This is a genomic window from Streptomyces sp. NPDC053048 (assembly GCF_044547045.1).
Taxonomy (GTDB): Bacteria; Actinomycetota; Actinomycetes; order Streptomycetales; family Streptomycetaceae; genus Streptomyces.
Genome location: NZ_JBITZS010000001.1, coordinates 1 through 56,251 on the forward strand (window position 1 = coordinate 1; position 56,251 = coordinate 56,251).

The following is a 56,251-nucleotide window of genomic DNA, read 5'->3' on the forward strand; positions in this document are numbered from 1 at the left end:
TCAACACCGACATGATGCTCGCCGCCGCCACCGCCCTCGCCGACGTCGTCACCGACGACGAACTCAACGCCAACTACATCATCCCCAGCGTCTTCAACGACAAGGTCGCGGGAGCGGTCGCCGGGGCCGTCCGGGAGGCCGCCAGGGCCGCCGGGGCGGCTGTGACGGCCACCACGACGGTCTGACGCACGGCGCGTCGAGTGGCGCGGGGCTCCGGCCGCCCCCATAAGGTGTCGGGCAGACATCCGAGGCCGCAGAAATGCGGCCGCATCCGAGGCTGTGGCGCTGGAAGTGGCGCTTTCCGTGTGACTCTCCAGGGTGCCGGATTGGCTTTCCCGCCACTGGTGGGGGCAGGATGCGTAACCGGGCGCGAGGGTCTGGCAAACGGACCCGGGTCCGGGGACTGTCCGAGGGCCCTGGCAGCATCGGCTTCGATCTCACGCCTCATTGGCAAGAAGAACACGGGAGTACAACATGAACCGCAGTGAGCTGGTGGCCGCTCTGGCCGACCGCGCCGAGGTGACCCGCAAGGACGCCGACGCCGTTCTGGCCGCGCTCGCCGAGACCGTCGGCGAGGTCGTCGCCAAGGGCGACGAGAAGGTCACCATCCCCGGCTTCCTGACCTTCGAGCGCACCCACCGTGCCGCTCGGACCGCGCGCAACCCGCAGACGGGCGAGCCGATCCAGATCGCTGCCGGTTACAGCGTGAAGGTCTCCGCGGGCTCGAAGCTCAAGGAAGCCGCGAAGGGCAAGTAAGCCTCGGGCGCTGCGTAAAGCGCCGTCAGGGCGGCCACCCCGGTCCGGGGTGGCCGCCCTTTTGCCTGCTGTGAGGGCCTGTCAGGCCCGTGGCGGGCCTCGGAACACGAAGAAGCCCGTACGGACCTTCGAAGGTCCGTACGGGCTTCTGACGGCCTTACGGGGCGTCAGGCGGCGGAGCCGCCGGGCATCTCCACGTTCGCGCCGAGGTCCTTCAGCTTCTGCATGAAGTTCTCGTAGCCGCGGTTGATCAGGTCGATGCCGTGCACGCGGGACGTGCCCTCCGCGGCCAGTGCCGCGATCAGGTACGAGAAGCCGCCGCGCAGGTCGGGCACGACCATGTCGGCGCCCTGCAGTTTCGTCGGGCCGGAGACGACCGCGGAGTGCAGGAAGTTGCGCTGGCCGAAGCGGCAGGCGGAGCCGCCCAGGCACTCGCGGTAGAGCTGGATGTGGGCGCCCATCTGGTTCAGGGCGGAGGTGAAGCCCAGCCGGGACTCGTAGACCGTCTCGTGGACGATCGACAGGCCCGAGGCCTGGGTCAGGGCCACGACCAGCGGCTGCTGCCAGTCGGTCTGGAAGCCGGGGTGGACGTCCGTCTCCAGCGCTATGGCGTTGAGCGGGCCGCCCGGGTGCCAGAAGCGGATGCCCTCGTCGTCGATCTCGAAGGCGCCGCCGACCTTGCGGTAGGTGTTCAGGAACGTCATCATCGAGCGCTGCTGCGCGCCGCGGACGTAGATGTTGCCCTTGGTGGCCAGCGCCGCGGACGCCCAGGAGGCCGCCTCCAGGCGGTCCGAGAGGGCGCGGTGGTTGTAGCCGCCGAGCTTGTCGACACCGGTGATCCGGATCGTCCGGTCGGTGTCCATGGCGATGATCGCGCCCATCTTCTGCAGCACGCAGATGAGGTCCTCGATCTCCGGCTCCACGGCCGCGTTGGACAGCTCCGTGACGCCCTCCGCCAGGACGGCGGTCAGCAGCACCTGCTCGGTCGCGCCGACCGAGGGGTAGGGCAGACGGATCTTGCAGCCGCGCAGGCGCTGCGGGGCCTCCAGGTACTGGCCGCCCTCGCGCTTCTCGATGGTCGCGCCGAACTGGCGCAGCACCTCGAAGTGGAAGTCGATCGGCCGGCCGCCGATGTCGCAGCCGCCCAGGCCGGGTATGAACGCGTGGCCGAGGCGGTGCAGGAGCGGGCCGCACAGCAGGATCGGGATGCGGGAGGAGCCGGCGTGGGCGTCGATGTCCGCGACGTTGGCGCTCTCGACGTACGTCGGGTCGAGGACCAGCTCGCCGGGCTCGTCGCCGGGGCGGACGGTCACGCCGTGCAGCTGGAGCAGACCGCGTACGACGCGGACGTCACGGATGTCGGGGACGTTGCGCAGGCGGCTGGGGCCGTGCCCGAGCAGCGCGGCGACCATGGCCTTGGGCACGAGGTTCTTCGCGCCGCGGACGCGGATCTCTCCCTCGAGCGGGGTGCCGCCGTGGACAAGCAGGACATCGTCAGGGCCGGTCATGGATCTCGCGTTCCTGGAGTTGGGCAGGGGGCAAGAAGAAAGGGTAATGCGACCGGAGGGCCGTTCTGGCGCCCCGAGGGGCCTTGGAGCACGCAATGGTTTTGTCACAACACTCTGTGTTTATGGAATGGTCGCTACCGGTTATCGTCAGGTCACATTCCGGTCATATGCGCGGCCGCTGCTCTCGTACGCCCCCTCGCCGCCCCCGGACAGTCGTTCCTGTCCACTCCCCCTCCGCCCCCGAAATGGGGGATCATGTGGCCATGACCGAGGTGTCCTCGCTCACAGGACGGCTGCTCGTCGCGACGCCCGCGCTGGCGGACCCGAATTTCGACCGCGCGGTGGTGCTGCTGCTCGACCACGACGAGGAGGGCTCCCTCGGCGTGGTCCTCAACCGGCCGACCCCCGTCGGCGTCGGCGACATCCTGGAGTCCTGGGCCGCGCTGGCCGGGGAGCCGGGCGTGGTCTTCCAGGGCGGCCCCGTCTCGCTGGACTCCGCGCTGGGCGTGGGCGTGGTGCCGGGCGAGGCGCACGACCGGCCCGCGGACCTCACGGAGGGTGACGACCCGGCCGGCCCGCGGTCGGGCCGGCGGCCGGACCCGATCGGCTGGCGGCGGGTGCACGGGGCGATCGGCCTGGTCGACCTGGAGGCGCCGCCGGAGCTGCTGGCCACGGAGCTGGGCTCGCTGCGGATCTTCGCGGGCTACTCCGGCTGGGGCCCGGGGCAGCTGGAGCAGGAGCTCGTCGAGGGCGCCTGGTACGTGGTCGAGTCCGAGCCGGGGGACGTGTCGTCGCCGGATCCGCGGCAGCTGTGGCGGGCCGTCCTGCGGCGTCAGCGCAATGAACTGGCGATGGTCGCCACCTATCCGGACGACCCGAGCCTCAACTGAGGGGGTCCGGCCCCAGTACTCTTGGAGACCATGAGCACTCTTGAGCCCGAGCGCGGGGCAGGTACAGGCACCCTCGTAGAGCCGACGCCGCAGGTGTCGCACGGCGACGGCGACCACGAGCGCTACGCCCATTACGTCCAGAAGGACAAGATCATGGAGAGCGCGCTCTCCGGTTCCCCGGTCGTCGCGCTGTGCGGCAAGGTCTGGGTTCCCGGGCGCGACCCCAAGAAGTACCCGGTCTGTCCGATGTGCAAGGAGATCTTCGACGGCATGGGCGCCGGCGGGGACGACAAGGGCGGCAAGGGCGGCAAGGGCGACAAGGGCGACAAGAAGTAGTCCCGCCCGTTCCCACCCCACCTCAGGGCTTCCACGGCTCCTGGGGCGCGTGCCACGCGCCTCGGGGGCCGTTTGCCGTTTCGCTCGCCTTTCCGTTCGCCCTTCCGCCCGCCTTTCCGTGGCGGCGGGAGACCCCTTGCCGGGGCGGGCGGTCCGGCTCTAGCCTCCTCTCTCAGTTGTGCAGCACGAAACGCCCATTGCGTATGTTGCAACGCTGCCCCAGGGGGAGCCCATGGCACGGCCGCCGGCCAGGACCCGTACCGTCGCCCTGCTCGTCGTCGCGGCTGCCCTCGGCGCGGCGACGGCCTGCGCCCCCTCCACCTCCGTCGGCAGTCCGGGCGCCGACCGTTCGACCGGCACGCTGCGGGTCTGGCTCTTCCGGGAGGTCGACAACGGACCCAAGACGGCGGTCGTCGACGAGGCCGTCGCCGCCTTCACCCGGGCCCACCGGGGTGTGCGGGCCGAGGTCACCTACATCCCCGTCGAGAGCCGCGCGCAGCGGATGAAGGCGGCCTTCAACGACCCGGCGAGCGCGCCGGACGTCGTCGAGTACGGCAACACCGACACCGCCGGGTACGTACGCGACGGCGGGCTGGCCGACGTCACCGCCGACCTCGCGCTGTGGGACGAGGCCAAGGACACCGACCCGGCGGCGCAACGGTCCGTCACCGTCGACGGCAAGCTCTACGGATCACCGTTGTTCACCGGTGTCCGGGCGCTGTACTACCGGACCGACGTCTTCCGGGAACTGGGCCTGAGCCCGCCCCGGACCCAGGCCGAGCTCGCCGCCACGGCCCGCCGTGTGCACCGCGAGCGACCGGAGCTCTACGGGCTCGCGGTCGGCGGCGCCTACACCTACGGGGCGCTGCCGTTCCTGTGGGCGCACGGCGGTGAACTCGCGGGGCGCAAGGGACGCACGTACACGGCCGCGATCGACAGTCCCCGGGCGAAGAGGGGCATCGCCGCCTACACCGCCCTCTTCGGCGAGGACAACTGCCCGGCGAGCCGCTGTGCGCGCATGGGCGGCAATGACACCGTCCAGGCGTTCGCGTCCGGCAAAGCGGCCATGGCCATCGCCGGCGACTTCAACCACCGGGCGATCGAGAGCGGCAAGGTCAAGGGCGCGTACGCGGTCGTGCCGCTGCCCGGCGTCCGGGAAGGGGGCATCGCCCCCGCCTTCGCGGGCGGGAACAACATCGGCGTGCTCAGGAGCAGCTCGCACCGCACCCTCGCCGTGGACCTGATGAAGGCGCTGACCGGCAAGCGCACCCAGGCCCGGCTCTTCGACGCGATGGGCTTCCTCCCCACCTTCACCGACGTCCGGCGGGCGGCGGCACGCGAGCGGCCCTTCGTCGAGCCGTTCGTGCGGACGCTGGCCGCCGGGGCGAAGTCCGTACCCGCGTCCCCGGCCTGGGCCGCCATCGACGCCGGGCAGGTGCTGCCGACCCTGTTCCAGGAGGTCGTCAGCGGGCGGGCCGACGTGGACGCGGCGACGCGCAAGGCGGCCCGCAGGATGAACGAGGCCTTCCGGAACAGGGCGTTACGGTCGTGAGCAGGCGCGGCACCGCCATCAGCGCGCCCTCAGCGACCGTGCGCGGCGGCGGCCGGGGCTCCTGGACACCGTGGCTCTACCTCGCGCCCGCGCTCGCCGTTGTCGGCACCCTGCTGCTCTACCCCGTCCACCAGCTGGGCCTCATCTCCTTCCTCGAGTACACCCAGGCCCAGGTCAGCGGCGGTGAACCCACCGCCTTCCGGGGGCTGGCCAACTACCGCGAGATCCTCGGCGACGAGCAGTTCCGGCAGGTCCTGCTCGCCACCGTCGTCTTCGCGGCGGTGTGCGTGGTGGCCACCTTGGCCGTCGGCTGCGCGCTGGCCGTCCTGCTGACCCGGATACGGGCCCTGCCACGGCTGGCCCTGATGCTGGCCGCACTCGGGGCCTGGGCCACGCCCGCCGTCACCGGGTCGACCGTGTGGGTCTTCCTCTTCGACCCGGACTTCGGCCCCGCCGACAAGGTGCTGACCGGGCTCGGCCTCGGCGGCTTCGAGGGCTACTCCTGGACGTACGGCCGCTACAGTGCCTTCGCGCTCGTCCTGGCCGAGGTCGTCTGGTGCTCGTTCCCCTTCGTCATGGTGACGGTCTACGCGGGCATCAAGGCCATTCCGGGCGAGGTGCTGGAGGCGGCGGCCCTCGACGGTGCCTCGCAGTGGCGGATCTGGCGTGACGTCATGGCGCCGATGCTGAGGCCGGTGCTGACGGTCGTCACCCTTCAGTCGGTCATCTGGGACTTCAAGGTCTTCACCCAGATCTATGTGATGACGAACGGCGGCGGCACGGCCGGACAGAACCTCACCCTGAACGTCTACGCCTACCAGAAGGCTTTCGCCTCCTCCCAGTACAGCCTCGGCTCGGCGATCGGTGTGGTCATGCTGCTCGTTCTGCTCGCGGTGACGCTCGTGCACCTGCGCCTGCTGCGGCGTCAGGGGGAGGAGATATGAGCCGGGCACGCGGCCGGGGGGCGCGGCGGCTCGTCGCCGAGGGCGCGGCACTGCTGACGGCCGCCGTGGTCGCCTTCCCGCTGTACTGGATGGTGCTCTCCGCCCTCAAACCGGAGGGCGAGATACAGGACGGCCGGGCCCTGCCGTGGACGGCGCATCCGTCCCTGGACGCGTTCCGGCGCGTGTTCGGCCAGCAGGACTTCGGGCGGTATTTCCTCAACAGCCTGCTGGTCGCCGGGGTCGTGGTCGTCGCGTCGGCGGTCTGTGCCTTTCTCGCCGCCACGGCGGTGACCCGATTCCGGTTCCGTTTCCGGACGACCCTGCTCGTGATGTTCCTCGTCGCGCAGATGGTGCCGGTGGAGGCGCTGACGATTCCGCTGTTCTTCCTGCTGCGCGACGCGGGCGCGGTGGTGCCGGGCATCGGGCTCAATACGCTGGGCTCGCTGATCCTGCCGCACATCGCCTTCTCCCTGCCCTTCGCGATCTGGATGCTGCGCGGTTTCGTGCGGGCGGTGCCCCAGTCGCTGGAGGAGGCGGCGTACCTGGACGGCGCGAGCCGCGGCCGGTTCCTGTGGCGGATCCTCTTTCCGCTGGTCTTTCCCGGGCTGGTGGCGACGAGCGTGTTCTCCTTCATCTCGACGTGGAACGACTTCCTCTTCGCGAAGTCCTTCATCGTCAGCGCCACCGAGAATTCAACCCTTCCGATGGCGCTCCTCGTCTTCTTCAAGGACGAGGGCAACGATTGGGGCGGCATCATGGCGGCGTCCACCGTGATGACGGTTCCCGTGCTGGTCTTCTTCGTACTCGTACAGCGCAGGCTCGTATCGGGCCTGGGCGGAGCGGTGAAGGACTGACGACATGCATGAGCTGATCCCGGCACCGAGGCGCGTCAAGGACGTTCCTCCGCCAGGGCGGTACGTCCTCGACGAGGAGACCCTGATCGAGGCGTGGCCCGGCACCGAGGACGTCGCGCGCTGGCTGCGCGCGACCGTCGGCGCCGCCACCGGCCTGCCCCTGGCGCCGGGCGATGACGACGACAACCGCATCGTGCTCGCCGTCGACCCGGCGATCGAGCGGGAGCTGGGCCCCGAGGGCTACCGCATCGTCGTCGACGGCTACGCCCTGCGTGTCGACGGCGGCAGCACCGCCGGAGTGTTCTGGGCGGCCCAGACCCTGCGTCAGCTGCTGGGCCCGGACGCCTTCCGGCGGGCGCCGGTCACCCCACGCCGGGAGTGGAGCGTGCCCACGTGCGTCATCGAGGACGCGCCCCGTTTCGCGTGGCGCGGCGTCCTCCTCGACGTCGCCCGGCACTTCATGCCCAAGGACGGCGTGCTGCGCTACCTCGACCTGCTCGCCGCGCACAAGCTCAACGTCCTGCACCTGCACCTGACCGACGACCAGGGCTGGCGGCTGGAGATCGAGCGCTACCCGCGGCTGACCGAGGTCGGCGCGTGGCGGGCCCGCACCAAGGTGGGGTTCCGGACGTCGGAGCGGTGGGACGAGCGCCCGCACGGCGGTTACTACACGAAGGACGATATGCGCGAGATCGTCGCGTACGCCGCCGCACGGCACATCACGGTCGTGCCGGAGATCGACATACCGGGCCATTCGCAGGCCGCGATCGCCGCATACCCCGAACTGGGCAACACCGACGTCATCGACACCACCACCCTCTCCGTCTGGGACACCTGGGGCGTCAACCCGAACGTACTCGCCCCCACTGACAACACCCTCGCCTTCTACGAGAACGTCCTGGCCGAGGTGCTCGAGCTGTTCCCGTCCCCCTTCGTCCACATCGGCGGCGACGAGTGCCCCAAGGAGCAGTGGAAGGCCTCCCCGGCCGCTCGGGCCAGGATGGCGGCGGAGGGCCTGGCGGACGAGGAGGAGCTGCAGAGCTGGTTCATCCGCCACTTCGACCGCTGGCTCGCCGAGCGCGGCCGGCGGCTGATCGGCTGGGACGAGATCCTCGAGGGGGGCCTGGCGCCGGGCGCCGCCGTCTCCTCCTGGCGCGGCTACGCGGGCGGCATCGCCGCCGCCCGCGCGGGCCACGACGTCGTCATGTGCCCTGAGAGCGAGGTCTATCTCGACCACCGTCAGGCCGCCGGCGACGACGAGCCCGTCCCCATCGGCCGGGTCCGCACCCTCGAGGACGTCTACCGCTTCGAACCCGTACCGGGGGAGCTGACGGACACCGAGGCCGCCCACGTGCTCGGCGCGCAGGCCAACATCTGGACCGAGGTGATGGAGGACCAGCAGCGCGTCGACTACCAGGCGTTCCCGCGCCTGGCCGCCTTCGCGGAGACGGTGTGGTCCGGCCTCCCGGCACCCGCCCTGCGCGACTTCGCCGACTTCGAGCGCCGGATGACGGTCCACTACGCGCGGCTCGACGCGCTCGGCGTCGCCTACCGCCCGCCCGCCGGCCCTCGCCCCTGGCAGCGCCGGCCCGGTGTGCTCGGACGCCCGATCGAGGGCGCGCCCCCGATCGTGTGAGGCGCGCCGGAAGGTGACGAACCGTACGGCGGCCCCTGGCACGGTTGTCCTTCACACACTGCCGTAAGTCGTACAAGGATCGCTGAAACATGGCAATACGCTGGCAATGCGCCCAGAGTGGCCACAGTGGTCATAGTGCCCACAGGGCGGAGAGCGTACGAATCCGGACTTTCCCTGCTTTCTTCCTGAGCACGGAAAGTCCGGCGGTTCGTGGACCCTCGCGACGGCGCACCCGGAAGATGTGCCAGAGTTGCCCCGTCCGGGCCGACAGCACGTACCGTACGGCGAGGACCTGGCCGGGACAGCCGGGACCACCGGGGAAGGGGCAGCTGGGTTGACCACGCACGCACCGCAGGCGGCGCACACGGTGACGTTGCCGGGCTCGCTCGACGAAGCCGTGGCGGCGCTGGCCGCCATGCCCACGGCCGTGCCCGTCGCGGGCGGCACGGACCTGATGGCCGCCGTCAACTCCGGGCTGCTGCGGCCCGCCGGGCTCGTCGGCCTCGGCCGCATCAACGAGATCCGCGGCTGGCAGTACCAGGACGGGGCCGCGCTGCTCGGCGCGGGCCTGACGCACGCCCGCATGGGCAGGCCGGACTTCGCCGCCCTCATGCCCGCCCTCGCCGCGGCGGCCCGCTCCGCCGGACCACCGCAGATCCGCAACGCCGGCACGCTCGGCGGCAACATCGCCTCCGCCCAGGCCACCAACGACGCGCTGCCCGTGCTCGCCGCACTCGAGGCCTCGCTCGTCATCGCGGGCCCCGGCGGCACCCGCCGCGAGATCCCGATCGGCCGCCTGCTGGCAGGGCTGGACATGCTGCGGCCGGGCGAACTCATCGGGTACGTGCGCGTGCCGCTGCTGCACGCCCCGCAGACCTTCCTCAAGGCCACCGGCCGTACGGGCCCCAGCCGGGCGATCGCGTCCGTGGCCGTGGTGCTGGACCCGGCGCGGCGCAGTGTGCGCTGCGCGGTGGGCGCGGTGGCGCAGATGCCGCTGCGGCCCTTCGACGCGGAGCGCTGGGTCTCCTCGATCGTGGACTGGGACGGCGACCGCACGCTCGCCCCGGACGCCCTCGCGGCCTTCGGCGAGTACGTCGCCGCCGCGTGCCTGCCCGACCCGTCGCCCGCGCAGTCCGCACTCGACGGCACCGAGCCCGGTACCCTGCCGCCGGCCGTGCTGCATCTCCGTCGTACGGTGGCGACTCTGGCCCGCCGAGCTCTGGGGAGGGCACTCGCGTGAGTGACGAACAGCAGCGACACACCCATGCGCCCGCGGAGGGCGGCTGGCAGCCCATTCCCCGGGGCGGGGAACTGGACGCCGAGGGCACGACCTTCGTGCAGCTCCCGCCGGAGCTGCTGGCCCACCCGGGCACAGCGGCGAGCACCGCCGCCCAGGGCTGGAGCCCGCTCGCGGCGCCCGGCACGGGCTACGCGCCCCCCGCCGCCGACGCCTGGCAGCAGCCCGCCGCCCCCGTGTCCGTCGCCGACGGGCAGTGGGGCGTTCCGGCGTACGAGGCCTCCTACGGGCACCACGTTGCCGGGGCGGCCGAGGGCGGTGCCGACGACGGCGGTGCCGCCGATCCGCACGCCACGCAGCAGTGGCCGGCGCCGTTCGCCGGCGACGAGGGCGCGCTGTCGTCCCCGGAACCGGCGGCCACCGGGCAGTGGTCGGTTCCGGCCGCCGGTGACGACTCGGTGGACGAGTCCGGCGAGTACCCGCTGCGCGAAGCGGGGATGGAGGCGCGTCACGAGTACGCCGCGTCCCTCGGCGGGGTCACCGGTGCGGGCGATAATCCGACCGCAGAGTGGACGGCTGCCGCGCACGTCCCGCCGGCTCCGGCCCCGGAGCCCGAGCCGCGGCCCGAACCACCGCTCGACCACGCACCGGAGGAGCCGGAGCCCGTCGCGGTCCCGGAGACCGATGCCGCGGCCGACGGGGTCACGGCGGACGCGTCCGCGGCTGACGCCTCCGTCGCTGACGCCGCCGTCGTCGCCGAACCGGGCGGCGAGGGCGGGCCCGTAGCCGCCCCTGCCGACCTCCACGCCGAGCACCATGTCGACCTGCCCGTCGACCCGCCCGTCGACCTCCCCGCCGAGCCCGAGCCGCCGGCGCAGCCGCACAACGAGCACCCCTGTGCCTCGTACGTCCTGCGTGTCAACGGCACCGACCGGCCCGTCACCGACGCCTGGATCGGCGAGTCCCTGCTCTACGTCCTGCGCGAGCGCCTGGGCCTGGCCGGCGCCAAGGACGGCTGCTCGCAGGGCGAGTGCGGCGCCTGCTCGGTGCAGGTCGACGGGCGGCTCGTCGCCTCCTGCCTGGTGCCCGCCGCGACCACCGCGGGCTCGGAGATCCGTACGGTCGAGGGCCTGGCGGAGCACGGACAGCCGTCCGACGTGCAGCGGGCGCTCGCCGAGTGCGGTGCCGTGCAGTGCGGCTTCTGCGTCCCCGGCCTGGCCATGACCGTGCACGACCTGCTCGAGGGCAACCACGCCCCGACCGAGCTGGAGACCCGCCAGGCGATCTGCGGCAACCTCTGCCGCTGCTCCGGCTACCGGGGCGTTCTCGACGCCGTGCGCCAGGTCGTCGACGAGCGCGCCGAAGCGGCCGCGGTCCTGGAGGAGGACCGGGCGCAGCAGGAGCCGGACGCGGCCACGGCGAGCATCCCGCACCAGGCGGGCCCGTACGGCCCGTACGACGGCGGCAGCGACAGCGGTAGTGGAAGGGCGATGGCATGACGGGAATGGGCGGGATGGCCGGAATGGGCGGGATGGGGGGCACGACGGGCGCGGGCGACATCCCGGCCTCCGTCACCACGGCCGCCCTCGTACCGCCCGCCGTCCCCGATGCCCCGCCGCACGGCCTCGGCGTCTCCCTCCCGGCCGCCGACGCCCTCGCCAAGTCGCAGGGCACCTTCCCGTACGCGGCGGACCTGTGGGCCGAGGGCCTGCTGTGGGCCGCCGTGCTGCGCTCCCCGCACCCGCGCGCCCGCATCGTCTCCATCGACACCTCCACCGCCGCGACGATGCCCGGCGTCCGGGCCGTCGTCACGCACGCCGACGTGCCCGGCGACGCCGCGCACGGCCGGGGCGTCGCCGACCGCCCCGTCTTCGCGTCCGAGTCCGTCCGCCACCACGGCGAGCCCATCGCCGCCGTCGCCGCCGACCACCCCGACACGGCCCGCCTCGCCGCCGCGGCCATCGCCGTCGAGTACGAGCCGCTGGAGCCGGTCACCGACCCGGAGGCCGCCTTCGGCGCCGAGCCGCTGCACCCCGACGGCAACCTCATCCGCCACATCCCGCTGCGCTTCGGCGACCCCGAGGCCGTCGGCGAGGTCGTGGTCGAGGGCCTGTACCGCATCGGCCGCCAGGACCCGGCCCCCATCGGCGCCGAGGCCGGCCTGGCCGTGCCGCGCCCGGACGGCGGCGTGGAGATCTACACCGCCTCCACCGACCCGCACCACGACCGCGACCTGGCCGCCGCCTGCTTCGGGCTGGAGCCGGACCGCGTGAAGGTCGTCGTCACGGGCGTGCCCGGCGCGATGGGCGACCGCGAGGACGTGGGCACCCAGATCGCCCTCGGCCTGCTGGCGCTGCGCACGGGCCACCCCGTCAAGCTCGCCGCGACCCGCGAGGAGTCCTTCCTCAGCCACGTCCACCGCCACCCCACCCTGCTGCGCTACCGCCACCACGCGGACGCGGAGGGCAAGCTGGTGAAGGTCGAGGCCCAGATCCTGCTGGACGCGGGCGCCTACGCCGACTCCTCCGCCGAGGCCCTGGCGGCGGCCGTGGCCTTCGCCTGCGGCCCGTACGTCGTCCCGCACGCCTTCGTCGAGGGCTGGGCCGTCCGCACCAACAACCCGCCGTCCGGCCATGTCCGCGGCGAGGGCGCCCTGCAGGTGTGCGCCGCGTACGAGGGCCAGATGGACAAGCTCGCGGCGAAGCTCGGCCTCGACCCGGCCGAGCTGCGCATGCGCAACGTCATGGCCACCGGCGACCTGCTGCCCACCGGCCAGACCGTCACCTGCCCGGCGCCGGTGGCGGAACTGCTGCGCGCGGTGCGCGACTACCCGCTTCCCGCGCTGCCGAAGGACGACTTCTCCGGCTCCGAGGACGACTGGCTGCTGCCCGGCGGCCCCGACGGCGCCGGCGAACCGGGCGCGGTGCGGCGCGGCGTCGGCTACGGCCTCGGCATGGTCCACATGCTCGGCGCGGAGGGCGCCGACGAGGTCTCCACGGCCACGGTGAAGGTCAGCGGCTCGGTCGCCACCGTCATCTGCGCGGCGGTCGAGACCGGCCAGGGCTTCACGACGCTGGCGCGGCAGATCGTCCAGGAGATCCTCGGCATCGAGGAGGTCCACGTCGCCCCGGTCGACACCGACCAGCCCCCGTCGGGCCCGGCGGCGCACGGCCGCCACACCTGGGTCTCGGGCGGCGCGGTGGAGCGGGCGGCGCGGATGGTCCGTACGCAGCTCCTGCAGCCGCTGGCCCACCAGTTCGGCATGTCGACGGAGCTGCTGACGATCGCCGACGGGAAGATCACCTCGTACGACGGTGTGCTCAGCACGACGGTCGCGGAGGCCCTGGACGGCAAGGAACTGTGGGCCACTGCCCAGTGCCGCCCCCACCCGACCGAACCCCTCGACGACACCGGACAGGGCGACGCATTCGTCGGCATGTCCTTCTGCGCCGTACGGGCCGTGGTGGACGTCGACGTCGAGCTGGGCTCGGTGCGTGTGGTGGAGATGGCGGTGGCCCAGGACGTGGGCCGCGTGCTGAACCCGGCCCAGTTGCGCGCCCGCATCGAGGCCGGCATCACCCAGGGCGTGGGCGCCGCCCTGACGGAGAACCTGCGCACGAGCGGCGGTCACGTCCGCCGCCCGGACCTGACCGGCTACGCCCTCCCGACGGCCCTCGACGCGCCGGACGTCCGGATCGTCAAGCTGGTGGAGGAACGGGACGTCGTCGCCCCCTTCGGCGCGAAGGCGGCCAGCGCGGTACCGGTCGTCACGGCGCCGGCCGCGGTGGCGTCCGCGGTACGGGCCGCCACGGGCCGCCCGGTCAACCGGCTGCCGATCCGGCCGCAGACGGCGGCGGTTGCGGCGACCGCTGTGGCGCAGGAGGTCTGAGTACCCGCACTCAGGCGGATGTCATACCCCGTCAGTAGTCTGTGACAGGTTGCGACGGGGATGACACGAGGGGTGGGACGGACGTGGGCGCGGGGTCGGCGGCGACTGCCGGATTGCACGCGGAGCTCGAATCGCTGAAGCGGTTCCGGGGCAGGATACAGAGCATCCTCACGGCACTGCAGGACACCGAGGCGGACCCGCGCCGGGTCGCCGACAACCACCTGGTCCCCGCCCAACTGGGCGTGAACTTCGCCGAGGTGGACTCCCTGTACGGCGCGTACAACGAGATCCACGGCCAGCTGAAGACGCTGTGCGCCCTGATGACCGACCAGATCGAGGCCCTGAGCACGGCGGTGCACGCGGCGCGCGTCGGCTACGCGAACGTCGACGAGGACCTTCGGGCCCGCATGGCGGCGATCCAGGCGAGGACGCGGGAGCTGTACGACCCGGTGCTGGACCCGCAGGCGCGACCGTCGGCGCAGCCGAAGGGCAGTAATGAGGGCAGCATCTGATGGCGGGAACTGTGCCGGGGCCTGTGCCGGGGCCCGTGCCGGGTGGCTCGGTGAGCCCGATCCTGCCGAAGCCGGTCAGCGGCTTGATCATCGCGTCCGACTTCGAGTCGAGGACGCACGACGAACTGTGCGCGATGGTGGAGCACACGGACGTACGGCGCACGACGTCGATGTCCGCCCGCCTGACGGCTGCCGCCACCCTGATCACCCAGCTGGGCGAGGAGCTCAAGCAGCACGTGTCGGAGGTGACGTGGGAGGGCGAGGCCGGCGATGCCTTCCGCGTCTGGGGCGCGGACATGGCCAACTCCACCCTGCGCCTGGGCGAGCTGAGCGGCAGCGCGGGCGCGTGGCTGATGCACGCGGCGTCGACGCTGGCGTCGGTGAAGTCCGCCATGCCGAAGCCGTCGCCGGAGGCACGGGGGACGCTGGACGCGTATGCGCGGGCGCGTCCGGGGCAAGTGGGCCGGGTGGCGTCACCGGACCTGTCGGACGGCGGGAACGGAGGCTTGCAGCAGCCGGGCCCGACGCAACGCCAGGCCTACGAGGCGCAAGAGCGGTTGGGGAGCGACCGCGCGGAGGCGGCCCAGCTGATGCGGAAGCTGGCGGGGGCGTACGCGTGGTCGGCGCATCAGATGGGGGTGGCGCCGCGGCCTACGTTTCGGCCTATTCCGGATGATTGGGTGCCGCCGGAGAAGGACGCTGAGGCGCTTCGCCCTGTCCCCGATGGCGCGTCACCAGTGGCGCCTTATGCGGGAGGAGCGGTAGGTGCGGGCGCATTTCCCCGGCAGGGAGACATCTCCTCGCCTGCGTATGGCGAGCGTGCGGGCGCGACCGTCCCAACCACCGCACACTTCGACCTTCCGGCTGCCAGCCGGATCGACGGAGTGACCGCCGGTCCCGCCGCGCCGTCGGTCACTCCAGACCAGCACACTGTTCCGAGGCCGGACGGCAACGTTCCCGCGAGCCCGCTTCCTCCTATGGCTGTGCCATCCGCTACAGCAAGAGACCGCAGGCTTGGCGATATGCCTGTCGTCGGCCGCGTACCCGAGGGCGGTGTGGACCGCACTCCCCAGACACCAAGGTCCGGAATCCGACCCGTCGCGTCGCTCCCGCGAAGCGCCGGCGATGGCGTCGTGGGGGGCCGCCCCTTGCCCCGGCCCGGGGAGCAGCCGGGCGGAAGGCTCCCGAAGGGCACCGTAATCGGCACCGAATCCGGGCACGGACACAGACAGGGCAGCGCTCCTATGGGCTACGGCCCCGGTCCGGGAGCTATCGGCGGTGCCGCAGGGAGCGGCCGGGCAGGCGGATCAGGTAGGCGATTGGCGACGGAGCCTGGTGGGGTCGTAGGCGGCCGGTCTCCGCGTGCCGGTAACGCGTCCGACCGGACCTTCACCCCTGGAGGGGCAGGGCTGGTTCGCGGCCCTGTAACGGAAGAGTCGGCACGACGCCGACGCCAGCGGCCTGAGTATCTGGTGGAGGACGAATCCGCCTGGACCGAGGGGCAGCGCCGCGTGGTCCCCCCTGTTATCGAGTGATGTCCCGAACCGTGCCCCTGAAGAGGACGTATATGCGGTCACGAGCAAGAACCCGCATCACCCGGCTGCTTGCGGCTGCCGCAGGCCTGCTCTTGATCAGCACAACCCCCCAGATTGCGCACGCCGACTCGATCCGCTCCCAGCAGTGGTACCTGGACGCCATGCGGGCCGAGGAGATGTGGAAGACCAGTACCGGCGCTGGTGTAACCGTTGCGGTCATTGACTCAGGTGTCGACGCAACGCTGCCGGACCTCCGAGGTCAAGTGCTCGAAGGACGTGACTTCACCGGCCAGGGTGGTGATGCTCGCACTGATGCCAACGGACATGGCAGTCGGATGGCCCTGTTCATCGCAGCGACAGGAAAAGGCGAAGGCGCATTTGGTCTCGCCCCGGGCGTGAAGATCCTTCCTCTGCGAGCCTCCGGTACGCAGACAGCCGCAACGAGTGCAGCGGCGATCGCATCTGCCATCCGATTCGCATCGGACTCCGAGGCAAAGGTCATCAATATCTCCCTCGCCAGAACAGCGCCGAGCGATGTGGAGAAGGAGGCCGTGAATTACGCACTCTCCAAGGGAAAACTGATCTTTGCTGGGGTCGGTAACGAGGGAGACAAGGACAACCTCGTTCAATACCCCGCAGCAACCCCCGGCGTCATCGCCGTCGCCGCCGTCGACCGCGACATCAAGGCCGCCCCCTGGTCCCAGCACGGCCCCCAGGTCGACCTCGCGGCGCCCGGGGCGGACATGGTGGCGCCTTGCGCCAACGGCACCAGCGGCCTCTGTTCCGGCGACGGAACCAGCGACGCAACCGCCCTGGCCTCCGCCTCCGCCGCGCTTGTCTGGTCCGCGCACCCGGACTGGACGGCCAACCAAGTGCTCCGCGTCCTCATCAACACCGCCGGCGGGCCCAAGAGCGGTGAGAAGCGCAGTGACACGATCGGCTACGGCGTGGTCCGCCCCCGCATCGCCCTGCAGAACCCCGGCGACCCCGGCCCCGCCGACGTCAGCCCACTCCCCGAGCTCGCGGCGAAACCGCAACCCACCCCGTCCCGCGCCACAGGCGGCATGACGCGAGCCGACTCGGGCAAGGGCGACGATCCGTTGTCCGGGCGCAACGTACTGGTGGCGGGCGGCGTTGCCGCCGTCGTCGCGTTGGCGGCCGGAGCAGCGGTGTTCGCCGCGCGACGCCGTAAGGCAGCGGTTCTGCCCAGGTAGCCGACCCCTGAAGCGTCGTTCAGACGGGGCGGATGCCCCCCCGCTGCGGTACCAGCTCGCCCCAGTGGCGTACCAGGCCGAAGCACAGCAGCGCGAACGCCTCGGAGAGGAGACTGAGGCCGAAGACATCGGGCACGGTCATCCACAGCGGCGTCGTTGGGGGTGGCATCTCCATGCCCATCGTGAAGCCGAAAGCGATCGGTAGGCGTCGGTAGGCGCCAAAGGCACACGGGCAGGCCGAGCAGGGGGATAAGGTGGGCGACTCTCTCCGCCCAGCGTGGGACGGGTCGTTCGTGCCGCGGCGTGTTGTTCTCCATGGGGCCGGCGCTTCCGGTCCACGGCCCGCCGTGATCTGGCGGCGGCATGATCGGGCTCCCCGCACGGCGGATGTACCGGGTGGGATTCGGCATGAGTGGGTGGGGAGATGATCGGCGACGCGCGCAAGGCGTTGCTCGCCATAGGCGGGCTCCTGGTCCTCGTGTGGTCGGTGCAGGTGGTCAACTGGGAGAGCGGTTACGGTCTCGCCCGCGACTACGCGGTCGTGCCGGGCGACACCGGGCGGTTGCCCGACATCCTCGCGGCGCCCTTTCTGCACTGGAGCTGGACGCATATCCAGGGCAATTCCGGGCCGCTGTTCGTCTTCGGGCTTCTCGCCGCCTATCGCGGAACGGCCCGGTTCCTCGGGCTGACGCTGCTGGTAGCCGTGGCCAGCGGGCTCGCCGTCTGGTTCTTCGAGCGGGCCGGCGCGGGGACGGTCGGGGCCAGTGGGCTGGTCTACGGGTACTTCGGCTATGTGGTCGTCCGCGGGTTCCTCGACCGCCGTCCGGTCGACAGTGTCGTCGGCGTGGTGATAGCGGCGGCGTACGCCTGCGCGCTGCACCCGGGTGGCCCCGGTGCCTCCTGCGTCAGCTGGTCGGCGCACCTCGGCGGGCTGGCCGGCGGTGTGGTCGGCGCCTGGGCGTTCCGCGACGCGTTCTGTGACGCGTTCCGCCACGGCGAGCGGGCGGCGCACGCGCGTTCATGAGTACGGCTACTCATCCTCCGCTCCCGGATGAGTACGCGTGCGGATGCCCGGCCCGCGGCGGCCTGCGTAGCGTCGGCGGTATGAGTCCTTCCCAGGCCCCTTCCCCGCAGCAGACCGTGGCCCGGTCCGGCGACTACCGGGCGGGCGCGGTCCTCAAGGGCCTCGGCGGTGTCGCGCTGTGGGTCCTCGCGGGGCTCACGTTCTTCTTCCTGCCCATGTCCGTCATGGCGAGCGACGGGTGTTCCGAGACCGACCCTCGGGTGATCTGCACCGTCGCCGGGCAGCAGGCCGTCGTGCTCGTTCCGCTGGTCGCCTCGCCCGTCGCCGCCGTGCTCGGCACCTGGGGCGTCGCCTCGCGGCGGGAGTCGGGATGGGTCGCCTGGCTGCTCGCCACGCTGATGCTGGGCGCCGCCTGGGTGGTCGTCGCGTGCATCACCGCGTGATGGCGGTGACGCCCGCGCCGGTGGAGGCCGTGACTGGAATCGAACCAGCGTAACTCGCTTTGCAGGCGAGCCCCTAAGCCACTCGGGCACACGGCCGTGCTGTCGTTCTCGTATGTCGTTGTTCTGACGAGCACGACCCTAGGGCCATATGCCGGTGGCCTCAATGGTGCGTGCGGCGCTGGCATAAGACCGCCATCCGCCGTTCATGAACCCACCCTCGACGTGATCGTTCCGCCGTGTCGTGCGAGGCGCGGTGTGATCCGAGTCCGTCATATCCGATATGCCCAGTGATCCAGAAGCAACCCACGGTGACTCATCCCCTCAACCCAAATTCCGCTTATGATTCCGGCGTGTTCGACTCCCGGCACATCAAGACCTTCCACGCGGTGGTCACCGCGGGGTCCTACTCGGCTGCCGCGCGCACGCTCGGCTACACGCAGCCCGCGATCACCCAGCAGATGAAGGCCCTCGAACGGGCGGTGGGCACACCGCTGTTCACCCGCGTCGGCCGTCGCATGCGGCTGACCGAGGCCGGCGAGGCGCTGGCGCGGCACGCGGAGACGATCCTGGCCAGTCTTTCCGCAGCGCAGCAGCAAATGAGCTCGCTGACGAGACTGCGCGCCGGACGGGTGCGGGTGTGCGCCTTCCCCAGCGCCGGCGCCACCCTCATCCCCGAGGCGCTGGCCCGCCTCGCCGCCGACCACCCGGGCGTACGGGTCGAACTGCAGGAGGCCGAGCCGCCCGACTCGCTGCGCCGGGTCGTGCGCGGGGAGTGCGACGTCACGCTCGCCTTCACCTACCCCGGCCTGCGGGAACAGGTTCCCGACGAGCTCGTCGAGATACCGCTCTTCGAGGACCAGCTGACCGTGCTGCTGCCCATGGGGCACCCGCTCGCCCGCCGCCGGGCCGTCAAGCTGGCCGACCTGGCGGAGGAGCGCTGGATCGCCGGCTGCCTGCGCTGTCGCACCAATTTCCTCCACGAGTGCGCCGAGCAGGGATTCGCACCCGACATCGCGTTCACAACGGACGACAACCTCGTCGTGCAGTCGCTCGTCGCCGAAGGGCTGGGCGTGGCGATGATGCCGGCGCTGGTGCTGTCCTTCCTGCGGCACGACAAAATCACCGGACGCGCCCTCGACCCGGCCGCGCGCCGCCAGGTCTCCGCCTACGTCCTGCGCGAGCATCTGCGGATCCCGGCCACCGCGCTGGTGCTCGACGAGCTGAAGGCCGTGGCCGCCCGCCGCGTCGGATGCTGACCGCCCGCCGGACGGGCACCCGCCCATCCATAAGCGCACATTGGCGTGACGGCAAGAAACTGTCGTTGGACGTGATGGATCAAGTGCCTCGACGCTGCACGTATGACCACACCTACCGCACCCCTGACCACCACCACGGCGCGGCTCGCCAAGCTCGTCGGTGACGTCCGGGAGACCGTAGGCCGCGGCCTGCCGCCCGACACGACGGCATATCTCGTCGGCGAGCGGCTCGCGGCCCACCTCGGCGCCCCCGACCTGCTCACCGACGCCCAGCGCGAGGGCGACCCCGAGCGCTACCGCCAGCACATCCTGCACGCCGAGAGCGACGGCAGCTTCTCCGTCGTCGCGCTCGTGTGGATGCCCGGCCAGCAGACCTCCGTCCACGACCACGTCTCCTGGTGCGTCACCGGCGTTCACCAGGGCACCGAGAGCGAACGCCGCTACCGCCTGGTGCCCGACGGCATGACCGCCCGCCTCGTCGCCACCGAGGACGTGGTCAACCACCAGGGCGACGTCTGCGGCTTCGCGCCGCCCGGCGACATCCACCGGGTGCGCAACGCCTGTTCGGACGTCGCCATCTCCATCCACATCTACGGCGCCGACGTCTCACGGCTGGGCTCCAGCGTCCGGCGCGTGTACGACCTGCCGGCCGACGCCCTCTGATGGCCGTCACCGACAAACACCCTGCGAGCCCGCCGGCGCCGACACTGCCGCGGGCCACGGCGTCCGGCAAGCTGCCCGGTCTGGCCATGGCCGCCTGCGGGGTCGTCCTGGCCTGGGGCGTGCACACGCTCCTGCCGGCCGTGCCCATGCTCACCGCGGCCGTCGTGCTGGGCATCGCCGCGGCACACCTGCCCGGCGTACGGAACCGGGTGCGCGGCGTAGGCAAGCCCGGCCTGACGCTCGCGGGCAAGCGGCTGATGCGGATCGGCATCGTGCTGCTCGGCCTCAAGCTGGGCCTGGACGACGTGCTCGGGCTGGGCTGGGCCACCGTCGCGATGGTGATCGCGGTGGTCGCCGCGACCTTCTTCGGGACGCTGTGGCTCGGCCGCCGGCTCGGGCTGCGCGGCGACCAGCCGCTGCTGATCGCCACCGGCTACTCCATCTGCGGCGCCTCCGCGATCGGCGCGGTCAGCGAGGTGTCGGGCAGCGACGAGGAGGACGTGGCGACGTCGGTGGCGCTGGTGACGCTGTGCGGCACGCTCGCCATCGCCGTACTGCCGCTGCTGCACCACCCGCTCGGCCTGGACGACGCGCAGTTCGGGCGCTGGGTCGGGGCGGGCGTGCACGACGTCGGGCAGGTGGTGGCCGCGGCGCAGACCGCCGGGCCGGTGGCCCTGGGCGACGCCGTGCTCGTCAAGCTGATGCGGGTCGCGCTGCTGGCGCCGCTCGTCGCGGCGGTCGCGGTGTCCGTACGCGGACGCCGGCGCGGTGCCGTGACGGCGTCCGGCAAGCGGCCTCCGCTCGTACCGCTGTTCGTGGCCGGCTTCCTGCTGACGGTCGCCGTCCGCAGCACCGGCCGGGTGCCGCAGGGCATCCTCGACGTCGCCCAGCACGCCCAGGAACTGCTCCTCGCCGCCGCCCTCTTCGGCCTCGGCAGCGCGGTGCACCTGCCGTCACTGGCGCGCACCGGCGGGCGGGTCGCGGCGCTGGGGCTCGGCTCGTGGATCGTGATCGCGGGGGCCTCGTACGGCGGGGTGCTGCTCACCACCTGAGCCGGGGAGGCCACAGGGAGCGGCACGGGAGCGGGCCCGCGGTGGGGACGGGCCCTGCGGACTAGGCCCTTCGGACGACCGAATTCCGGTCGTCCGGCGGGGGTCGGACCGGCCCCTCCCTCCCTACCCTGGCCAGCATGACCGCTACCGACGCCGAAGGCACCGACCTGGCCATATCCCCGACCGCCACCGAGAGCACCGGGGGCATACTCGGGCGCCGTCATCGCGCCCTCACCCTCGGCATCGTCTCCGTCGTCTCCCTCATCGCCTTCGAGGCGAGCGCCGTGAACACCGCGATGCCGGTCGCGGCCCGCGCCCTGGACGGCCTCGGGCTCTACGCGTTCGCGTTCTCCGCCTTCTTCACGGCGAGCCTGTTCGCGATGGCGCTGTCGGGGGAGTGGTGCGACCGCGCCGGGCCGCTCGCTCCGCTCTTCACCGGCATCGCCGCCTTCGGCGCCGGACTGGTCGTCGCCGGCTCCGCGCAGGAGATGTGGACGTTCGTCGCCGGGCGCGGAGTGCAGGGCATCGGCGGCGGGCTGGTGATCGTCTCCCTGTACGTGGTGGTCGGCCGGGGCTATCCGGAACGACTGCGGCCGATGATCCTGGCGTCGTTCTCCGCCGCCTGGGTCGTGCCGGTGATCGTGGGGCCACTGGTGGCGGGGACCGTCACCGAGCGGATCGGGTGGCGCTGGGTGTTCCTGGCCATCCCCGTCCTGATCCTGCTGCCGCTGGCCGTGATGCTGCCCGCGCTGCGCAAGCTGCCGCCCGGCGACCGCACCGAGTCGCTGGACCGCCGCCGCATCCTCCTCGCGCTCGCCGTCGCCGCCGGCGCCGGGCTGCTGCAGTACGCGGGCCAGGACCTGCGCCCCCTCTCGCTGCTGCCCGCCGCGGCCGGGCTCGCCCTGCTCGTGCCGTGCGTGCTGCGGCTGCTGCCCGCGCGCACCTTCCGCGCCGGGCGGGGGCTGCCGTCCGTCGTGCTGCTGCGCGGCATCGCGCAGGGCTCGTTCCTGGCCGCCGAGACCTTCGTGCCGCTGATGCTGGTCACCGAGCGCGGGCTGTCGGCCACCCTCGCCGGGCTCTCGCTCACCGGCGGCGGGCTGACCTGGGCGCTCGGTTCGTACACCCAGAGCCGCACCCGGCTGGAGCCGTACCGCGAGCGGCTGATGAGCGTGGGCATGGCGCTGCTGGCGCTCGCCGTCGCCCTCGCGCCCGTGGTGCTGATCGCCGCCGTGCCCGTGTGGCTCGCCGCCGTCTCCTGGATCATCGGCGGCTACGGCATGGGGCTGACGATCTCCGGCGGCGCGGTACTGCTGCTGCGGCTGTCCGAGCCGGGGGAGGAGGGCGCGAACTCCGCCTCCCTCCAGGTGTCGGACGCGCTGGGCAGCATCGTGCTGGTCGGGCTCGCCGGTGTGCTCTTCGTCTCCTGCGGCGGCGGGTCGGTGTCCGCCCACGCCGGGGGCGCGGCCGCGCCGCCGCACGCCTTCGTCGCCGTCTTCGCCCTGGCCTCGGCGAGCGCGCTCGCCGGCTCGTACGTGGCCACCCGGATGCGGCCGCGGGGGTAGGGCTTCCGGCGGTTGCCCCCCCGCCGACGCTTCCCGCAACCGGGGGCTCCGCCGCCCTCGAGCCCCCGGTCCGTGGACGCCGAGCCGACCGAATCCGGCCACTGTGACCTCCGTCCCACCCCCGGGTGAGCCCCCGCCGTACCACCCGGGAGCCGCCGCGGACGCGGGTAGGCTGACGCGGTTGCCGTTCGCCGACCAGCCCGACGGAGACCGTGACTACCACCACCGCCAACCACCATCTCTCGCCCGCCTTCCCCGGCAGGGCCCCCTGGGGTACCGCGAACAAGCTGCGCGCCTGGCAGCAGGGCGCCATGGACAAGTACATCCAGACCCAGCCCCGCGACTTCCTCGCCGTGGCCACCCCGGGCGCCGGAAAGACCACCTTCGCCCTCACCCTCGCCTCCTGGCTGCTGCACCACCACGTCGTCCAGCAGGTCACCGTGGTCGCGCCCACCGAGCACCTGAAGAAGCAGTGGGCGGAGGCCGCCGCCCGGATAGGCATCAAGCTCGACCCCGAGTACAGCGCCGGGCCGCTGGGCCGCGAGTACCACGGCGTCGCCGTCACCTACGCCGGCGTGGGCGTGCGGCCCATGCTGCACCGCAACCGCAGCGAGCAGCGCAAGACCCTCGTCATCCTCGACGAGATCCACCACGCCGGCGACTCCCGCTCCTGGGGCGACGCGTGCCTGGAGGCCTTCGAGCCGGCCACCCGCCGGCTGTGCCTGACCGGCACGCCCTTCCGCTCCGACACCAACCCCATCCCCTTCGTCACGTACGAGGAGGGCAACGACGGCATCCGCCGCTCGTCCGCCGACTACACCTATGGCTACGGCAACGCGCTGGGCGACGGCGTCGTGCGGCCGGTCATCTTCCTCTCCTACAGCGGCAACATGCGCTGGCGCACCAAGGCGGGCGACGAACTGGAGGCCCGGCTCGGCGAGCCCATGACCAAGGACGCGGTCTCGCAGGCCTGGCGCACCGCCCTGGACCCGCGCGGCGACTGGATGCCCAACGTGCTGCGCGCGGCGGACAAGCGGCTGACCGAGGTCCGCAAGTCCATCCCCGACGCCGGTGCCCTCGTCATCGCCTCCGACCAGGAGTCGGCCCGCGCCTACGCCAAGCTGATCCGCGAGATCACCGGCGAGGGCGCCACCCTGGTGCTGTCGGACGACTCCGGCGCCTCGCAGCGCATCGACGACTTCTCGCACGGCGACGACCGCTGGATGGTCGCCGTCCGGATGGTGTCCGAGGGCGTGGACGTCCCCCGCCTGGCGGTCGGGGTCTACGCGACGACGATCTCCACGCCGCTGTTCTTCGCGCAGGCCGTCGGCCGTTTCGTGCGCTCGCGCCGGCGCGGCGAGACCGCCTCCGTCTTCGTGCCGACCATCCCGACGCTGCTGACCTTCGCCAACGAGATGGAGGTCGAGCGCGACCACGTCCTGGACAAACCCAAGAAGGACGGCGACGACGAGAACCCCTACGCCGAGGAGGACAAGCTCCTCGCGGAGGCCGAGCGGCAGCAGGACGAGGACACCGGGGAGAGCGACCAACTCTCCTTCGAGGCCCTGGAGTCGGAGGCCGTCTTCGACCGCGTCCTCTACGACGGCGCCGAGTTCGGCATGCAGGCCCACGCGGGCAGCGAGGAGGAGCAGGACTACCTCGGCATCCCCGGCCTGCTGGAGCCCGACCAGGTGCAGCTGCTGCTGCAGAAGCGGCAGGCCCGCCAGATCGCGCACAGCCGCAAGCGGCCCGACGCCGAGGTCGACCTGCTCGAACTTCCCGCCGAGCGGCGGCCCGTGGTCACCCACAAGGAGCTGCTGGAGCTGCGCAAGCAGCTCAACACCCTGGTGGGGGCCTATGCGCACCAGAGCGGCAAGCCGCACGGAGTGATCCACACCGAGCTGCGCCGGGTGTGCGGCGGACCGCCCAGCGCGGAGGCCACGGCCGGACAGCTCAACGAGCGCATCAAGAAGGTGCGCGAGTGGGCCACGCGCATGAAGTGACCGGCCGCGCATGAAGTGACACAGGCGCCGGACAGGGCGTGGGCGTCCCACCCGGGGCACCCACGCCCTGTCCATATGCTGGGAAGTTGCCCGCCAATGCCGGTAAATCCCCTGCACGCTGACCGGATTGTGGGCAGACTCTTCCGCTGAGCGGACCGGCGGCGCTACGGTGCCGCTCACGCACACGCCCCGTGGCAGCGCCGCCGCGGAGCGCAGCCGGATCATGCGTCAACGGCCGGCGGCCTCTCTTCGCGCGCTGCCGGACGGGACCGGTGGCGCACCCCACCGTGACGAGGGCCGCCTCTCATCGGAGGAGGGGCGTCGTGACCGCGGAGACTTCGCAGACGCTCGACAGGGGACTGCGCGTCCTCAAACTGCTCGCCGAAACCGACCACGGACTGACCGTCACCGAGCTGTCCACCCGGCTCGGCGTCAACCGCACCGTCGTCTACCGGCTGCTCGCCACCCTCGAGCAGCACTCGCTCGTCCGCCGGGACATCGGCGGCCGGGCCCGGGTGGGGCTGGGGGTGCTGCGGCTGGGCCGGCAGGTCCACCCGCTCGTACGCGAAGCGGCCCTGCCCGCGCTGCGGTCGCTGGCCGAGGACATAGGGGCCACCGCCCATCTCACGCTCGTCGACGGCGCCGAGGCGCTCGCGGTCGCCGTCGTCGAGCCGACCTGGACCGACTACCACGTGGCCTACCGCGCCGGGTTCCGACACCCCCTGGACCGTGGCGCGGCCGGACGGGCGATCCTCGCCGCACGCCGGGGCGAGGTCGACAACCCCGGCTACGCCCTCACCCACGGCGAGCTGGAGGCCGGGGCGAGCGGGGCGGCGGCGCCGCTGCTCGGGGTGACCGGGATAGAGGGGAGCGTGGGTGTGGTCATGCTCGCCGACTCCGTCCCCGAGCGGGTCGGGCCACGGGTCATGGAGGCCGCGAAGGAGGTGGCGGACGCCCTGCGCTAGCGCCCGCCGCACCGGGGCGCGGTGACACCGTGCGGGCGGCCCCGGCCGCCCGCATGCCGCGTCCGCCCCACGCGTCAATTAGATTCGCAGCATGCCAGCTCCGTCTCAGCCCGCCCCGTCCAAGCCCTCCGTGCCGTTCGCGAAGGACAAGCGGAAGCGGACCCTCGCCGTCTGCGCCGCCCCCGTCCTGGCCCTGCTCGCGGTCGCCGCCTTCGTGCCGCTGCCGTTCACCATCGCGCAGCCCGGCTCCACCGTGGACGTCCTGGGCTCGGACAAGGACAAGCCGGTGATCACCATCAGCGGTGCCCCGGTCCGCAAGACCAGCGGCCAGCTGCGCATGACCACCATCGAGGCCACCGGTCCGGGCACCGACATCAGTCTGGGCGACGTCTTCTCCGGCTGGTTCCGCACCGACCGGGCCGTCATGCCGCACGACTCCGTCTACCCGGCGGGCAAGACGGACGAGGAGGTCGAGCGGCACAACGTGGCCGAGATGAGGAAGTCCCAGGACTCCGCCGCCCAGGCGGCGCTGCGCTTCCTGCACCGCTCGCCCAAGGAGGTGAAGGTCGACCTCCGGCTGGCCGACGTCGGCGGGCCGAGCGCCGGCCTGCTCTTCACCCTCGGCGTCATCGACAAGCTCGACGGCGACGGCCGCGGCGGCGACCTGACCGGCGGCCGGAAGATCGCGGGCACCGGGACCATCGACCCGGACGGCACGGTCGGCGCCGTCGGCGGCGTCGCCCTCAAGACGCAGGCGGCCGGGCGGGACGGCGCCACGGTCTTCCTCGTGCCCAAGGCGGAGTGCGCGGACGCGCGGTCCGAGCTGCCCGAGGGCATGCGGCTGATCCCGGTCACCGAGCTGAAGGACGCCGTCTCCTCCCTCAAGGCCCTGGCCGCCGGGCAGCGCGTGCCCTCCTGCCCGGCCTAGGGCGTGTCCGGTGGGTCGGCACGGGCCCTGCGACGCTCCCCCAGCTACCGCTGGGAGGTGCCCCCAGGCACGGCACCTCGCCGCGTTGTCGCATCACCCGAGTACGCCCAGTACGCAGGCGATGCTCCGCCTTGCGATGCACCGCACCAGACGCCGCAGGACCCGCACCGACCCACCGGACACGCCCTAGGCATCACCTCACGGACCCGCCCTAGTCCTCCGACGCCTGCTTCACCAGCGGGATGATCCGCAGCGGCACCGGGTTCTCCATGACGATCGCCGTGGACGCCCGGACGATCCCCTCGAAGCCGACCACCCTGTCGATCACCCGCTGCAGGTCGGCGTTCGAGCGGGCCACCAGCCGGCAGAGCATGTCGCCGTGCCCGGTCGTGGTGTGCAGCTCCAGCACCTCGGGGACGGTCGACAGGTGCATCCGCACGTCCGCGCCCTGGCCCTGCTTGATCTCCAGCGTCGCGAACGCGGTCACCGGATAGCCCAGCGCCGCCGGGTCCACGTCCGGCCCGAAGCCGCGGATCACCCCCTGCGACTGCAGCCGGTCCAGCCGCGCCTGGACCGTGCCGCGCGCCACGCCCAGGCGCCGGGAGGCCTCCAGCACCCCGATGCGTGGCTCCTCCGCGAGCAGCTCGATGAGCCGTCCGTCCAAACGATCGATCACCCTGGCCTGCCTCTCGTAGTCATCCTGCACAGATAGCCCGAATCCCTGGGGGCATCGCTATGCAAGATGCCCAATGAAAACGCAAACTATTGCGCACCTTGTGGTTCGGAGAGACCCTGCGGCCATGACTCAGACCACGGATCACACCCCGCACACCGCACGGCAGGCCGATCCCTTCCCGGTCAAGGGGATGGACGCGGTCGTCTTCGCCGTCGGCAACGCCAAGCAGGCCGCCCACTACTACTCCACGGCCTTCGGCATGAAGCGCGTCGCCTACTCGGGGCCGGAGAACGGCAGCCGGGAGACCGCGAGTTACGTCCTGGAGTCCGGCAGCGCCCGGTTCGTCTTCACCACCGTGATCAAGGCGACCACCGACCGCGGCCGCTTCCTCGCCGACCACGTGGCCGAGCACGGCGACGGCGTCGTGGACCTCGCCATCGAGGTGCCGGACGCGCGAGCCGCGTACGCCTACGCCCTCGAGCACGGGGCCACCGGCATCGAGGAGCCGCACGAGCTGAAGGACGAGCACGGCACGGTCGTCCTCGCCTCGATCGCCACCTACGGCCAGACCCGCCACACCCTCGTCGAGCGCTCCGGCTACAGCGGCCCCTACCTGCCCGGGTTCGTCGCCGCCGACCCGATCGTCGAGCCGCCGGCCAAGCGCAACTTCCAGGCGATCGACCACTGCGTCGGCAACGTCCAGCTCGGCCGGATGGACGAGTGGGTGACCTTCTACAACAACGTCATGCACTTCACCAACATGAAGGAGTTCGTGGGCGACGACATCGCCACCGAGTACTCCGCGCTGATGTCGAAGGTCGTCGCCGACGGCACCCGCAAGGTGAAGTTCCCGCTCAACGAGCCGGCCATCGCCAAGAAGAAGTCGCAGATCGACGAGTACCTCGAGTTCTACAACGGCCCCGGCGTCCAGCACATCGCGCTCGCCACCAACGACATCGTCGCCACCGTGCGGGCCATGCGCGCGGCGGGCGTGCAGTTCCTCGACACCCCCGACAGCTACTACGACACCCTCGGCGACTGGGCCGGCGAGACCCGGGTGCCCGTCGAGACGCTGCGCGAGCTGAAGATCCTCGTCGACCGCGACGAGGACGGCTACCTGCTGCAGATCTTCACCAAGCCGGTCCAGGACCGTCCCACCGTCTTCTTCGAGATGATCGAGCGGCACGGCTCCATGGGCTTCGGCAAGGGCAACTTCAAGGCGCTCTTCGAGGCCATCGAGCGCGAGCAGGCCAAGCGGGGCAATCTCTGATCCGGCGATCTTCCGCCCTGCCACGCGTGGTGGCAGGGTGGAGACCATGGGTGATCTGATCAAGCTCCTGCTCGAGGGACTCCCCACCGAGGCCGTTCTCACCGACTCCGACGTCACCGCCTCGTACGCCGGCGACATGGCGAGCTTCTGCGAGGCCGGGGCGCCCGCCGTCGTCGTCCTGCCGCGCACGGTCGAGCAGGTGCGGCACGTCATGCGCACCGCCACCGCGCTGCGCGTGCCCGTCGTGCCGCAGGGGGCCCGCACCGGGCTGTCCGGCGCGGCCAACGCCGTCGACGGCTGCATCGTGCTCTCGCTGGTGAAGATGGACCGCGTCATCGAGATCGACCCCGTCGAGCGGATCGCCGTCGTCGAGCCGGGTGTGGTCAACGCCGCCCTCTCGCGCGCGGTCGCCGAGCACGGCCTGTACTACCCGCCCGATCCCTCCAGTTGGGAACAGTGCACCATCGGCGGGAACATCGGTACCGCGTCCGGGGGCCTGTGCTGCGTCAAGTACGGGGTGACCGCCGAGTACGTCCTCGGCCTCGACGTCGTCCTCGCCGACGGCCGCCTGCTGACCACCGGCCGCCGCACCGCCAAGGGCGTCGCCGGCTACGACCTCACGCGCCTGTTCGTCGGCTCCGAGGGCACCCTCGGCGTGGTCGTACGGGCCGTCCTGGCGCTCAAGCCGGCGCCGCCCGCCCGACTGGCCCTGGCCGCCGAGTTCCCGTCCGTGGCCGCCGCGTGCGAGGCCGTACGGCAGATCATGGCGCGCGGCCACGCCCCCTCGCTGCTGGAGCTGATGGACGCCACGACCGTACGGGCCGTCAACTCCATGACCCGCATGGGCCTGCCCGAGGCGACCGAGGCCCTGCTGCTGGCCGCCTTCGACACCCCCGACCCGGCCCCCGACCTCGCCGCCGTCGCCGAGCTGTGCACCGCCGCCGGCGCCACCGAGGTCGTCCCCGCCGAGGACGCCGCCGAGTCCGAGCTGCTGCTCCAGGCCCGCCGGATGGCCCTGCCGGCCCTGGAGACCCTGCGGCCCGCCACGATGATCGACGACGTCTGCGTGCCCCGCTCCCGGCTGGCCGCCATGCTCGACGGCACCGCCGCCATCGCGCGCGAACACGACCTGACCATCGGCGTCTGCGCGCACGCCGGGGACGGCAACACCCACCCCGTCGTCTGTTTCGACCCCGCCGACCCCGACGAGGCGCGCCGCGCCCGTGCCTCCTTCGACGCGATCATGGCCCTGGGCCTGGAGCTCGGCGGCACCATCACCGGCGAACACGGCGTGGGTGTGCTGAAGAAGGAGTGGCTGGCGAGGGAGGCAGGACCGGTGGCCATGGAGATGCAGCGCGGCATCAAGGCCGTCTTCGACCCGCTCGGCCTGCTCAACCCCGGCAAGGTCCTCGACGGCTGAGAGGCGGCACATGGGGCCCGGACCGCCGATACGGCCGCGCCGCCGTGGGACCGGGCGGCGGCGAGGTTACGCGCGAGTGGCCCCCGACCACCCCAACGAGTTCCCCCACCGCCGGTGCCCCGCACCCGAACGGTCCCCTCCGGCTACGCGCCGGGGGCCAGCAGTTCCCGCAGCGCCTCGTCCAGCGGAAGCCACTCGCGCTCCGCGCCGGGCGCCACCGTGCGCAGCGTCCCCTCCAGCCACGCGGAGACCCCCGCGGCCGGGGCCATCAGCAGCGCCTGACCGTCCGGCGAGGACAGTGCGATGCAGACCATCGGCCGTCCCCGGTCCTTGCCCGGGAAGACCCGCACATCCCCCTCGCCCGTCGCCCTGAACACCCCGTCGACCAGCAGCTCGCGCGAGAAGGTCCAGGTCACCGGCTTGTCCGAGGTGATGTGGAAGGTGATGTGGACGGCGTAGGGGTCGTCCGTACGGTAGGTCAGCCGGGCCGCCACCGGAATGCTTCGCTCCGGCGACAGCACCAGGCCGATCTCCAGCTCTCGTTCCACCACGGTGTGCATGACGTACGCCCTCTCTGCTCTGCTTCCCTCGGCGCGCGGCCCCCTCGCGAGGAGGGGCCCGCCCTTGGAGAGAGCGCTCGGGGCGCACATCATTACGCGACTCGGCGCCCCCGGTACCGACTTTTTCACCTGCCCCGCGCAGTCGCACGGGTGAGTGGTAGGCCCCGGGGACGGTCACAGACCCGAGGGCGGTCTGGTAGACCTGTTGGCTACTCAGTACGGCCGAGCAGATACGGGACACCGGAGACCATGAGCGCACCTACCTCGGGATCCGCTGACAGCAGCCCCGCCAGCGGCTACTATCCCGATCCCTCCATCCCCGGCTACATCCGCTACTGGAGCGGCACCGCCTGGGTGCCCGGCACCAGCAGGCCCGCGCCCGCCGAGGGTGAGCCGATGCCGGCGCCGCCCGCCTCGGTGGCCGCCGCCCCGCTGCCCGCGCTCGCCTCGCCCGTACCGCCCACGCCGCGGCCCGCCGCGCGGCAACTGCCCGACGAGACGGGCCCGGTGTTCCTGGACGAGGACCCCGAGCTGCGCACGGACCGGGGCGAGGAGGAGCCGGCCTGGCAGGCGGACACCGCGCACCAGGACGGCTTCGGCGGCGAGAAGGACCGGCGCGTCTCCTGGGGCGGCAGCCCCGCCGACACCCCGGCCGGTACCCCGGCCGCCACGCCCGCGCTGCCCCGGGCCCGCGACCCGCGCCTCGCCGAGCCGCCCGTGCGCGACGCGGCACCCGAGCCGGGCCCCGCCCCCGCCCCCGTGCCCGTAACCGCCCCCGGCCAGGGCACCTTGAACCTGCGGCCCAAGCCGCACGGCGCCGCCCCCGGCGGGCCGCCCGCCCCCCTGCCGTCCGACGGGCCGCGCCCGGAGCCCGCCCCCGCCCAGCCGGTCGTCGCCCAGCCGGCCGCCGCGCGGACGCAGGCGCCGCACGGGAGCGGAACCGCGCTGCCGGTGCGGCGCCCGGAGTCCGCTCCCGTGCCCGCCGCCACCCAGCCCCAGCCCATGGGCTGGGCCCAGCAGGTGCAGCAGCTCGCCCAGCAGCAGCCCCAGCCCGGCGCGGGCGGCCCCGCCCCGGCCTGGAAGCCGCCCAAGGACGATCCGTTCCTGAGCGCCGCGCAGGCGCAGGGCCGGCCCGCCGGCCTCGGCCGCCGCCTCGCCGCCCGGCTGCTGGACACGGCGGTGCTGGGCGGCCTGGTGGGCGCGGTCGCCGTGCCGTTGTGGGGCAAGTCCGTCGACCACATCGACGCCAAGGTGGAGCAGGCCCGGCAGACGGGCGAGACCGTCACCGTCTGGCTGCTCGACGGCACCACGGGCGGCTATCTGGCCGTCGTGCTGGCCGTGCTGCTGGTCGGCGGGGTGCTCTACGAGGCGCTGCCCACCGCCAAGTGGGGCCGCACGCTGGGCAAGAAGCTGTTCGGGGTGCGGGTGCTGGACATCGAGTCGCACGACACGGCATCGGTGGGCCAAGCCCTGCGCCGGTGGCTGCTGTACGGCGTGCTGGGGGTGCTCGCGGTGGGGGTGCTCAATGTGCTGTGGTGCCTGTTCGACCGGCCGTGGCGGCAGTGCTGGCACGACAAGGCGGCCCGTACGTTCGTGGCGTCGGCGAAGGGCTGAGGCGAAGGGCTGAGGCGAAGGGCTGAACTGACTCGAACGGCATACGGCCGGATGCGCACGCCAGAGCCCCGGGTTCCACTTAGGCCATGAGCAGTGACCAGCCGCAGGACAGCGACCCCTTCAAGAAGCAGCAGCCGTCCGAGCCCCCGCCCTATCCGGGGGCGGGCGCCGGGGGCGGGGGAGGCCAGGGCGGCGGTCCGTCCGGCGGCACCGGCGGCGGTGGTCCGTACGGAGGCGGCGGCCCCTACGGCGGCGGGCCGGGCAGTCCCTACGGCGACCAGTACGGCGCGGCCGATCCGCTGGCCGGGATGCCGCCGCTGGCAAGCCGCTTCAAGCGACTGATCGCGCGCATCATCGACGGGCTCATCGTGAGCATTCCGGTGAGCGTCGTCTTCTCGCTCGCGACCTGGGACTACGACCCGTGGAAGGACCAGGGCAAGTCGACGGGCCTGTCCATCATCATCGCGCTCGTCTACTTCCTCTACGAGGGCCTGATGCTGACCACGCGGGGGCAGACGCTCGGCAAGATGGCGATGAGGATCCGGGTCGCCATGCTGGACAACGGCGCGATCCCGGAGGGCCGGCCCGGCTGGACGCGCGCGGCGGTCTACTCCCTGCCGGAGATCGTGCCGTGCTGCGGTTTCGTCTTCTGGCTGGTCAATGTGTTGTGGTGCACCTGGGACGAGCCGTACCACCAGTGCATCCACGACAAGGCGGCCAAGACCGTGGTGGTCTCGACCGTGGAGTGAGGCCCGGTCCGCTCAGCGCTCTCCCGCCGCGGACCCCGCGTGCGCGGGTGTGCGCGGTTCGGGCAACGGGGCGTCGGCGAGGGCGTGTTTGCGCGGCACCGGCACGAGGGCCGCGACCACGAGCCCCAGGGCGAGCGCGACGAGCGCGATCAGTGCGACACCCAGGACCGACGAGGCCCGTGTCAGCAGCAGCATGGCGAGGGTCGACAGGACGACGGTGGCCGATCCGTAGGCGATCTGTGCAGGAGTCGGACGCGACATGGCGGGATCCGTCCTCAAGGCAGTGACAGGGGGGCGCGGAGCCGGCTGGTACATACAGCAATCCGACTCTACGGTGCTCTCTGCCCGAGCGGAACTGGCGGTAAGCGTGACCTAACCCACGGTACTCGGAGCATCAGGGGCGCACGGGGTCATCGCGCCCGCCAAGGGATGCTACCCACGCGCCCGTTGTGGGCCGATATTCGCAACTTAAAGACCGGATAACGTACTTGCTGGACGCGGCCCAGTCAAGATCTGTCTTTTCTTGATTCTCTCCGGTCAAATACCTCCACAGTTCTTACTGGGGAGGACATTCACAAGTGAAGAGCAGCCAACGGCGGATCGCCCGATCCGCCGCCGTGGCCGTCGTGGCCGCCGCGCTCGGCGCGGGGACCCTGACGGCGGGGATCGCGCAGGCGGCGGGCGTGACCGGCCCGTCCGGCGCGGACCAGGGGCCCGTCTCCGTCCAGCGCCAGGACCCGGCGCAGACCGGCCGTGCCGTCGAGCACGACCTCAAGGGCCCGTTCAGCAAGAAGAAGGAAGCCCAGCGCAAGGCCGCGCTGGAGCAGGTCATCTCCGGGGACGCCAAGGCGGAGCAGCGCGGCGCGTCGAAGGTCGTCCAGCTCGGCAGGGGGAAGTACGTCGAGCTCGCCCGTGAGAAGACCGACCGGATCTTCACCATCCTGGTCGAGTTCGGCGACAAGGTCGACGACACCACGATGCACGACCCGGACGGCCCCGAGGGCCCCAAGCCGCCCGTGAAGAAGTACGGCGGCACGCCCGGCCCGGCGCACAACACGATAGCCGAGCCGGACCGTGCGAAGGACAACAGCACGGCCTGGCGCAAGGACTACGACCGCAAGTACTTCGAGGACCTGTACTTCTCCCACGACAAGGACAAGGAGTCCCTGGCGAAGTACTACGAGAAGCAGTCCTCCGGACGCTACTCGGTCGAGGGCACGGTCACCGACTGGGTCAAGGTCCAGTCCAACGAGGCCCGTTACGGCTCCAACTACTGCGGCTCCACCAACTGCGCCAGCGCCTGGGACCTCGTCCGCGACGGCGTCAACCAGTGGGTGAAGGACCAGAAGGCGGCCGGCCGCGGCGACGCCGAGATCAAGGCCGAGCTGGCGAAGTACGACCAGTGGGACCGCAACGACTTCGACGGCGACGGCAACTTCAACGAGCCCGACGGCTACATCGACCACTTCCAGATCGTGCACGCCGGCGAGGACGAGTCCGCGGGCGGCGGCGCCCAGGGCAAGGACGCCATCTGGGCCCACCGCTGGTACGCCTACGGCTCCGACGCGGGCAAGACCGGCCCCGCGAACAACAAGGCGGGCGGCACCCAGATCGCCGACACCGGCATCTGGGTCGGCGACTACACGATGCAGCCCGAGAACGGCGGCCTCGGCGTCTTCGCCCACGAGTACGCCCACGACCTGGGCCTGCCCGACGAGTACGACACCACCGGCACCGGCGAGTCCTCCGTCGCCTACTGGTCCCTGATGTCCTCCGGCTCCTGGCTCGGCGAGGGCAAGGACACCATCGGCGACCTGCCCGGCGACATGAGCGCCTGGGACAAGCTGCAGCTCGGCTGGCTCAACTACGGCAAGGCCAAGGCCGCGACGAAGTCGACGCACAAGCTGGGCGTGGCGGAGTACAACACCAAGGACAAGCAGGCGCTCGTCGTCGAGCTGCCGAACAAGAAGGTCACCACCGAGATCGTCAAGCCCGCCGAGGGCAACGGCCAGTGGTGGAGCGGCCAGGCCGACGACCTGCGCAACACCCTCTCCCGGAGCGTGGACCTCACGGGGAAGTCCAAGGCGTCGCTGGACCTCTCCGGCTGGTGGGACATCGAGGAGAACTACGACTACCTCTACGCCGAGGTCTCCACGGACGGCGGCGCCAACTTCACGCCGCTGGACGGCACCGCCGACGGCAAGGCCATCACCCGCGACGGCGGCGACAAGCCGGCCCTGACCGGTGTCTCGGGCGCGTACCGCAAGCTCTCCTACCCGCTGGACGCCTACGCGGGCAAGAAGATCGACCTGCGCTTCCGCTACGCCACCGACGGCGGCACCACCGGCAGGGGCTTCGCCGCCGACGCCATCACCCTGACCGCCGACGGCCAGAAGGTCTTCACCGACGGCGCCGAGGGTGACGACAACGGCTGGACGGCGAAGGGCTTCTCGCGCATCGGCGCCTCCTTCACCAAGGAGTACCCGCAGTACTACATCGCCGAGAACCGGCAGTACGTCTCGTACGACAAGACCCTGCGCACCGGCCCGTACAACTTCGGCTGGCGGAGCACCAAGCCCTCCTGGGTCGAGCACTACCCGTACCAGACCGGTCTGCTGATCTGGCAGTGGGACACCTCGCAGGCGGACAACAACGTCGGCGTCCACCCGGGGACGGGCCGCATCCTGCCGATCGACGCACACCCCAAGGCCGAGAAGTGGTCGGACGGCTCGCTGATGCAGAACCGCTTCCAGGCGTACGACTCGACCTTCAGCTGGTTCCCGGCCGGGGGCTACACGGTTCACTCCAACGGCGTAGCCGCCAAGGTCAAGGGCAAGCTGGGGGTTCCGGTCTTCGACGACCACAAGAACACCTACTACGACGCCTCGAACCCCACGGGCGGCGTGAAGATCACCGACACCAACACCCGGATCAGGATCCTCACGCAGGCCCCCAGCGGCTCCACGATGACGGTCCAGGTGGGCCCGTCCACCAAGTGACCGCTCGGTAAGCGGTGACACCGCAGGTCAGGACCGCACCGGCCGTCGCCCCCTGGCGGGCGGCGGCCGGTCGTGCCGACAATGCCTCCCATGATGGTCTTATGGACGCCTTCACCCGTACGGGAGGCATGAGGCAGATGGCAGGCGGTGGATTCGCCCGGCTCCTGGACGGCAGCGTGGTCGTCGCCCTGTCACTGGCCGCCCCTCCGGCGGACGGCTCCGCGCCCGGCGCGCGCGTCCGCGTCCTCGTCCACGCCGCCAACCGCGCCCGTGCCCTGACCAGGCTGCGCAACCTCGGGCTGCGCTCCGTCTACCTGCGCGGCAACACCGAGCCGCCCACGCCCGACGAGATCACGGCCGTGCTGCACCACCCGGACGGGATGGTCTGGCGCTCGATCCCCGACGACGACACCGAGTCCTGGCACCCCCTCGCCAGCCTGCTGCGGGACCGCCCCGCGGACGCCGTCTGAGGCCCGTCAGGCGGCCCGGACGACCGGCTTGCCGCTCAGCTCCACGCCCGCCGCCCGCAGCTCCTCCAGCGCCCGCTCCGTGGTGTGCGGGGCGACACCCGCGGTGAGGTCGAGCAGCACGTGGGTGACGAACCCGGCCCGCCGCGCGTCCAGCGCGGTGGCCCGCACACAGTGGTCGGTGGCGATGCCGACCACGTCCACCTCGGTCACCCCGCGCTCGCGCAGCCAGTCGGCGAGCGGCGTGCCGTTCTCGTCGGTGCCCTCGAAGCCGCTGTACGCGGCCGAGTGGGCGCCCTTGTCGAAGACGGCCGCGACGGCGCCGGAGGCGATCACGGGCGCGAAGTTCGGGTGGAAGCCGCTGCCCTCGGTGCCCGCCACGCAGTGCGCGGGCCAGGACTTCTCGTAGTCCGGCTGCTCGGCGAAGTGGTCGCCGGGGTCGATGTGGAAGTCGCGGGTGGCCACGACATGCGCGTATCCGGCGGGCGCCTCGCCCACCAGGTCGGTTATGGCCGCGGCCACGTCGGCGCCGCCGGCCACCGCGAGGCTGCCGCCTTCGCAGAAGTCGTTCTGCACGTCGACGATGATCAGTGCACGGTTCATGGTGCAGATCCTTTGTGAGGGGCCCTCGGCCGACTGTGCGGATCAACCCTGTGTGACCGAGGGTAGTGACTCCGGTGGGGTAATGGGAGGGGCACTCGGGCGCCCCGGAGGTTCGCCCGAGTGCTCCGTCAGACGTGGTCCGGACGTCGTCCAGACATGCTCCAGACGTGCTCCAGACCTGTTCCAGACCTGTTCCTGGTCGTCTCCGGACGTGTTCCTGGTCGTCTCTAGATCTGCTCCTGGACGTATTCCGTGGGCAGGACGGGCTCGCCGCGCGAGAGCTGCGTGGCCGACATCGGCAGCGCGGCACGGGCCGCCGTGTGCCGCTCACGCGCCGCGTCCAGCGGCTCGCGGGCGACGACCTCCCCGGCCCGCACCAGCTCCACGCTCAGCTGCCGGTCCACGAGCTCCGCCGGGACCTCGCCGGTGCCCACGACCTCGGCCTCGGCGACGCCGGCCGCGTCCGCGCGGCGGGCGGCCCACTTGCGGCCGCCGAGGGAGGTCTTTCCGCCCATCGACTTCTTGGCGACGGGCCGCAGCGGGGCGTCGGCCCCGGGGGCGTCCGCGCGGGCCACCAGCTTGTAGACCATCGAGCAGGTGGGGTGGCCGCTGCCGGTCACCAGCTGGGTGCCGACCCCGTACGCGTCCACGGGCGCGGCGGCCAGCGAGGCGATGGCGTACTCGTCGAGGTCGCTGGTGACGACGATGCGGGTGTCCTTGGCGCCCAGCTCGTCCAGCTGCTGCCGCACCCGGTGCGCGAGCAGCAGCAGGTCGCCGGAGTCGATCCGGACCGCCCCGAGGCCGGTCCCGGCGACCTCCACGGCCATCCGCACCGCCTCGGTGACGTCGTAGGTGTCCACCAGCAGCGTCGTGCCCGAGCCGAGGGAGTCGACCTGGGCGGTGAAGGCGTCGCGCTCGCTGTCGTGCACGAGGGTGAAGGCATGCGCACTGGTGCCGACGGTCGGAATGCTGTAGCGGAAGCCCGCGGCCAGGTCGGACGTGGAGGTGAAGCCGCCCACGTAGGCGGCGCGGGCGGCGGCGACGGCCGCCAGCTCGTGCGTGCGGCGCGCGCCCATCTCCATCAGCGGCCGCTCGCCCGCCGCGACGGCCATCCGCGAGGCCGCGGCGGCGACGGCGGAGTCGTGGTTGAGGATCGAGAGGATCACCGTCTCCAGCAGCACGGCCTCGGCGAAGGTGCCCTCGACCCGCATGATCGGCGACCCGGGGAAGTACACCTCGCCCTCGGGGTAGCCCCAGATGTCGCCGCGGAAGCGGTAGTCGGCCAGCCAGTCGAGGGTCGGCCCGTCCACGATCCGCTGCTCGGCGAGGAAGTCGAGCACGCCGCTGTCGAAGCGGAAGTTCTCGACCGCGTCCAGCACCCGGCCGGTGCCCGCGACCACGCCGTAGCGCCGGCCCTCGGGCAGGCGGCGGGTGAAGACCTCGAAGACCGAGCGGCGGTCGGCGGTGCCTGACCGCAGCGCCCCCTGCAGCATTGTCAGTTCGTAACGGTCGGTGAAGAGGGCCGTCGATGGAACGTCGACCGGGAGCCTCAGGTCCGCAGCGTTCATGGAACCAGATGCTACCCCCGACTTTCGTCAGAGTGACGATTTCTGGGCGTGATCTTGTCGGCCGGCACGAAACCCGGACCCCGTTTGTGCGTCGCGCAGGTGCGAGTGGCAGCATGGGAAGCGTGAGTGTTGCACCGGTCGAGATCGAACGGCCCGAAACGGGCGAGTCGCCCTTCGCGGTGGCCGAACCCGATGTCCCATGGGTGACCCTGGTACACAACGACCCCGTCAACCTCATGAGTTATGTGACGTATGTGTTCCAGGCCTACTTCGGCTACCCCAAGGACAAGGCGCACCGGCTGATGCTCGACGTCCACAACAAGGGCCGCGCGACGGTCTCCAGCGGCAGCCGTGAGGAGATGGAGCGCGACGTGCAGGCGATGCACGGCTACGGGCTCTGGGCGACCCTGTCGCAGGACCGTTGATGGCCGGGCACTTCGAGCCGCTTCCCGGCGGCGGGGCGGCCGTTGCCCTGGACGAGGTCGAGATCTCCATCCTGCGCAGCCTGGCCGTGCAGCTCCTCGAGCTGATCGGTCCTGGGGACGCGCAGGGCCCGGAGGCGGCGGACCCGCTGGCCCGGCTGTTCGCCGAGGGCCCCAGCGAGCCCCCGGCCGACCCGGCCCTGGCCCGGCTCTTCCCGGACGCCTACGGCGAGCCGGGCGGCGAGCAGGACCGGGAGCAGCGCGCGCACGCCGCCGAATTCCGCCGCTACACCGAGAACGACCTGCGCGAGCGCAAGCGCGAGGACGCCCTCGGCATGGTCCGCTCGCTCGACTCGCTCAGCGTGGCCGGGGACAGCGGCGCGGTGCTCCGGCTGCCGCCCGAGGGCTGCCGGCAGTGGCTGGGCGCGCTCAACGATCTCCGGCTGACGATCGGAACCCGGCTGGAGATCACGGACGAGGACGACAGCGACCTGCTTTTCCGGCTGCCGGACGAGGACCCGCGCAGGCCGATGGTGATGGCCTATCTGTGGCTCGGGGGCCTTCAGGAGACGCTGGTGGAAGCGCTGATGAGCTGAGTACGGGCCGGGTATGGGCCGAGTACGGGCTGCGGATGAGCCGAGCTGATCATGGTCGCTCAGCGAACCCTCAATTCCGGATAACGATCGAATCACTGTAACGGCGGCTATTGGCTGCCGTTATTGCTTTTGTCCGCTTTTATTTGTGGTGTGCGCCATAGGTGCGTCCCGAGGCGCGAGACGATCAACCCGTCACACGTGATACATCTTGCCGACCTGCCTCCGTGACGCCACCCCTGTCACGGCGGGAGCGCTGCGCCGACCGACCGTCGGTACTTTGCAGGACTCCATCCGGGGGGATCGGAACCCGATCCGGAGCAACCGGATCGGTATGGAGAAAGGCGCACCACCATGACCTCTGAGCAGGTCGCCGACCGCACCGCAGTGCGGGACGGAGAGGGAAGCGGCAAGGAAGCTTCCGAGGGTTACCAGCGGGGGCTGGGCAACCGACAGATTCAGATGATCGCCATTGGTGGCGCCATCGGCACCGGTCTGTTTCTCGGCGCGGGCAAGGCCATTTCGAAGGCCGGTCCCAGCCTGATCCTGGCCTACGCGATAGCCGGCCTGGTCATCTTCTTCATCATGCGAGCGCTCGGTGAGCTGCTCATGTACCGCCCGGTGTCGGGCTCCTTCTCGGACTACGCCCGAGAGTTCCTCGGCCCCTTCTGGGGTTATGTGACCGGATGGACGTACTGGCTCTTCTGGGTCGTCACCGGAATCACCGAGGTCACGGCCGCGGCAACGTATGTCCATTACTGGGACAAGTCGATCCCGCAATGGGCCTCCGCGCTCGGCTTCACCGTCATTCTCTACTTCGCCAACCTGATCTCCGTGAAGCTCTTCGGTGAGCTGGAGTTCTGGTTCTCCATGGTCAAGGTCACCGCCATCATCGGCATGATCCTGATCGGCATCGGCGTGATCACCCTCGGCTTCTCGGACGCGGGCGACACCGCTTCCTTCACCCTGCTGTGGTCCGAGGGCGGCTTCTTCCCCAAGGGCATCGGCGGCACGCTGATGACCCTGCAGATCGTGATGTTCGCCTTCCTCGCCGTCGAGCTCGTCGGCGTCACGGCGGGCGAGGCGGCCGACCCCAAGAAGACCCTGCCCAAGGCCATCAACACCGTGCCGTGGCGCATCGCCGTCTTCTACGTGGGCGCGCTGATCATCATCCTGTCCGTGGTCCCGTGGACCGAGTTCATGCCGGGCGTCAGCCCGTTCGTGGCGGCCTTCGCCAAGATCGGCCTGCCGGCCGGTGCCGGAATCGTCAACTTCGTGGTCCTCACCGCGGCGCTGTCCTCCTGCAACTCGGGCATGTACTCCACCGGCCGCATGCTGCGCGACCTCGCGCTCAACGGCCAGGGCCCGAAGTTCTTCGGCCAGCTCACCAAGAAGGGCCTGCCGCTGCGCGGTACGACCTTCTCCGCCGCGCTGATGCTCGTCGGTGTCTGGATCAACTACCAGTGGCCGGGCGAGGCGTTCAACTACGTCGTCTCCTTCGCGACCATCTCCGGTATGTGGGCCTGGATCATGATCCTCGTCGCCCAGCTGCGCTACCGCCGCAAGGCGGACCGGGGCGAGCTGCCCCAGTCGGAGCTCAAGGCCCCGGGTGCGCCCTGGACCAGCTACTTCGCCCTCGCCTTCATCGGCATGGTGATCGTGCTGATGGGCGTGGACAAGGACGCGCGGATCTCGCTGTACTGCGCCCCCGGCTGGGCGCTGATCATGTGGGTCTCCTACGTCGTCCTCAAGAAGCGCAACCCGCAGGCCTTCGAGCGCAAGGACTACTCGCTCGAGGCCTGACACAGGTAGCCGGGAGCCGCTGTACGCGGCTCCCGGGCCCGGCGTCGGCAGGGCCCGCCCGTACCGCATCGGTACGGGCGGGCCCTTTGCTTTTTGCGGGTGTTTGCCAACAAACGCCGACGGGTGCTGTGCTCCGGTACCGGCCAATCTGGCTGAATGCGTGCCCTGCAGTTGATCTGTTTTTTCCGGGTCTGGGCAAGACAGGTCCCGTACAGGTACTAACACCGCGCGAAATGAATTGGTTGCAGTCGCGCGTGTGAGCAGCGGTAATGCCGGAAACGAGGGCCGGGGTATGGGGTTGTCCTATGCCCCCGGGGTAGGCACCTTTGCCGTTTCTTTAGTTGCGTGCCCTGGGGGGCTCGGGTTGGCTTAGACCACTGAGGGGGGTGTGACCGATGGGACGGAAGATCTTCCGTCGCACGACCCGGACCGCGCTCGCCGCCCCGACCGGCGGCCGTACCGAGCGGTGTCCGCGACCCTCCGGCCACCGGCCGGAGACCCGGGCCGGGCGTCGGGGCTCATAGCTCCGGTCCCCGGTCCTTTCCCTGGCGGCGCCCCGCGCCGTCATTCCGCAGCAAGTCGTCACTTCCGAGTCGTCACGTCATTCCGAAGATGCCGCCTCGTGCGCAGAGGCGTGAGTTCGCACCCGAGTTCCCGAGTTCATATTCGCACCGCCAAATTGCCTCCCTGGATTCCTCGCGTTACGAGTCTGTTTCGAAGGAGCGTGCAGGCGTCGCCATGAGCCCCATCACTGAATCCGGCCACGAGATATCTCCGGGCATGCGCCTGGTGCTCGCCGCCTTGAAGACGCAAGCGCAGGAGATCGGTCGGCTGATCGACGCGTCCACCGCCGCGCTCGCCGACCCCGAGGGCCTGACGGGGCCCGATTCCGACGTATTCGCCGACATCGCCCGCCACACCGTGCCCCGCTGGCACTTCGCGATGCTCAACGACACCGAGCGCAACGCCGCGTTGAGCGAGGCCCTGCGGCGGTGCATCCCGCCGGGCGCCGTGGTCCTGGACATCGGCAGCGGCACGGGACTGCTGGCCATGGCCGCCGTCCGGGCCGGCGCCTCCCGCGTCTACACCTGCGAGGAGAACCCCCTTCTCGCCGAGATCGCCCGCCAGACCGTCGCCGAGCACGGGATGTCGGACGTCATCACCGTCTTCAACAAGCGCTCCACCCACCTGAGCGTCGGACGGGAACTCGACCGCCCCGCCGATGTGCTCATCTCCGAGATCGTCGACTGCGGCCTGATCGGCGAGGGCCTGCTGCCCTCCGTGCGCGACGCCCGCGAGCGCCTGCTCGCCCCGGACGGCCTGATGATGCCGGTGTCCGCCCGCATCCACGGCCGGCTGATCCGCAGCGATGTCATCGCGAATCTCAATCGCGTGGGCAGCGCGGCCGGCTTCGACGTCTCCCTGATGAACGCGGCGGCCACCCGCGGACACTTCCCGGTGCGTCTGAACACCTGGCCGCACGAGGTGCTCTCCGAGCCCCAGGAGCTGGTCTCCTTCGACCTCGCGTCCGGACCGCTCGGCCCCGGAAGCCGCCGGCTGTCCGTCCCGGCCACCGCCGACGGCGAGGCCCAGGCGCTCGTGGCCTGGTTCGAGATGGACCTGGGCGCCGGCATCACCCTGCACAACTCACCCCAGAACACCACCTCCCATTGGATGCAGGCCCTGATCCCCTTCGAGAAGCCGGTACCCGTCACGGCGGGCGGCCGCTTCGAGTTCGAACTGCGCTGGACCGACCTGCTTCTGACCGCTTCCTGATCCGCTTCCTGATCCGCTTCCTGATCCGCGTACTGGTAAGAAAGGCGACGTCAGCACATGAGCCACGCCCCCTTCGAGTACAAGCCGTACGAACTGCACGGTGACGAACTGCGCGATGCGGTCATGCGGTACGCGAGCAATCCCGTCTACCTCGACAACGAGGAGTGGGAGAACAACGACAACCCCTACCGCCGGCAACTGCGCCCGCAGGTGCTGCGGCACCTGGACTTCGACCGCATACCCGGCCGGGACCGGATCCTGGAATACAGCAGCCTGGCCGCCCAGCGCGTGCTGACCAGCATCTACGAGGCCGACCTGGTCTTCATGCCCAAATCGGGGCTCAAGGGCAAGTGGGAGGACTTCAAGAGCTACTACAGCCCAGGCAACCGGGCGCTGGGCGAGGCGATCCGGCCCGCGCTGGAGAAATTCGCCTTCGGCTTCCTCGACGAGGAGGTCGAGGTCTCCGGGAAGTGGACGAAGGAGAGCTTCGCCTCCTACGTGGAGTCGCTGGACCCCTACGGCCCCGGCGAGGCCTCCCGCTCCGAGAAGGCGATCCTGGACTCCACCGACCGCGAGCGCGCCGCCCGCATGTGGCTGATCCAGTTCGCCCCGGACTTCCTGTCCGAGGCGTCGCCGATGATCCGCAACGTGCTCGGGCACTACGGCGCCCCGCAGTCGGAATGGTTCAAGATCATTATTGACGAGTACGGCTACGGGGTGCACGACACCAAGCACAGCCTGCTCTTCGAGCGCACCCTGGAGTCGGTCGGCCTGCAGTCCGACATCCACCGGTACTGGCAGTACTACCTCAACAGCAGCCTGCTGATGAACAATTACTTCCACTACCTCGGCAAGAACCACGAGCTGTTCTTCCGCTACGTGGGCGCCCTGTTCTACACCGAGGCCACCCTGGTGGACTTCTGCCGCCGCGCCGACGCGCTGCTCACCACGGTCTTCGGCGACACGGTGGACACCGAGTACTTCACCGAGCATGTACACATCGACCAGCACCACGGGCGCATGGCGATGGACAAGCTGATCCTGCCGCTCATCGAGGCCCACGGCGAGGAGATCATCCCCGAGATCGTCCGCGGCATCGAGGAGTACCGCGTCGTCCAGGACATCGCCGACGACGACTTCGCCACCCAGATCGACTGGATGGACAAGGGCCCCGAGTACAAGAAGCTCCACGCCCCGGTGTGGGAGGCCATCTCCAGCGGCCGCGTCACCGCGCCCGTCGCCGACATCGTCGAGCCCTACGGCGAACTCTCCAACACCCACAGCCACGAGGGCGACGAGTTGTGCCACATCGTCTCGGGAACGATGAAGTTCGTCAGCGGCTTCGACTCCTACGAGATCCTGGAAGCCGGCGAGGGCACCGTCATCCAGCGCAACCGGCTCCATGGCGCGATCATCGAGTCGGAGGAATGCGTCTACCAGATCCACTCCGTGGGGGATTACAAGAAGTGCCTGTAGTCACCTTCTCCGTCGCGGGTCCGGGGAACTGCGTGGAGGTCGCCGGAACTCCCTTCGTCTACGCCCGCACCCCCGAGGGGTCCTTCGTCATGCCCGCCACCTGCCCGCACCGGGGCGGGCCACTGCACCTGGCCGGGGTGACACCGCAGCGGAACCGGCTGGTCTGCCCCTGGCACGAGCGCAAGGTCTCGCTCAGCCGCCTCCGTCAGGAGGTCCCGGCCGTGCGCAGCGGGGACAGGGTGACCGCGGTGATCACCGGCCCCGCGGAGGCCGAGATCACCTGGCAGCACAAGCCGCTCTCCCCGGACCTGGGCGGTCACCCGGTGGGCGCCGCGGTGGACGATCCGGCGAGCTGATGGTCAGTGGACTGTTCCTGGGCACCTCCCTGGTACTGATCGCCTCCCCCGGGCCCGACTCGGTCCTGGCCACGCAACTGGTGCTGCGCACCGGACGCAGGGGCCCGGCCGCGGTCGCGGCCCTGGGGATGCTCAGCGCCGGAGCCATTCACGCGGTGCTGGCGCTGACCGGGGTCTCCCTTCTGCTGAGTGCCGAACCCGCCCTGTTCACCGCCATCCAGTGGGGCGGGGCGGCCCTGCTCTTCCTCTGGGGCGTCCTGGCCCTGCGCGGCGCCCTCCGCCCCCGCCCCGGGGCGGCGGCCGCCTCCGGCTCAGCCGCTCCTGCGTCAGCTACTTCTGTGTCACCCATGTCCGAGTCGGCGGGCCGCTGCTTCGCGCGCGGTCTGCTGACGACCGGCAGCAACCCCAATGTGGGTCTGTTCCTCCTCGCCTATCTTCCGCAGTTCGTCCCGGAGGGCGCGCCGCTGACGCGGAGCATGGCCCTTCTCGCTGCGGTGCATCTGAGTCTGGCCGCGCTCTGGCTGGGCTGCCTGATCGTGGTGGTCCATCTGCTGCGGACCTGGGCCGCCGGCCGGAGCCGGCCGGGCGGCTCCGGGGCGCCGGCCCGGCTCGTCGAGGCACTGATCGGGCTGGTCTTCATCGCGTTCGCCGCCCGTCTCGCCCTGGGATGGTGAGCGCCGGAGCCGTCAGGCGGGATCCCTCCTCCGCCTCGAGAGCGAGCAGAGCTCTCTTGGCCGGGATCCCGCCGGCGTAACCGGTCAGCCGGCCGGAGGCGCCGACCACGCGGTGGCAGGGCAGCACCACGCACACGGGGTTGGCGCCCAGCGCCGCCCCGACGGCCCGCGCGGCCCCGGCCCGGTTCAACTGCCGGGCCACCTCCGCGTAGGTGGTGGTCCAGCCGTACGGCACCAGGTCCTCCAGGGCGAGCAGGACCTCCTTGCTGAAGGGAGTGGCCAGACGCAGGTCCACCGGCACGCTGAACGAGTGACTGCGCCCGGCGAGGTAGCCGTCGATCTCCGAGCGCGCCTGTGCCAGGACATCGGCCTGCCCCGCCGAGAACGCCGAGGGGTCGGCCAGGCACTCGCGGGCCCGCTGCGAGATCCGTCTTCGGGCCATCTCGACATGAGCGAAACCGCAATAGATCAGTGCCCCGTCGGTGGCCCCCAGGACCAGCCGGCCCATCGGCGTGTCATGGACGGTGACGGCCACGTTGGCCAAGGGCGGGACGCTTTTGCTGTACAACACGATCTCCTCGTCCGGCTCAGGCCGCGAGCGGCCGGCAGCTCTTGCAGGGTCGGTAGCCCGCTCTTCGGGCATCTCCCGCCGAGCGGAAGGGCACTTGGTGCGGCGCGGTGATACGCCGCGCATGGGCGCAGGTGGGATGGCAGTAGATGTGTGTGGTGTCGCTGCCGAGAAACACCGTGTGCAGCCGCAGCAGCGTCTCGATGTAGTCGGGGTCGATCCCCTCGGAACGCCTGAGCGCGTCCCCGACGTGCCGGCCGTACGCCGCGTCGCACGGCTGCCCGTCGTCGTCCGCGACCCGGTGGCACGGGATCAGCAGGTGCAGGGGGTTGACCGCCAGCACCCCGGTCACCGGACCGCTGCCGGCCAGGCCCGCCTCATGGGCGACCCAGGAGACCGGCCGCATCTGGCCGCGCGGAATGCTGCGGACCGCGGCCAGCACGGCCCGCTCGAGCTCCGTCAGCCCGGACAGATCCACCCTCAGCTGCTTGGCCCGGCCGGTACGCAGCGCCGTCCGGACCCCCGTCGGTGGCACGGCCGTGCTGATGGCCGAACGGCCGGTTCGCGCCAGGTGCCGTTCCTCGAATTCCGTGCGCCCCGGCACCACGGCGGTCAGTGCCGCGCCCGTCAGCGTCTCCTGACGGCTGGCCACATAGAGACCGCCTCCGGGCGCCTCCAGATACGTGTAGGTGTCATAGCGGTTCTCCGGAATGCCCACGGCCCGCAGGATCCTCAGCTCGAAGCCCGTCGGCGACGGCTCCGCGAGGCCCGCCAGGGCCTCCTCCAACGGTGTGTTCATGGTGCGGGCCTCTTCGTCTTTCCTGTTCACATCATCACCTCCTTCAGCATCAGTGCCTTCGGCTCCAGCAGCTCACGGAGTTTGGCGAGCCCCCGGGACACATGGGCCTTGACCGTCCCTACCGGGCAGCCCTGTATCTCGGCCATCTCCGCGTAGCTCATCCCGATCACATGCCGCAGGACGACGGCCACGCGATGGTGCTCCGGTAACTCGGCCAGCGCGTCCACCAGCAGCTTGCGGTCGGCCGTGAGTACCGCCCGCTCCTCGGGGCCCGGCCGTTCGTCCGGCCAGAGCCCTCCCGCGTCCTCCACGCGCACCGCCGAGACGGGGCGTCTGCTCTTCGACCTGACGTCGTTGCGCCACGCGTTGATGGCGATGCTCATCAGCCACGCCCGTGGGCGCAGGCAACGGCGTCGGGCCGGGGAGAATTCCTTGAGCGCCACCAAGGCGCGCAGGAACGTCTCCTGTGACAGGTCGTCCGCTTCAACGGCGGAACCGGTGAGGCGTAACAAGTACGTGCGGATCGCCGAGCCATGGACCCGGACCAGTTCCACGAAGCCGCTGTCGAGGTCCCTGGCCAAGCGATCAGTCAGGTGCTCTGCCATCTCGTCCATTACTTCATGAACACTGACGGCGCGCATTCGGTTGCAGTCCGTCGAGTCCCCAGGTGGGCCGCCACCGCGCTGAGCAACGCCAGCACCGTGGAGGCCCCCAGGACCACCGCCAGCGCGTCGGCGGACAACTGGGCGGAACCGGCCTGCGCCAGAGCCAGGTAGCCGCCCCCCAGCGCGGCCACCCCCAGTGCCCCGCACAACTGGGCATTGGTGCTGATCACGCCGGACAGATCGGCGGCATAGCGGTCCGGGAGCGCGAACGTCATCCAGCCGATCAGGGAGTTGGAGCTGATCCCCAGCCCCAGCCCGCCGATGCCCAGCAGCACGAACATCAGGGGACCGGTGCGATGCCCCGCCAGCAGATAGAGCCAGATCGACAGATAGCCCACCGCCAGGACCACACATCCCACCGCCGGCATCACCGCCCTGCGCTCCTCCGGCACCCTGGCCAGCAGCGGCCCGGCGAAGCCGAACGCCGTCACCCAGGACACCATCGCCAGCCCGGCGTACGTCGGCCCGTGCCCCAGCCCGTCCTGCAGATACACCGCCAGGATGAACAGCAGGGCGAAGTACGTCAGGGTGGTCACGCCGTGCGCTATCAACGGCCAGCGCACAGCCGGCTCCCGGATCACCTCCTCGGCTATCAGCGGCCTGCCGCCCCGCGCCGACAACCGCCGCTGACTGCGTCCGAAGGCGACGAACACCCCGCAACCGGCCACCAGGGACACCCACATCCACAGCGGCCACCCCTGGTCGGTACCCAGCAGCAGGGGGACGACGAGCAGCAGCACGGCCGCCGACAGCAGCGCCATGCCCCGCACATCGAGCTCCTGCGCCTCGCGCCGCTCGTCGTCCGCCGGCATGAACCGCAGCGCCGCCGCGATGAGCACCAGCCCGACCGGCACATTGATCAGAAAGATCGGCCGCCAGCCGGTACCGAACACATCCGCCGCGATGAGCACCCCGCCCAGCGCCTGGCCCGCCACCGCGCCCCCGGACAGGGCGACGGCGTAGTAGCCCAGCGCCTTCATCCGCCGGCTTCCGGTGAAGTGCAGCTGTATGCCGCTCAGCACCTGCGGGACCATCAGCGCCGCCCCCGCACCCTGCACCACCCTGGCGCAGATCAGGACGACCGGACCGGGCGCCAGCGCACAGGCGAGGGAAGCGGCCGTGAAGAGGGCCATCCCCGCGTTGAAGATGCGGCGGTGGCCGTGCGCCGCCCCCAGCCGCGCCCCGCTCACCAGCAGCACCGCGTAGGCCACCACATACCCGGACACCACCAGCCCCGTCTCGCCGCCGGAGGCCCCGAGATCGGCCTGGATGGACGGCGCCGCGATATTGGCGATCGCCGTGTCCACATTGGCCATGAACTGCGCGGCCAGCAGCACCGCCAGCAGCCGCCATGGCCGCCCGCCCGGCACGGCCGTCTCCTCACCCATCTCAGGCGGCGGTGCCACGGACCGGCAACGGCCAGCCGACCTCGGTGAGGTCGGGCACCACCAGATCCGCCGCCCGCAGATCGCCGGCGGGGTGGGTGGTGGTGATCCCCACGCAGGCCAGGCCGGCCGCCTTGGCGGCCGTCACACCCGCGGGAGCGTCCTCGAAGGCGACCGCGTGCTCCGGGGCGACGCCCAGCGCGGCGCACCCCGCCAGGTAGCCCTCGGGGTGCGGCTTGCCCCGCACCACGTCCTCGGCCGTGACCAGCGCCGCGAACAGGTCGGCGCCGCCGACGAAATCGAGCAGCGCCCGAGCGTGCTCGCGCAGGCCGGAGGTGACCACCGCCAGTGGCACACCCTCAGCGTGCAGCCGCTTGACCAGGGCCTCGGCCCCGGGCACGGCATGGGGCGGGGGGATGTCGGGCCCGTTCAGATAGCCGACCGCCTCCTCGAACAGATCGTCGACCGTACTGCCGGGGAACCGGTGCACATGATCGGCCAAGGCCTCCTGCCCGCGCCGCCCGACGAAGGTGGCGAGCAACGCGTCGTCGACCGTCAGCCCATGGGCTTGGAACAGCTGGGTCCAGGCGGCGCGGCTGCGGTGTTCGGTGGCGACCAGAGTGCCGTCGAGGTCGAAGAGCGCCGCTGGCTGGGCGTTCGTCATCAGGAAACCGTCCTTACTTGTGCGCTGCACATGTGTGCGACGTGAGCGCGTGCCGGAACGAATTGCCGCCGCCCGAAGGCGGGATCACACATGGGCGGCGAGGGACTTCTCGAGCTCCCGGTAGAGGCCCTGCCACGGCAGCCGGTCCTGGAGGGCCGCGGCACCGCGCACCACGGTCCGGTCGTCGTGCCGCCGTGCCGCGAGCTGCAGGCCTACGGGGACGCCGTTGCCGGCCCGGCCGACAGGCACCGTCGCGGCGGGGCTGCCGATCAAGTTGAAGGGGCTGGTCATCGACCAGCCGACGAATTCGTCGACCTTCTCGCCCGCGATCTCCCGGGGGCCGACCGTGGTGCGGGTGGTGTCATTGGGTATCCCCGCCACCGAGTTGACCGGGCTGACGATCAGGTCGAAGTCGTCGAAGACGTTCTCGAAGGTGTCCAGCACCTCGGTGCGCAGCAGATCGCCGAGCCGGAAGTCGACGGCGCTCAGCGCCGCGCCCACGCGCACGCTGTCGAGGTACGCGGGGTCGATCCGGGCGTCGCCGAGCAGATCGATGCCCATCCTCCTGCTGACCTCGGCGGATTCCGCGTGCGCGAGGGACAGATAGCGCCGCCACATCGCGGTCAGCTCTGCGTGCGGCATCGGGAGCCGGAAGTCCACCTCGACGACCTCGGCCCCGGCCTCCTTCAGGGCGGGCAGCGCGGCCCGCACCAGGCTCTCGACCTCAGGCTCCACCGGATAGCCCCCGAGATCGGGGCTGTAGGCGATCCGCATCCCGGCCAGCGAGGGCGCCAGCGCGGAGGCGAGCGAATCGGTGACGGGGAAGGAGTAGGGATCCCGCGGGTGCGGCCCCGACATCAGGTCAAGACCGAGGGCCGCGTCCTCGACCGTCCGGGCCAGAGGGGCGTAGCAAACCATGGGGTTGAGCCGGCGGAACGCGTTCGGCCCGGCCGGCACGGCCACCCGTCCGAAGGTCGTCATCATCGTGAAGACACCGCAGAAGGCGCCGGGCACCCGCAGCGATCCGCCCGCGTCGGAGCCCTGGGCCAGCGGAACCATCCCCGAGGCGACGGCGGCGGCGCTGCCGCCGGAGGAACCGCCCGCGTTCATCGCGGGGTTGAAGGGCGTGGAGGTGGGCCCGAACAGGGCGTTGTCGGTGGTCGCCTTGAACCCGAACTCGGGAGTGTTGGTCTTGCCCACCACGATCGCGCCCGCGTCCAGCAGCCGGTCCACGCACAGGATCGTGTCCTTCGGCACGTCCTCGGCGAACAGCAGCGAACCGCGCGTCGCCCGCACCCCGGCCACGGGGTCGAGGTCCTTCACCCCGATCGGCACACCGTGCAGCGGCCCCAGATCGGCGCCTGAGAGGATCTCCTGCTCGGCCCGCTCGGCCGCGGCCAACGCCTCGTCGCGGCAGACGGTGACGAAGGCGTTCACCACGGGGTTGTACTGCTCGATGCGGTCGAGGCTCGCCCGTACGGCCTCCACCGGTGAGACGTCACGGCTGCGGATCAGCTCGGCAAGCCGGGTAGCGGTCAACGACGCGAAGTCGTCCATGAATCCCGTCATGAATCCCGTCCTCCTCAGGGCCCGTACGGGCTTTCGACACTCATCAAAAGGAACACCGGGGCGTCCCCGCGGGTTGCACAGCGCCTGCCGGGCAACCCGCGGCACGGCCGTTACGGCCGGTCCTCCCCGACGGGCTCGAGCACGAGCTTCTCCTCCATCCGCCGCACCGCGCGGTAGTCGTCCCAGACCCGCTCCCGGTCCTCGTGGGCCAGCACGACGAAGCCCAGCGACAGCGTCTCCAGCAGGTCCTGGGTCACCCCGAGGCGCTGACCGTTGCGCACCTGGACGGCGGCATGGTGCAGGGAGGCCAGATCGGCGACACCGTCGAACACCTCGGCGTTGCGGACGACGCCCGCCGAACGGCTGATCAGGAACACCACCAGCGTGTGCCGCAGCAGCTCGTAGTGAGCGGGTATCCGCGCGCTCTCCGCCGGGAGCAGGCTGCGCACCGTCCGGTCGATCTGGCTGTCGCCCGTGGCATGCCGGCAGAACCGCGGCTGGCCGCCGCCGTGCGGCCGGGCGTTCACCTCGATCAGCCGGGGCCCGGCGTCCGTGAGCATGATCTCCACATGGGCCGCGCCGAAGCGCATCCCGACCGCGTCGAGGACACCCCGGGCGTACTCGACCAGCCCGGGTACCACTGGGTCGTCCGGGGCCAGCCACTCCATCGTGTCGTAGACGGCCATGTGCGGACCGTTGTCAATCTTGGTGTAGCGGGTGACGTCGGTGACCGTGTGCTCGCCGCCATGGCTGAAGGTGTCCACGACGAACTCCGTGCCGGTGGCGTACTCCATGACCAGCATGCGGTCGTTGAGGACATCCCACTGGTTGAGCTTCCCGAGCTGTGCCTCGAACGCCTCCCGCCAGCCCTCGCCGCCGGGTATGCGCACGACGCCGTCCGTGCCCGCGCTCCTCGGCGGCTTGATCACGAGATCACGCCCCGCCAGCCCCCGCGCGGCGATCCAGGCCTCGACCTCGCGCACGTCGTCCGTGCAGATCTGCTCGATGACCGGAAGGCCGGCCCTGGCCGTGGCCGCGGCCATCTCGCCCTTGTCGCGCCGCGCCGCGAGCAGCGCGGGGACGTTGGCCCGGTCCGGGGTGACCGCGGCCGCCAGCCGCTCCGCGAGCTCGACGCCGGTGTCCGTACCGGCGACCACGCACCGCGCGCCCAGCTCCTCGAGCCGCGCGGCCACCGCGGCGAGATCGCCGTCGTACTGGATCACCTCGTCGAAGTCCTCGGGGTGCCAGGACGACGTGTACACCTCGATCGGCGGCCGGGACAGCACCGCGACCACCGGTATGCCGGCCTCGCGGAACGCGGGCGCGAAGTACATACCGGACGAATAGGGGTCGACGACCACGGCCGGCCCGGACAGAGCGCCACGGCCGTCGGAAGGAGAGGGGGAAGGAGGGGCGGAAGGAGAGGTGGAAGCGGGGGAACCGGAAGGAGAAGAACCAGAAGCAGAAGAATTGGTCATACTCCTGAAACACCGGAACAGGGCTATGCGTTGCACACCCCTTCTATTCTGGGCGCATGCTGACCATCACCCAGGCCCTGTACGACCGGATCGTCGAACACGCCCGCGCCGACCACCCCGACGAGGCGTGCGGCGTGGTCGCCGGCCCGGCAGGCAGCGACCGCCCCGAGCGGTTCATCCCGATGCTCAACGCCGCCCGCTCGCCCACGTTCTACGAGTTCGACTCGACGGACCTGCTCAAGCTCTACCGCGAGATGGACGACCGCGACGAGGAGCCGGTGGTCATCTACCACTCCCACACCGCGACCGAGGCCTACCCCTCCCGCACCGACATCTCCTACGCCAACGAGCCCGGCGCGCACTACGTCCTGGTCTCCACGGCGGACACGGACGGCGGCGGCCCCTTCCAGTTCCGCTCGTTCCGGATCGTCGACGGCAAGGTCACCGAAGAGGACGTCGAGGTGGTCCCCGCCCCCTGAGGCAGTCGCCCGCCACGGGAACCAGACCACTGGGCATGACCACCGGGCAAGACCACTCAGCAAGACCGCAGGTTCCACATACCGGGACGAACATACGGATCGCGCACGGGGAATCGATACGATGCGCCCACAGTTCTCCCTCAGGAACCAGGAACCTCCCGCACTCCGACAGGAGCACACACCCATGGCCATCGAGGTCCGCATCCCCACCATCCTCCGCACCCACACCGACGGCCGGAAGACCGTCCAGGGCAGCGGCGCCACGCTCGACGAGCTCTTCAAGGACCTCGACACCCGGCACAAGGGCATCCGTGAGCGCCTCGTCGACGAGGCGGCCGGCGGCGAGCTGCGCCGCTTCGTGAACGTCTACCTCAACGACGAGGACGTCCGCTTCCTCGCCGGAATCGCCACCGAGCTCAGCGACGGCGACAGCGTCACCATCCTCCCGGCCGTCGCCGGCGGCATGGTCTGATCGGGCAGCCGGTGCGCTACGACAGCCCCCTGGCCGCGGTGGGCAACACCCCGCTCGTCCGCCTGCCGCGCCTGTCCCCGTCCGAGTCGGTCAGCCTCTGGGCCAAGCTGGAGGACCGCAACCCCACCGGCTCGGTCAAGGACCGCCCCGCCCTGTTCATGATCGAGCAGGCGGAGAAGGCCGGACGGCTGACCCCCGGCTGCACGATCCTGGAGCCGACGTCCGGCAACACCGGCATCTCCCTCGCCATGGCGGCGAAGCTCAAGGGCTATCGCATGGTGTGCGTGATGCCCGAGAACACCAGCGAGGAGCGGCGGCAGCTGCTCGCCATGTGGGGCGCCGAGATCATCCCCTCACCCGCCGCGGGGGGCTCCAACACGGCCGTGCGCATGGCCAAGGAGCTCGCGCGGGAGCACCCCGACTGGGTGATGCTCTACCAGTACGGCAACCCCGACAACGCCGGGGCCCACTACGCCGGCACCGGCCCCGAGATCCTCGCCGACCTCCCCGGGATCACCCACTTCGTGGCCGGTCTCGGCACCACCGGCACGCTGATGGGCGTCGGCCGCTACCTGCGCGAGAACAAGCCCGACGTGCGGATCGTCGCCGCCGAGCCGCGCTACGACGACGTCGTCTACGGTCTGCGCAACCTCGACGAGGGCTTCGTGCCCGAGCTCTACGACGAGACCGTGCTCACCACCCGCTTCTCCGTGGGGTCCGAGGATGCGGTCCGCCGCACCCGCGAACTCCTCGCCGAGGAGGGCATCTTCGCGGGCGTCTCCACCGGTGCCGTGCTGCACGCCGCGCTGGGTGTCGCCCGTAAGGCGGTACGCGCCGGCGAGAGCGCCGATATCGTCTTCATCGTGGCCGACGGCGGCTGGAAGTACCTGTCCACCGGCGTCTACACCGCTGCCACCACGGACGAGGCGGTCGAGGCGCTGCACGGCAGTCTCTGGGCGTAGCGCGGGGCGCCGCCCGTTCGTGCCCGTCCGCGCCGGTCCGTAAAAGACAGAACTGTGCACGGATGAACTGCTACTACCGATGTTGGGAAGCGGCTGACATCATCACGTAGGAGACGCACATGAACTGTCCCGCATGTGGATCTTCGGACATGAGGCAACTCAACAATGGAAACTGGCAGTGCGGAAACTGCGGCGCAGTCACGGCTGGACAGGGCGGCGTGGGATGCGCTCGCCCCTGAGACCCGTGAGCGGCTCGCGGCGTTCATGTCGCCCGAGGTGTTCACGGTGACGGCCGGCAGCAAGGAGTCGGCCGAGCGCTTCCAGCGCTTCATGGACACGCTGGACCGGGCCGAACGGCACCGTCCCCTGTAGGAGACCGGCCACCGCCGCGCACCACCCGCGCCGTGCTCACACCTGTGCCCGTGCCCGTACGCACGTACCACTGCCCGTCCGCACCACCTGCCTCGTACGGTTACCCGTCCCTCGTCCTCCAGGGCCCCGGCCGCGCTCGACCCGTGCGCGGCCGGGGCCCGTGCGCTGTCCGCCTCCGGCGGATGTCACGTCCGTCCTGGTGATTCCGCCCACACGCCCCCCGCTCGGGGAGCCCCCGCCCGCTTCTCGCCTTACCCTCGACTGCACCGCATGGCCCCCCGTAACCAGCCCACGGAGGTTCAGGCCCGCATGAAGCTCACCGTCGTCGGATGCTCGGGCTCGTTCCCGTCCACGGAATCGGCCTGCTCGAGTTATCTGGTGGAGGCCGACGGCTACCGGCTCCTCCTCGACATGGGCAATGGCGCCCTCGGCGAGCTGCAGCGCCACATCGGTCTCTACGACCTCGACGCCGTGCTGCTGTCGCATCTGCACCCGGACCACTGCATCGACATGTGCGGCTACTTCGTGGCCCGCTACTACCGCCACGAGGGCGGCCGGGCCGACGCCATACCCGTCTACGGTCCGGAAGGCACGGAGCAGCGGCTCGTCACCGCCTACGGCGACGTCCCCCACGAGGCCTGCATGAGCGAGGTCTTCGACTTCCGCACGCTCGCCCCGGGCACCTTCACCCTCGGCCCCCTGACCATCCGCACGGCCCGCGTGAGCCATCCCGTCGAGGCGTTCGCGTTCCGGGTGGAGCACGACGGCTCGTCACTGGTGTACTCGGGCGACACCGGCCCGTGCGAGGCACTGCACGAGCTGTCCCGGGGCACGGACCTGCTGCTGTGCGAGGCGTCCTTCACGCACGGCAAGGAGGACATCCCCGACCTCCACCTCAACGGCCTGGAGGCCGGCGAGTGCGCCGCGCGGGCCGGGGCGGGGCGGCTCGTACTGACCCACATCCCGCCGTGGACGGACCCGCTCACCAACCTGCGCGACGCGCGCTCCGTCTACGACGGCCCGGCGGAGCTGGCGCACGCGGGCGCGGTGTAC

The 56,251-nt window shown here is 71.2% G+C and carries 53 protein-coding genes, 1 tRNA gene and 1 pseudogene (1 of these 55 cut by a window edge); 40 read left to right on the top strand and 15 right to left on the bottom strand.

The window, feature by feature from the left end; genetic code table 11:
- A pseudogene (locus ACIG36_RS00005) lies at positions 1-185 on the top strand (NAD-dependent malic enzyme); the annotation flags it as partial.
- A gap of 289 nt (positions 186-474) precedes the next feature.
- Positions 475-756 carry an HU family DNA-binding protein gene (locus tag ACIG36_RS00010; RefSeq protein ID WP_004951951.1) on the top strand — a complete coding sequence of 94 codons (282 nt, stop codon included), beginning with the start codon at positions 475-477 and terminating at the stop codon, positions 754-756.
- Positions 757-923: 167 nt separating this feature from the next.
- Here the strand turns inward: ACIG36_RS00010 and murA are convergent, their stop codons facing one another.
- Positions 924-2,264, bottom strand: coding sequence for a UDP-N-acetylglucosamine 1-carboxyvinyltransferase (gene murA, locus ACIG36_RS00015; protein WP_399919462.1), 1,341 nt, complete (start codon positions 2,262-2,264; stop codon positions 924-926).
- Between the two features lie 263 nt (positions 2,265-2,527).
- On the opposite strand from murA, the gene ACIG36_RS00020 reads away from it, so the two are divergent.
- The 11 genes from ACIG36_RS00020 (at position 2,528) to mycP (ending at position 16,863) form a co-directional block, all read left to right on the top strand.
- On the top strand, positions 2,528-3,154 hold the full coding sequence (locus ACIG36_RS00020) for a YqgE/AlgH family protein (protein ID WP_399919464.1): 627 nt from the start codon (positions 2,528-2,530) through the stop codon (positions 3,152-3,154).
- Between the two features lie 30 nt (positions 3,155-3,184).
- Positions 3,185-3,490 (top strand): DUF3039 domain-containing protein, encoded by a 306-nt coding sequence (locus tag ACIG36_RS00025; protein WP_399919466.1) that lies wholly within the window; start codon positions 3,185-3,187, stop codon positions 3,488-3,490.
- 232 nt (positions 3,491-3,722) lie between these two features.
- Positions 3,723-5,042, top strand: a complete 1,320-nt coding sequence (locus tag ACIG36_RS00030; protein WP_399919468.1) for an extracellular solute-binding protein — start codon at positions 3,723-3,725, stop codon at positions 5,040-5,042.
- The gene (locus tag ACIG36_RS00035) at positions 5,039-5,986 is read left to right on the top strand and encodes a carbohydrate ABC transporter permease (RefSeq protein WP_399919470.1); all 948 of its coding nucleotides are present in this window, start codon (positions 5,039-5,041) and stop codon (positions 5,984-5,986) included. Before ACIG36_RS00030 ends, ACIG36_RS00035 begins: the two co-directional genes overlap by 4 nt.
- The gene (locus tag ACIG36_RS00040; RefSeq protein WP_399919472.1) at positions 5,983-6,840 is read left to right on the top strand and encodes a carbohydrate ABC transporter permease; all 858 of its coding nucleotides are present in this window, start codon (positions 5,983-5,985) and stop codon (positions 6,838-6,840) included. The genes ACIG36_RS00035 and ACIG36_RS00040 overlap by 4 nt, the downstream gene beginning before the upstream one ends.
- Before the next feature lie 4 nt (positions 6,841-6,844).
- A complete protein-coding gene (locus ACIG36_RS00045; protein WP_399919474.1) occupies positions 6,845-8,476 on the top strand; it encodes a beta-N-acetylhexosaminidase in 1,632 nt (543 codons plus the stop codon).
- A 334-nt stretch (positions 8,477-8,810) separates the two neighbouring features.
- On the top strand, positions 8,811-9,716 hold the full coding sequence (locus tag ACIG36_RS00050; protein ID WP_399919476.1) for an FAD binding domain-containing protein: 906 nt from the start codon (positions 8,811-8,813) through the stop codon (positions 9,714-9,716).
- Positions 9,713-11,212 carry a (2Fe-2S)-binding protein gene (locus tag ACIG36_RS00055; RefSeq protein WP_399919478.1) on the top strand — a complete coding sequence of 500 codons (1,500 nt, stop codon included), beginning with the start codon at positions 9,713-9,715 and terminating at the stop codon, positions 11,210-11,212. The genes ACIG36_RS00050 and ACIG36_RS00055 overlap by 4 nt, the downstream gene beginning before the upstream one ends.
- 32 nt (positions 11,213-11,244) lie before the next feature.
- Positions 11,245-13,602 carry a xanthine dehydrogenase family protein molybdopterin-binding subunit gene (locus ACIG36_RS00060; protein WP_399922067.1) on the top strand — a complete coding sequence of 786 codons (2,358 nt, stop codon included), beginning with the start codon at positions 11,245-11,247 and terminating at the stop codon, positions 13,600-13,602.
- An 83-nt stretch (positions 13,603-13,685) separates the two neighbouring features.
- Positions 13,686-14,114: a hypothetical protein gene (locus ACIG36_RS00065; protein WP_399919480.1), complete on the top strand. Its 429-nt coding sequence runs from the start codon at positions 13,686-13,688 to the stop codon at positions 14,112-14,114.
- Between the two features lie 1,627 nt (positions 14,115-15,741).
- Positions 15,742-16,863, top strand: a complete 1,122-nt coding sequence (gene mycP / locus ACIG36_RS00070; protein ID WP_399919482.1) for a type VII secretion-associated serine protease mycosin — start codon at positions 15,742-15,744, stop codon at positions 16,861-16,863.
- 19 nt (positions 16,864-16,882) lie between these two features.
- Here the strand turns inward: mycP and ACIG36_RS00075 are convergent, their stop codons facing one another.
- Positions 16,883-17,005 carry a hypothetical protein gene (locus ACIG36_RS00075; protein ID WP_399919484.1) on the bottom strand — a complete coding sequence of 41 codons (123 nt, stop codon included), beginning with the start codon at positions 17,003-17,005 and terminating at the stop codon, positions 16,883-16,885.
- Between the two features lie 282 nt (positions 17,006-17,287).
- Between ACIG36_RS00075 and ACIG36_RS00080 the strand changes: the two genes are divergently transcribed.
- Positions 17,288-17,887, top strand: coding sequence for a rhomboid family intramembrane serine protease (locus tag ACIG36_RS00080; RefSeq protein WP_399919486.1), 600 nt, complete (start codon positions 17,288-17,290; stop codon positions 17,885-17,887).
- An 80-nt stretch (positions 17,888-17,967) separates the two neighbouring features.
- Positions 17,968-18,330, top strand: coding sequence for a hypothetical protein (locus ACIG36_RS00085; protein ID WP_399919488.1), 363 nt, complete (start codon positions 17,968-17,970; stop codon positions 18,328-18,330).
- Between the two features lie 21 nt (positions 18,331-18,351).
- Here the strand turns inward: ACIG36_RS00085 and ACIG36_RS00090 are convergent.
- Positions 18,352-18,426: transfer RNA gene (locus ACIG36_RS00090), tRNA-Cys, on the bottom strand.
- A 254-nt stretch (positions 18,427-18,680) separates the two neighbouring features.
- Here ACIG36_RS00090 and ACIG36_RS00095 point away from each other — a divergent pair.
- The 7 genes from ACIG36_RS00095 (at position 18,681) to ACIG36_RS00125 (ending at position 26,759) form a co-directional block, all read left to right on the top strand.
- Positions 18,681-19,586: a LysR family transcriptional regulator gene (locus ACIG36_RS00095; RefSeq protein WP_399919490.1), complete on the top strand. Its 906-nt coding sequence runs from the start codon at positions 18,681-18,683 to the stop codon at positions 19,584-19,586.
- 102 nt (positions 19,587-19,688) lie between these two features.
- A complete protein-coding gene (locus tag ACIG36_RS00100; RefSeq protein ID WP_399919492.1) occupies positions 19,689-20,249 on the top strand; it encodes a cysteine dioxygenase in 561 nt (186 codons plus the stop codon).
- Positions 20,249-21,301 (top strand): YeiH family protein, encoded by a 1,053-nt coding sequence (locus tag ACIG36_RS00105; protein WP_399919494.1) that lies wholly within the window; start codon positions 20,249-20,251, stop codon positions 21,299-21,301. Before ACIG36_RS00100 ends, ACIG36_RS00105 begins: the two co-directional genes overlap by 1 nt.
- 137 nt (positions 21,302-21,438) lie before the next feature.
- Positions 21,439-22,863 (top strand): MFS transporter, encoded by a 1,425-nt coding sequence (locus ACIG36_RS00110; protein ID WP_399919496.1) that lies wholly within the window; start codon positions 21,439-21,441, stop codon positions 22,861-22,863.
- Between the two features lie 212 nt (positions 22,864-23,075).
- The gene (locus ACIG36_RS00115; protein WP_399919498.1) at positions 23,076-24,866 is read left to right on the top strand and encodes a DEAD/DEAH box helicase; all 1,791 of its coding nucleotides are present in this window, start codon (positions 23,076-23,078) and stop codon (positions 24,864-24,866) included.
- Positions 24,867-25,189: 323 nt separating this feature from the next.
- Complete coding sequence (locus ACIG36_RS00120; RefSeq protein WP_399919500.1) at positions 25,190-25,831, top strand: IclR family transcriptional regulator; 642 nt, start codon at positions 25,190-25,192, stop codon at positions 25,829-25,831.
- A gap of 91 nt (positions 25,832-25,922) precedes the next feature.
- Positions 25,923-26,759, top strand: a complete 837-nt coding sequence (locus tag ACIG36_RS00125) for a PDZ domain-containing protein (RefSeq protein WP_399919502.1) — start codon at positions 25,923-25,925, stop codon at positions 26,757-26,759.
- A 211-nt stretch (positions 26,760-26,970) separates the two neighbouring features.
- Here the strand turns inward: ACIG36_RS00125 and ACIG36_RS00130 are convergent, their stop codons facing one another.
- Positions 26,971-27,435 (bottom strand): Lrp/AsnC family transcriptional regulator, encoded by a 465-nt coding sequence (locus ACIG36_RS00130; protein ID WP_399919504.1) that lies wholly within the window; start codon positions 27,433-27,435, stop codon positions 26,971-26,973.
- Positions 27,436-27,559: 124 nt separating this feature from the next.
- Between ACIG36_RS00130 and hppD the strand changes: the two genes are divergently transcribed.
- Together hppD and ACIG36_RS00140 are read left to right on the top strand one after the other, a co-directional pair.
- On the top strand, positions 27,560-28,705 hold the full coding sequence (gene hppD, locus ACIG36_RS00135) for a 4-hydroxyphenylpyruvate dioxygenase (RefSeq protein WP_399919506.1): 1,146 nt from the start codon (positions 27,560-27,562) through the stop codon (positions 28,703-28,705).
- A 46-nt stretch (positions 28,706-28,751) separates the two neighbouring features.
- On the top strand, positions 28,752-30,125 hold the full coding sequence (locus ACIG36_RS00140; RefSeq protein ID WP_399919508.1) for an FAD-binding oxidoreductase: 1,374 nt from the start codon (positions 28,752-28,754) through the stop codon (positions 30,123-30,125).
- Between the two features lie 143 nt (positions 30,126-30,268).
- On the opposite strand, the gene ACIG36_RS00145 is transcribed toward ACIG36_RS00140, so the two are convergent.
- The gene (locus tag ACIG36_RS00145) at positions 30,269-30,685 is read right to left on the bottom strand and encodes an SsgA family sporulation/cell division regulator (protein WP_399919510.1); all 417 of its coding nucleotides are present in this window, start codon (positions 30,683-30,685) and stop codon (positions 30,269-30,271) included.
- A gap of 249 nt (positions 30,686-30,934) precedes the next feature.
- On the opposite strand from ACIG36_RS00145, the gene ACIG36_RS00150 reads away from it, so the two are divergent.
- Positions 30,935-32,299, top strand: a complete 1,365-nt coding sequence (locus ACIG36_RS00150) for an RDD family protein (protein ID WP_399919512.1) — start codon at positions 30,935-30,937, stop codon at positions 32,297-32,299.
- An 86-nt stretch (positions 32,300-32,385) separates the two neighbouring features.
- Positions 32,386-33,048 carry an RDD family protein gene (locus ACIG36_RS00155; RefSeq protein WP_399919514.1) on the top strand — a complete coding sequence of 221 codons (663 nt, stop codon included), beginning with the start codon at positions 32,386-32,388 and terminating at the stop codon, positions 33,046-33,048.
- Positions 33,049-33,060: 12 nt separating this feature from the next.
- Here ACIG36_RS00155 and ACIG36_RS00160 read toward each other — a convergent pair whose 3' ends face one another.
- Positions 33,061-33,309 carry a hypothetical protein gene (locus ACIG36_RS00160; protein WP_399919516.1) on the bottom strand — a complete coding sequence of 83 codons (249 nt, stop codon included), beginning with the start codon at positions 33,307-33,309 and terminating at the stop codon, positions 33,061-33,063.
- 317 nt (positions 33,310-33,626) lie between these two features.
- Here ACIG36_RS00160 and ACIG36_RS00165 point away from each other — a divergent pair, with 317 nt between their 5' ends.
- Together ACIG36_RS00165 and ACIG36_RS00170 are read left to right on the top strand one after the other, a co-directional pair.
- Positions 33,627-36,047 carry an immune inhibitor A domain-containing protein gene (locus ACIG36_RS00165; RefSeq protein WP_399919518.1) on the top strand — a complete coding sequence of 807 codons (2,421 nt, stop codon included), beginning with the start codon at positions 33,627-33,629 and terminating at the stop codon, positions 36,045-36,047.
- A gap of 137 nt (positions 36,048-36,184) precedes the next feature.
- Entirely contained in the window at positions 36,185-36,517 is a 333-nt protein-coding gene (locus tag ACIG36_RS00170) for a hypothetical protein (protein WP_399922069.1), read from the top strand.
- Positions 36,518-36,523: 6 nt separating this feature from the next.
- On the opposite strand, the gene ACIG36_RS00175 is transcribed toward ACIG36_RS00170, so the two are convergent.
- Positions 36,524-37,117 (bottom strand): isochorismatase family protein, encoded by a 594-nt coding sequence (locus tag ACIG36_RS00175; protein WP_399919520.1) that lies wholly within the window; start codon positions 37,115-37,117, stop codon positions 36,524-36,526.
- Positions 37,118-37,344: 227 nt separating this feature from the next.
- A complete protein-coding gene (locus ACIG36_RS00180; RefSeq protein ID WP_399919522.1) occupies positions 37,345-38,685 on the bottom strand; it encodes a nicotinate phosphoribosyltransferase in 1,341 nt (446 codons plus the stop codon).
- Positions 38,686-38,798: 113 nt separating this feature from the next.
- On the opposite strand from ACIG36_RS00180, the gene clpS reads away from it, so the two are divergent.
- The 7 genes from clpS (at position 38,799) to ACIG36_RS00215 (ending at position 45,785) form a co-directional block, all read left to right on the top strand.
- Positions 38,799-39,110, top strand: a complete 312-nt coding sequence (clpS, locus tag ACIG36_RS00185) for an ATP-dependent Clp protease adapter ClpS (RefSeq protein ID WP_399919524.1) — start codon at positions 38,799-38,801, stop codon at positions 39,108-39,110.
- Positions 39,110-39,703, top strand: a complete 594-nt coding sequence (locus ACIG36_RS00190; RefSeq protein ID WP_399919526.1) for a DUF2017 domain-containing protein — start codon at positions 39,110-39,112, stop codon at positions 39,701-39,703. The genes clpS and ACIG36_RS00190 overlap by 1 nt, the downstream gene beginning before the upstream one ends.
- A 351-nt stretch (positions 39,704-40,054) precedes the next feature.
- On the top strand, positions 40,055-41,503 hold the full coding sequence (locus tag ACIG36_RS00195) for an amino acid permease (RefSeq protein WP_399919528.1): 1,449 nt from the start codon (positions 40,055-40,057) through the stop codon (positions 41,501-41,503).
- 738 nt (positions 41,504-42,241) lie between these two features.
- The gene (locus ACIG36_RS00200) at positions 42,242-43,279 is read left to right on the top strand and encodes a 50S ribosomal protein L11 methyltransferase (protein ID WP_399919530.1); all 1,038 of its coding nucleotides are present in this window, start codon (positions 42,242-42,244) and stop codon (positions 43,277-43,279) included.
- A gap of 57 nt (positions 43,280-43,336) precedes the next feature.
- Positions 43,337-44,755, top strand: coding sequence for an iron-containing redox enzyme family protein (locus tag ACIG36_RS00205; RefSeq protein WP_399919532.1), 1,419 nt, complete (start codon positions 43,337-43,339; stop codon positions 44,753-44,755).
- Positions 44,746-45,111, top strand: a complete 366-nt coding sequence (locus tag ACIG36_RS00210; RefSeq protein WP_399919535.1) for a Rieske 2Fe-2S domain-containing protein — start codon at positions 44,746-44,748, stop codon at positions 45,109-45,111. Before ACIG36_RS00205 ends, ACIG36_RS00210 begins: the two co-directional genes overlap by 10 nt.
- Positions 45,111-45,785, top strand: coding sequence for a LysE family translocator (locus ACIG36_RS00215; RefSeq protein ID WP_399919537.1), 675 nt, complete (start codon positions 45,111-45,113; stop codon positions 45,783-45,785). The genes ACIG36_RS00210 and ACIG36_RS00215 overlap by 1 nt, the downstream gene beginning before the upstream one ends.
- Here the strand turns inward: ACIG36_RS00215 and ACIG36_RS00220 are convergent.
- From ACIG36_RS00220 to ACIG36_RS00250, 7 genes are all read right to left on the bottom strand, one after another.
- Positions 45,748-46,356: a methylated-DNA--[protein]-cysteine S-methyltransferase gene (locus ACIG36_RS00220; RefSeq protein ID WP_399919539.1), complete on the bottom strand. Its 609-nt coding sequence runs from the start codon at positions 46,354-46,356 to the stop codon at positions 45,748-45,750. The genes ACIG36_RS00215 and ACIG36_RS00220 overlap by 38 nt on opposite strands.
- A 16-nt stretch (positions 46,357-46,372) precedes the next feature.
- On the bottom strand, positions 46,373-47,182 hold the full coding sequence (locus tag ACIG36_RS00225; RefSeq protein WP_399919541.1) for an MGMT family protein: 810 nt from the start codon (positions 47,180-47,182) through the stop codon (positions 46,373-46,375).
- A complete protein-coding gene (locus tag ACIG36_RS00230; RefSeq protein ID WP_399919543.1) occupies positions 47,179-47,757 on the bottom strand; it encodes an RNA polymerase sigma factor in 579 nt (192 codons plus the stop codon). Before ACIG36_RS00230 ends, ACIG36_RS00225 begins: the two co-directional genes overlap by 4 nt.
- Positions 47,758-47,765: 8 nt before the next feature.
- A complete protein-coding gene (locus ACIG36_RS00235; protein WP_399919545.1) occupies positions 47,766-49,205 on the bottom strand; it encodes an MFS transporter in 1,440 nt (479 codons plus the stop codon).
- Position 49,206: 1 nt separating this feature from the next.
- Positions 49,207-49,866, bottom strand: a complete 660-nt coding sequence (locus ACIG36_RS00240) for an HAD family hydrolase (RefSeq protein ID WP_399919547.1) — start codon at positions 49,864-49,866, stop codon at positions 49,207-49,209.
- Between the two features lie 84 nt (positions 49,867-49,950).
- Positions 49,951-51,435 carry an amidase gene (locus tag ACIG36_RS00245; RefSeq protein WP_399919550.1) on the bottom strand — a complete coding sequence of 495 codons (1,485 nt, stop codon included), beginning with the start codon at positions 51,433-51,435 and terminating at the stop codon, positions 49,951-49,953.
- 110 nt (positions 51,436-51,545) lie between these two features.
- Positions 51,546-52,796, bottom strand: a complete 1,251-nt coding sequence (locus tag ACIG36_RS00250; protein WP_399919552.1) for an ATP-grasp domain-containing protein — start codon at positions 52,794-52,796, stop codon at positions 51,546-51,548.
- 173 nt (positions 52,797-52,969) lie between these two features.
- On the opposite strand from ACIG36_RS00250, the gene ACIG36_RS00255 reads away from it, so the two are divergent.
- The 5 genes from ACIG36_RS00255 to ACIG36_RS00275 form a co-directional block, all read left to right on the top strand.
- Positions 52,970-53,392: a Mov34/MPN/PAD-1 family protein gene (locus ACIG36_RS00255; protein WP_399919553.1), complete on the top strand. Its 423-nt coding sequence runs from the start codon at positions 52,970-52,972 to the stop codon at positions 53,390-53,392.
- A gap of 184 nt (positions 53,393-53,576) precedes the next feature.
- Positions 53,577-53,864 (top strand): MoaD/ThiS family protein, encoded by a 288-nt coding sequence (locus ACIG36_RS00260; RefSeq protein ID WP_399919555.1) that lies wholly within the window; start codon positions 53,577-53,579, stop codon positions 53,862-53,864.
- 11 nt (positions 53,865-53,875) lie between these two features.
- On the top strand, positions 53,876-54,826 hold the full coding sequence (locus ACIG36_RS00265) for a PLP-dependent cysteine synthase family protein (RefSeq protein ID WP_399919557.1): 951 nt from the start codon (positions 53,876-53,878) through the stop codon (positions 54,824-54,826).
- Positions 54,827-54,975: 149 nt separating this feature from the next.
- The gene (locus ACIG36_RS00270; RefSeq protein ID WP_399919559.1) at positions 54,976-55,065 is read left to right on the top strand and encodes a hypothetical protein; all 90 of its coding nucleotides are present in this window, start codon (positions 54,976-54,978) and stop codon (positions 55,063-55,065) included.
- A 442-nt stretch (positions 55,066-55,507) separates the two neighbouring features.
- Positions 55,508-56,251: the 5' portion of an MBL fold metallo-hydrolase gene (locus tag ACIG36_RS00275; protein WP_399919561.1), read on the top strand. Its footprint extends 42 nt past the window's final position; the window shows 744 of its 786 coding nt (coding positions 1-744); it begins with the start codon at positions 55,508-55,510; the stop codon falls past the right edge of the window.

What these genes read in the sequence shown, in the direction of transcription:
- ACIG36_RS00010 (WP_004951951.1), top strand. Translation starts at nt 475, where the DNA reads ATGAACCGCAGTGAGCTGGTGGCCGCTCTGGCCGACCGCGCCGAGGTG.
- murA (WP_399919462.1), bottom strand. Translation starts at nt 2,264, where the DNA reads ATGACCGGCCCTGACGATGTCCTGCTTGTCCACGGCGGCACCCCGCTC.
- ACIG36_RS00020 (WP_399919464.1), top strand. Translation starts at nt 2,528, where the DNA reads ATGACCGAGGTGTCCTCGCTCACAGGACGGCTGCTCGTCGCGACGCCC.
- ACIG36_RS00025 (WP_399919466.1), top strand. Translation starts at nt 3,185, where the DNA reads ATGAGCACTCTTGAGCCCGAGCGCGGGGCAGGTACAGGCACCCTCGTA.
- ACIG36_RS00030 (WP_399919468.1), top strand. Translation starts at nt 3,723, where the DNA reads ATGGCACGGCCGCCGGCCAGGACCCGTACCGTCGCCCTGCTCGTCGTC.
- ACIG36_RS00040 (WP_399919472.1), top strand. Translation starts at nt 5,983, where the DNA reads ATGAGCCGGGCACGCGGCCGGGGGGCGCGGCGGCTCGTCGCCGAGGGC.
- ACIG36_RS00045 (WP_399919474.1), top strand. Translation starts at nt 6,845, where the DNA reads ATGCATGAGCTGATCCCGGCACCGAGGCGCGTCAAGGACGTTCCTCCG.
- ACIG36_RS00060 (WP_399922067.1), top strand. Translation starts at nt 11,245, where the DNA reads ATGGGGGGCACGACGGGCGCGGGCGACATCCCGGCCTCCGTCACCACG.
- ACIG36_RS00075 (WP_399919484.1), bottom strand. Translation starts at nt 17,005, where the DNA reads ATGACCGTGCCCGATGTCTTCGGCCTCAGTCTCCTCTCCGAGGCGTTC.
- ACIG36_RS00080 (WP_399919486.1), top strand. Translation starts at nt 17,288, where the DNA reads ATGATCGGCGACGCGCGCAAGGCGTTGCTCGCCATAGGCGGGCTCCTG.
- ACIG36_RS00085 (WP_399919488.1), top strand. Translation starts at nt 17,968, where the DNA reads ATGAGTCCTTCCCAGGCCCCTTCCCCGCAGCAGACCGTGGCCCGGTCC.
- ACIG36_RS00100 (WP_399919492.1), top strand. Translation starts at nt 19,689, where the DNA reads ATGACCACACCTACCGCACCCCTGACCACCACCACGGCGCGGCTCGCC.
- ACIG36_RS00105 (WP_399919494.1), top strand. Translation starts at nt 20,249, where the DNA reads ATGGCCGTCACCGACAAACACCCTGCGAGCCCGCCGGCGCCGACACTG.
- ACIG36_RS00110 (WP_399919496.1), top strand. Translation starts at nt 21,439, where the DNA reads ATGACCGCTACCGACGCCGAAGGCACCGACCTGGCCATATCCCCGACC.
- ACIG36_RS00125 (WP_399919502.1), top strand. Translation starts at nt 25,923, where the DNA reads ATGCCAGCTCCGTCTCAGCCCGCCCCGTCCAAGCCCTCCGTGCCGTTC.
- hppD (WP_399919506.1), top strand. Translation starts at nt 27,560, where the DNA reads ATGACTCAGACCACGGATCACACCCCGCACACCGCACGGCAGGCCGAT.
- ACIG36_RS00140 (WP_399919508.1), top strand. Translation starts at nt 28,752, where the DNA reads ATGGGTGATCTGATCAAGCTCCTGCTCGAGGGACTCCCCACCGAGGCC.
- ACIG36_RS00145 (WP_399919510.1), bottom strand. Translation starts at nt 30,685, where the DNA reads ATGCACACCGTGGTGGAACGAGAGCTGGAGATCGGCCTGGTGCTGTCG.
- ACIG36_RS00150 (WP_399919512.1), top strand. Translation starts at nt 30,935, where the DNA reads ATGAGCGCACCTACCTCGGGATCCGCTGACAGCAGCCCCGCCAGCGGC.
- ACIG36_RS00155 (WP_399919514.1), top strand. Translation starts at nt 32,386, where the DNA reads ATGAGCAGTGACCAGCCGCAGGACAGCGACCCCTTCAAGAAGCAGCAG.
- ACIG36_RS00160 (WP_399919516.1), bottom strand. Translation starts at nt 33,309, where the DNA reads ATGTCGCGTCCGACTCCTGCACAGATCGCCTACGGATCGGCCACCGTC.
- ACIG36_RS00170 (WP_399922069.1), top strand. Translation starts at nt 36,185, where the DNA reads ATGGCAGGCGGTGGATTCGCCCGGCTCCTGGACGGCAGCGTGGTCGTC.
- ACIG36_RS00175 (WP_399919520.1), bottom strand. Translation starts at nt 37,117, where the DNA reads ATGAACCGTGCACTGATCATCGTCGACGTGCAGAACGACTTCTGCGAA.
- ACIG36_RS00180 (WP_399919522.1), bottom strand. Translation starts at nt 38,685, where the DNA reads ATGAACGCTGCGGACCTGAGGCTCCCGGTCGACGTTCCATCGACGGCC.
- clpS (WP_399919524.1), top strand. Translation starts at nt 38,799, where the DNA reads ATGGGAAGCGTGAGTGTTGCACCGGTCGAGATCGAACGGCCCGAAACG.
- ACIG36_RS00190 (WP_399919526.1), top strand. Translation starts at nt 39,110, where the DNA reads ATGGCCGGGCACTTCGAGCCGCTTCCCGGCGGCGGGGCGGCCGTTGCC.
- ACIG36_RS00195 (WP_399919528.1), top strand. Translation starts at nt 40,055, where the DNA reads ATGACCTCTGAGCAGGTCGCCGACCGCACCGCAGTGCGGGACGGAGAG.
- ACIG36_RS00200 (WP_399919530.1), top strand. Translation starts at nt 42,242, where the DNA reads ATGAGCCCCATCACTGAATCCGGCCACGAGATATCTCCGGGCATGCGC.
- ACIG36_RS00205 (WP_399919532.1), top strand. Translation starts at nt 43,337, where the DNA reads ATGAGCCACGCCCCCTTCGAGTACAAGCCGTACGAACTGCACGGTGAC.
- ACIG36_RS00215 (WP_399919537.1), top strand. Translation starts at nt 45,111, where the DNA reads ATGGTCAGTGGACTGTTCCTGGGCACCTCCCTGGTACTGATCGCCTCC.
- ACIG36_RS00230 (WP_399919543.1), bottom strand. Translation starts at nt 47,757, where the DNA reads ATGGCAGAGCACCTGACTGATCGCTTGGCCAGGGACCTCGACAGCGGC.
- ACIG36_RS00235 (WP_399919545.1), bottom strand. Translation starts at nt 49,205, where the DNA reads ATGGGTGAGGAGACGGCCGTGCCGGGCGGGCGGCCATGGCGGCTGCTG.
- ACIG36_RS00240 (WP_399919547.1), bottom strand. Translation starts at nt 49,866, where the DNA reads ATGACGAACGCCCAGCCAGCGGCGCTCTTCGACCTCGACGGCACTCTG.
- ACIG36_RS00245 (WP_399919550.1), bottom strand. Translation starts at nt 51,435, where the DNA reads ATGACGGGATTCATGGACGACTTCGCGTCGTTGACCGCTACCCGGCTT.
- ACIG36_RS00255 (WP_399919553.1), top strand. Translation starts at nt 52,970, where the DNA reads ATGCTGACCATCACCCAGGCCCTGTACGACCGGATCGTCGAACACGCC.
- ACIG36_RS00260 (WP_399919555.1), top strand. Translation starts at nt 53,577, where the DNA reads ATGGCCATCGAGGTCCGCATCCCCACCATCCTCCGCACCCACACCGAC.
- ACIG36_RS00270 (WP_399919559.1), top strand. Translation starts at nt 54,976, where the DNA reads ATGAGGCAACTCAACAATGGAAACTGGCAGTGCGGAAACTGCGGCGCA.